Here is a 57,194-nt window from a genome sequence, read left to right as displayed (position 1 = left end):
TGACGACGGCGAATCCCCAGTGCCGCAGCCACATCGGAGCGCCAGGGTCACCGATCGTGAGGCGCAACCCGATGATCAGCCCGCCGGTGACGACGCCGATGCGGATCAGGCCCTTCTCGAGCCGCTCGCGGTCCGCGGGCGTCGCGATCGACGCGGCGTCGGCCGCATCCAGGGTGCGGCGCGCCTCCTCGGCGGTCATCCGTCCCGTGTCGTCGTTCATGACTGCCCTTCCCGTCGTCGATGACTCGACTATAGAAAGTACTTTCCGCTTTGACAAGTACTTGTCATGAGTTCCGAAGGGTGTTCGCCGGCGGGCGATCCTCCAGGTACAGATCGGTGGTGACCTCGGTGAACCTGTCGTCCGGCCCGGGCTCGACGAGGTACTGGGTGATTCCCGCGCCGGAGTCCGGGATCCCGCAGCGGCGCAGCGCCGTGCCCATGATCTGGCGGCTCATCACGCCCAGGTCGCGTAGATCGCGGTTGCGGTGCTTACGCACCGACAGGTTGACCTGCGCGATCCCCTCCAGGCCGTAGCGGGCCTCGGCGTCCAGCAGCAGCCCGATCTCCACGCCGTAGCCGGGGGCGAAGGGCACGGATGTGAGGAATTCGCGGGTGCCCGCGTACTCGCCGCCGAGAGGCTGCAGGATCACCCGCAGCGGCGGGCGCAGCGCCGCCAGCAGCGGACGGGCCACCAGCTCGGTGACGCGGCCACCGCCCGTCGGGTCCTCGCCCTGCTTGAAGACGCGGAGCGGCCTCCGGTAGTAGGCCTTGACCAGGTGCACGTCGCGGTCGAAGAGCATGGGCCCGAGCAGCCTCGGCACGTAGCGCGGGTCGGGCTCGATCAGATCGGAGTCGACGAAGGCGATCAGATCGCCCGACGAGGCGGCCACCCCGCGCCACAGCGCCTCCCCCTTGCCGGGGACCGGGGCGAGCCCGGGGACGGCGTCCTCACGGCTGATCACCGTGGCGCCCGCCGCACGCGCCCGCTCGGCGGTGGCGTCGGTGGACCCGGAATCCAGCACGATCAGCTCGTCGACCAGGGTGCCGAGCAGGGGCACGATCGTCTCGACGACACCGGCGACGGTCTCCTCCTCGTTGAGTGCCGGCAGCACCACCGAGACCGTCCGGCCGTCCTTCGCGGCGACCAGTTCCTCCACGGTCCACCGCGGCTCCGCGAAGAAGCGCTCGCTCGCGTGCGCCTGGGGCGCCTCCCCGCTCATGCCAGTCCCCGGACGACCCGGGACGGTGGCCGCGCGCCGTCGATCGACGCCACCATCTCCACCACGCGCCGGGTGTCGGCGACCTGGTGCACGCGGAACATCCGCGCCCCGGCGTGCGCCGCCAGCGCCGTCGCCGCCAGCGTGCCTGCCACGCGCTCCTCCAGGCCGGCGTCCAGCGTCTCGCCGATGAAGTCCTTGTTGGACAACGCCATCAGGACGGGCCAGCCGGTCCTTACGAGGTCGTCGAGGTGCCGCAGCAGCGCCAGTCCGTGGTGGGTGTTCTTGCCGAAGTCGTGGGTCGGATCGATGACGATGCCGTCCTCGCGCACGCCCGCGGCGAAGGCCGCCTCGGCGGCGGTGAGGAGTCGCTCGCGCACGTCGGCCACCACGTCGGGGTAGCGCACCCGGTACGGACGGGACCGCGGCACGGCGCCGCCCGTGTGCGAGCACACCAGGCCCGCCCCGGTCTCCGCGGCGATCCGGGGCAGGTCCGGGTCGGCGCCCGCCCAGGTGTCGTTGATGAGGTCGGCGCCGGCGTCCACCGCGGCCTCGGCGACCGAGGCGCGCCAGGTGTCCACGCTGATCAGGAGGTCCGGGTGCCGATCGCGCACCTGCGCGATGAAGGGCACCGTCCGCGCGATCTCCTCCGTCGCGTCCACGTCCTGGCCGGGCCCGGCCTTGACGCCGCCCACGTCCACCAGGTCGGCCCCCTCGGCGACGGCCGCGTCGACGCGCTCCAGCGCGGCCTCCACCGCGAAGTAGCTGCCGCGGTCGTAGAAGGAGTCGGGCGTGCGGTTGATGATCGCCATCACCAGCGCCCGGTCCGTGGGGACCGGGCGACCGCAGAAGGTGGGACGCACCGGCGGCGCGGTCATCTAGGAACGCAGGTCCGGGACCTTGGCGGCCGCGACGTCCGCGGCGTACCCGTCGTACGCGGGGACGTAGCCGTCCGCGCCGCCGACGAAGACGTACAGCGGATCGTCGCCGGTCTCCTCGAAGCTCTGCTTGCGCAGCTCGCCCTTGAGACTCTTGAACGTGGAGGTGACCTCCAGGCTGGGCACCACGCGCACGTACAGCGGGATCGCGTAGCCCGGCAGCTCGTTCCGCAGCTTCTCGGCGAGCGCGGCACCGTCGAAGTCGTGGCCCTCGGCGAGCTTCACCGCAGCCATCCCCGCCTTGCCGTCGGCGCCCGGGATCGCGACGCCGTAGACGATCGCGCCCTCCACCTGGTCGGCCTCGTCGAGCGCGCCCTCCACCTCGGTGGTCGCCACGTTCTCGCCCTTCCAGCGGAAGGTGTCGCCGAGCCGGTCGACGAAGGCGATGTGGTCGAAGCCCTGGTTGGTCACCACGTCGCCGGTGTTGAACCAGACGTCGCCCGACTTGAAGCCGTCGCGGATCAGCTTCGCCTCGCCGGCCTTGCCGTCCGTGTAGCCGTCGAACGGGGCGGACTTGGTGATCTTGGTCAGCAGCAGACCGTTCTGGCCCCGCTTGACGCGCTTGAGCTTGCCACGGGCGTCCCGCGTCGGCCCGGCGGTGTCGATGTCGTACTCCACCACCGCGTGCGGCAGCGGGCACAGGCCGACGGTGGCTTCGATGTTGAAGACGTTGAGGAAGGCGATGTTGGTCTCGCTGGCGGCGTAGAACTCCATGATCCGCTCGATCCCGAAGCGCTCCTGGAACTCCCGCCAGATCTCCGGCCGCATGCCGTTGCCGGCCGCGACGCGGATGGTGTTCGACCGGTCGCTGGGCTTGGGCGGCTGGTTGAGCAGGTACCGGCAGATCTCGCCGATGTAGATGAACATCGTGGCCGAATTCTCGTTCGCCTCGTCCCAGAACTTGGAGGCCGAGAACTTGCGGCCGATGGCGAGCGTGGCGCCCGAGACCAGCACCGAGCCGAGCGAGACCAGCGCGGCGTTGTTGTGGTACAGCGGAAGTGGGCAGTACATCACGTCGTCGCCGCGCATCCGCACGCCCGTCGCGCCGAAGCCCGCCATGCCCTTGAGCCAGCGGTAGTGCGTCATGATCGACGCCTTCGGCATGCCGGTGGTGCCCGACGTGAAGACGTAGAAGGCGCGGGTGCTGGCGGGCAGCGTCGCGGTCACGGCCGGGTTCTCGGTGGCGCTCGGGTCCTCGGTACGGATGCGCCGGGCCTGCTCCGCGAGCTCGTCGACGGTGAGCACCACGCCGTCGGCGGGGCGGTCCGCCGCGTCGACGGAGTCGAAGGCCTCGAGGTCCTCCTCGCCGGCGATGATGGTGCCGGTCTCGAGGATGCTGAGGCTGTGCGCCAGCACGGCGCCGCGCTGGTTGTAGTTCACCAGGCCCGCGGTGGCGCCGACCTTGACGATGGCCAGCATGACCAGCACCATCTGCGGGTGGTTGTGCATGACGACGCCGACCACGTCGCCCACCTTGACGCCGCGCCGCAGCAGCACGCGCGCATAGGCGTTGACGGTGGCGTTCGCCTCGCCGTAGCTGATGCCCTCGCCGTGGAAGCGGAGGAAGTCGCGCGACGGGTGCTGCGCCGCGCGCTTGGCGAACACCGTGCCGATGGTCTCCTTGCTGTTCGGAGTCCGCAGCAGGATCGCCGGCCCCTCCTTGATCAGCAGGGGCAGATCGGGGATCAGCTTGCCGACGCCCTTGGCCAGATCGGCGACGCCGACGGTGGTGTTCTTATGCGTAGAGCTCACGCGGCGAGCCTACCGTGGCACCGCCGTACCACGGCACGCGTCGAGGGCGGTCGTGACGTCCGTCGCGCGCAGCAGTCGTCCGAGAGCCGCGTCACCGACGAAGCCCTTCGCCTTGAGCCCGTCGATCCAGTCCAGCAGCGGTGCGTAGAAGCCGTCGTGGTCGAGGATCACGACGGGCTTGTCGTGCATGGACAGGTAGCCGGCCGTCCACGCCTCGAAGAACTCCTCGAGGGTGCCCACACCGCCCGGGAGCACGAGGAAGGCGTCGGCGTTGTCATCCATGAGCTGCTTGCGCTCACGCATCGTCGCGACCACCAGCAGCTCGTCGGCGCCGTGGTCCGCGACCTCCCGGTCGACCAGCGCCGTGGGGATGACGCCCAGGGTGTGCGCCCCGCCGTCACGCGCGGCCTGCGCGACCGCGCCCATCATGGAGACGTGGCCGCCACCCCAGACCAGCGAATCGCCACCGGCGGCGATGCCCCGACCCACCGCGGCGGCGAGGTCGATGTACTCCTGAGGAACCGGGCGCGAAGCGCAGAAGACGGCGATGGCGGTCACGACGGATCCACCTCGCTCGCGGCGGCCTCGCGCTCACGGGCGGCGTCGGCGCGCACGATGATGTCGATGGCCTCGTCCACGGAGTCGGTCACGGTGATCAGGTCCGCATCGCCGGGCGAGACCATCCCCTGCTCGGTGAGGGTGCCGCGGATCCAGTCGACCAGCCCGCCCCAGTAGGCCGAGCCCAGGAGCACGATCGGGAACCGGGTCACCTTGTGCGTCTGCACCAGCGTGAGGGCCTCGAAGAGCTCGTCGAGCGTGCCGAAGCCGCCGGGCAGGCAGACGAAGGCCTGCGCGTACTTGACGAACATCGTCTTGCGCACGAAGAAGTAGCGGAAGTTGATGCCCAGGTCGACCCAGTCGTTGAGGCCCTGCTCGAAGGGGAGCTCGATCCCGAGCCCCACCGACAGGCCGTCGGCGTCCTTGGCGCCGCGGTTCGCGGCCTCCATCGCGCCGGGCCCGCCGCCCGTGATGACGGCGTAGCCGGCGCGCACCAGCCCGGCGCCCAGCTCGCGTCCGGTGGCGTACTCGGCCGAATCCTGCTTGATCCGTGCGGATCCGAAGACGGTGACGGCGCGCGGCAGTTCCGCGAGCGCCCCGAATCCCTCGACGAACTCGGCCTGGATCCGCATGACCCGCCAGGGGTCGCGGTGCAGCCAGTCGGCATCGTCCGCGTTCGCGAGCAGCCGCTGATCGGTGGTCGACGATTCCGCCGCCGCCACACCCTGCACGCGCACGGGGCCGCGGTAGCGCAGGTAGTGATCGGTGGCGGGCTTCTTCTCGGAGGCCATGACGCACAACCTACCCAGCGAGGAAGGCGCGCAAGACGGCGGCCACCTCGGTGATCTGCGCGATCTCGACCTGCTCGTCGCGCTTGTGCGCGTAGTTCGGGTCGCCCGGGCCGAAATTGACCGCCGGGATGCCGAGTGCGGCGAACCGCGAGACGTCCGTCCAACCGTACTTCGCGCGGAAGCGCCCGCCCGCGGCCTCGACGAGCTTCGCGGCCGCGGGTGCGCCGAGCCCCGGCAGCGCGCCCGGCGCGGCGTCCGTCACCTCGAAGGCCAGCGCACCGTCGGCGATCGGCGCGGCCAGCACCTCGCGGACGTGCGCCACGGCCTCGTCGACGGTGCGATCGGGCGCGAACCGGAAGTTGACGTCCACGAAGGCCTCGTCGGGCACCACGTTCCCGGCGACCCCGCCCTCGATCTTCACGGCCGAGAGCCCCTCGCGGTATTCGCAGCCGTCGATATCGACGGTGCGTGCCGTGTAGCCCTGCAGTGCCGTGAGGACGGGGCCCAGCTTGTGGATCGCATTGTCGCCCAGCCAGGACCGGGCGCTGTGCGCTCGCACACCGGCGGCCGTGATACGCACCCGGATCGTGCCCTGGCAGCCCGCTTCGATGAGCCCGCCGGAGGGCTCGCCGAGGATCGCGACGTCGGCTCGCAGCCACTCCGGGAGTTCGCGCTCGATGCGGCCGAGTCCGTTGAACTGCGAGGCGATCTCCTCGCACTCGTAGAAGATCAGCGTCACGTCGTACGCGGGCTCGGCCATCGTCGCGGCGAGATGGAGGAAGACCGCGTCGCCGCTCTTCATGTCGACGGTGCCGCAGCCGTGCAGGATCCCGCCCTCGCGGCGGCTGGGCACGTTGTCGGCGATCGGCACGGTGTCCAGGTGGCCGGCCAGCATCACCCGCTGCGGCAGCCCTCGGTTCGTCCGCGCGAGCACGCTGTTCCCCACGCGGAGCACCTCGAAGCGGTCCAGCGCGCGCAGCGCGGACTCCACCTCGTTCGCGATCCGTTCCTCGTCGTGGCTCACGCTGGGGATGTCCACCAGTGCGGCGGTGAGGTCGATCGGGTCCGAGGCGATGTCGAGGGTCACGGGTCCAGGCTATCGCCCGCGGGCGTCGATCCCCGATTCCCACGGTGCGCAGTTCAGCCCGCCGCGCGGCACACTGGACGCGTGCCCGAACTCCTCGCGAAGCGCTCGTTCCCCTCGGTGACGGTGCTCGTGGTGATCGTCTGCGCGGCGATCGTGGCCGCGCGCCCGCTCGCGGCGGGGATCGACGCGCGACCGGAGCTGCGCACCGCGACGACCGTGTTCGTCGGGATCTTCGTGCAGGCCACGCCGTTCCTGGTGCTCGGCGTTCTGGTCAGCGGTGCCATCGCCGGCTTCGTCTCCGCCGACGCCCTGCAGCGCGTGCTGCCGCGCCGACGGGCGGCCGCGGTCGTGGTGGCCGGCGTCTCCAGCGCCGCCCTCCCGGGCTGCGAGTGCTCCGCGGTCCCCGTCGCCGGGCGCCTGCGCGACCGTGGCGTACCCGACGGGGTGGCCCTGACCTTCCTGCTCGCGGCGCCCGCCGTGAACCCCGTGGTGATCGTCGCCACCGCGGTCGCCTTCCCGCAGGCGCCGGTCATGGCCGCGGCGCGGCTCGCCGGGTCACTGGCGACCGCGCTCGTGGTCGGCTGGATCTGGGTGCTGCTCGGCCGCCGGGAATGGATCCGGCGGCCCGCGGCCGCCGCGCTGGCCGGATCGCTCCCGGAGGACGTGCGCGGCAGGCTCGCCCTCGCGGGCGAGACCGCCCGGCACGACCTCGTCGAATCCGCGGCGTACCTCGCCGCCGGCGCCGCCTTCGCGGCGGCGTTGCACGTGCTCGTCCCGGCATCGTGGATCGACCATCTCGCGGGGAACATGCTGCTCACGATCGGCGTCATGGCCGCACTGGCGGTGGTGATGGCGCTGTGCAGCGAGGCCGACGCCTTCGTCGCCGCATCGCTGAGCACGCTGCCGCTGCTGCCCCGCCTGGTCTTCCTCGTGGTCGGGCCGGCGGTGGATGTCAAGCTCATGGCGATGCAGGCCGGCGCCTTCGGCCGCCGGTTCGTCGCCCGGTTCGCCCCGCTCTGCCTGGTGGTCGCGGTCGTGTGCGGCACCGCGTCGGGCGCGCTGTTCCTCGGGTGGCGGTGACCGATGAACCGTCCGGCCCGCAATCTGCTCCTGCTCCTGTTCGGCTGCGCCATCGCCATCGCCGCCGCGACGGGGACCTACCTCAACTACGTGCGGCCGGTGATGTTCTGGTTCCTGGTCGCGTCCGCTGGGGTCGTCGTCGGGCTCGCCGTCACCGGGATGGCCGCGGACATCGCCGAGGCTCGCTCGGAGGAGGAGGCCGATGACCACGACGCCGGCCACGCACACGGTTCCGGCCGGCTCGGCTGGCTTTTGCTCGTGCCCGTCCTCCTGCTCCTGTTCTGCGCACCTCCGGCGCTGGACCCGACGTCCGCGCAGCGCACCGTCGTCGTGGCGGCCGCGACGGACGAACCCGGACGCGCCTACCCGCCGCTGCCGCCGGGCGAGGCCCCGCACATCGCGCTGAGCGACTTCCAGAACCGCGCGGTCTCCGACACCGCGGGCACGCTGGACCGCGACGTCTCGCTCACGGCCTATGTCACGCACATCGACGGCCGGCCCTTCCTCGCCCGGATCATGATCTGGTGCTGCGTGGCCGACGCGCGCCCCATCCAGATCGAGGTGGCCGGGGCGCCCGCACTGCCCACGGACGGGAGCTGGGTCACCGCCGTCGTCCGGCTGGTGCCCGGGACCGCGACGCGCGAGCGCCACTACCGGCCGATCGTCGATCTCGTGAGCGCCCACCCGGTGGCGCAGCCCAGCCCGCCCTACGACTCCTAGTCGAGCGCCCCGGCCGGTACCCTGATCGGCGTGACGAATCGTGGAGCGAAGGCATACGGACTGGCCACCATCACCGACGACGGGACGGTGCTCGACACCTGGTTCCCCGCGCCGGAGCTGACGGACGGCGGCGGCATCGTCGGAACCGTGGCGGATCCGGCCGGCGCCCCGACCGAGCTGACGGCGCTCGCGGGCCCCGACACGGATCGCAAGGTGCGCACCGTCGTCGTCGAGACCACCATCGCGGACCTCGCCGACGCCCCCGTCGATGCGCACGACGTCTACCTGCGCCTGCACCTGCTGAGCCACCGCCTCGTGCAGCCGCACGGCTTGAGCCTGGAGGGCCAGTTCGGCCTGCTCGCCAATGTCGTGTGGACGAACTTCGGTCCCTGCTCCCCCGCCGGTTTCGAGCTGGTGCGCGCGGCCCTGCGCAAGCGCGGCACCGTCACCGTGTACTCGCTGGACAAGTTCCCGCGCATGGTCGACTACGTGCTGCCCACCGGCGTCCGCATCGGCGATGCGGACCGCGTGCGGCTCGGCGCCCACCTCGCCGAGGGCACCACCGTGATGCACGAGGGCTTCGTGAACTTCAACGCCGGCACGCTCGGCACCGCCATGGTCGAGGGCCGCATCTCCGCGGGCGTCGTCATCGGCGACCACTCCGATGTGGGCGGCGGCGCGTCGACCATGGGCACCCTGTCGGGCGGCGGCAAGGAGATCATCAGCCTCGGCGAGCGCTGCCTGCTCGGCGCGAACTCCGGCCTGGGCATCCCGCTCGGCGACGACTGCGTCCTGGAGGCCGGGCTCTACCTGACCGCCGGTACCAAGGTGACCGGGCCCGACGGCACGCAGATCAAGGCACGGGAGCTGGCCGGGCAGAGCAACCTGCTCTTCCGCCGCAACTCCGTGTCCGGCGCCGTCGAGGTCGTGCCGTGGAAGAGCGAGGGCGTCGAGCTCAACGCCGCGCTGCACAAGAACTGATCCGAAATCCCGAACGGCGGCCGGTGCGTGCACCGGCCGCCGTTCGCGTTCCTACTGCAGCGGATTCCGTTGCGGAGACGGCGACTCCGGGCAGCCCAGCCGGGTGAGGACCCGATCCAGCACCCGATCGCGCGGTCCGTTCTCGCCCACCGTCGCGGTGAGCGTCGCACGCGCAGAGCCGGTCCCGACGCACTCCGGATGAGCTGCCGCGAGGCGCGATTCGATGATCCACAGTCCGACGCCGCACACCACGACCGCTGCGCAGAGCGTCGCGATCAGCACGATTCCGACCTTCGTGAATTTCATCTTCCACCACCTTCACGCAACTCAACCTCAATCATCTTTGCAATAGTGTATCACGAAAATCGCGTTGAAGAAGAGGGGAGTTCAGGAGAGGTGCGTTCGTGCATCGTCCGGCCGATCAGCGACCAGCAGTCAAAGCCCCGCGGGCCCCGCGGCGGCGATCAGCGCGCGAGGCGCTCCGCTGCCGCGGCGATGCGCTCGTCGGTCGCGGTGAGGGCGATCCGCACGTGCTGCGCGCCCTGCGGACCGTAGAACTCGCCGGGCGCAGCGAGGATGCCCCGCGCGGCCAGCCAGTCGACCGTGTCGCGGCAGGGTTCGCCCCGCGTCGACCACAGGTACAGGCCCGCCTCCGAATGATCGACGGTGAAGCCGGCGCCGCGGACGGCCTGCAGCAGCACCGCGCGGCGCGCGGCGTAACGGGCGCGCTGCTCCGCCTCGTGCTCGTCCACGGACAGCGCGTAGGTCATCGCGGCCTGCACGGGGAAGGGCACGATGGCACCGGCGTGCTTGCGCACCGCGGCCAGATCCGCGATCAGCGCCGGATCCCCGGCCAGGAAACCCGCGCGGTACGACGCCAGGTTCGAGGTCTTCGACAGCGAGTGGATGGCGATCAGCCCGGTGGTGTCGCCGTCGCAGACGCGGGGGTCGAGCACCGAGACGGGCTCGGCCTCCCAGGCCAGGCCCAGATAGCATTCGTCGGACGCCACGATCGCGCCGCGCTCGCGCGCCCACTGCACCACCTTGCGCAGGTGATCGATGCCGAGCACCTTGCCCGTGGGGTTCGACGGGGAGTTCACGAAGACCAGCGCGGGCCGCTCCGGGCCGAGCTGGGCGGTACCGTCGGCCCGCACCGGCCGGGCCCCGGCGAGCAGCGCGCCCACCTCGTACGTCGGATACGCGACCTCGGGGATCACGACCACGTCGCCCGCGCCCAGCCCCAGCGTCGACGGCAGCTGCGCGATCGCCTCCTTGGTGCCGATCACGGGCAGGATCGCGCTCTCCGGCAGTGCGACGGTGCCGTACCGCCGGCTCAGGGCCGCCGCGGCGGCCTCCCGCAGCGCGACGGTGCCGATCGTCGCCGGGTAGCCGGGGAACGCGGAGCCCTCGTACAGGGCCCGGCGGATCGGCTCGGCCACCGGGTCGACCGGCGTGCCGACGGACAGGTCGACGATGCCGCCGACGTGGGCCGCCGCCGTCGCCTTCGCATCCGCGAGGGTGTCCCAGGGGAAGTCCGGCAGCCGCGAGGCGAGCGACGGACGCGTCATGCGCTCAGCCCCGTCAGTGCTCGGTGTCGGTGTTCATCGGCGGGAGCGCCTTGATGAAGGGGTGGTCGTAATCGATCTTCCCCTGCTTGGCGGCGCCGCCGGGCGAACCGATCTCGTTGAAGAAATCGATGTTCGCGGTCACGTACTCGGCCCACTCGTCCGGCACGTCGTCCTCGTAGAAGATGGCCTCCACCGGGCAGACGGGCTCGCACGCACCGCAGTCCACGCACTCGTCGGGCTGGATGTACAGCATCCGGTTGCCCTCGTAGATACAGTCGACGGGGCACTCTTCGATACATGCCTTGTCGAGCACATCCACACAGGGCTCTGCGATGGTGTACGTCACCTGTCATCTCCTTCGCACCGACTGCTTCCACCCGACAGTATTCCGCGCCGTTGGAACGTGTCACAAAGAAGTGTCGCCTAACCTGCCGAGCTGTGATTTCATTCACGGGTGCACGTAATCGTCGGTGTCTTCGGGCTGGTCGTCTTCCTCCTCCTCGCGTACCTGCCTACGCGCAACGTCGCCATGCTGAAGAAGAAGGCGCCGTACATCCTCGGGATGCTCGCCATCCAGTTCGTCCTCGGTCTGGTGATGCTGAAGACCCCGGTCGGCAAGACCGTGATCGACTGGCTCTCCAAGGGCTTCAAGAACCTCCTGGGGTACGCCCACGAAGGCACGTCCTTCGTCTTCGGCGGCCTCGTCGACTACAAGACCAACCCCGACGGCGCCGGCCCGTTCTTCATGAACGTGCTGCTGCCGATCATCGTGATCTCCGCGCTCATCGGCATCCTGCAGTTCATCAAGCTGCTGCCGCTGATCATCAAGTACCTCGGCCTCGCGCTGTCGAAGGTCACGGGCATGCCGAAGCTGGAGTCCTTCAACTCGGTGAGCTCCGCCATCATCGGCCAGTCCGAGAACTTCATCGCGATCAAGAAGATCCTGCCGACGCTGCCCCCGAACCGCCTCTACACGCTCTCTGCGTCGGCCATGTCGACGGTGTCCATGTCGATCGTCGGCTCCTACATGGTGATGATCCAGCCCAAGTACGTGGTGGCCGCGATCGTGCTGAACCTGTTCGGCGCCTTCATCGTGGTCTCGCTGCTCAACCCCTACGAGGTCGCACCCGAGGACGACGTCTTCGCCGCGCCCGAGCAGAAGAAGCAGTCCTTCTTCGAGATGCTCGGCGAGTACATCCTCGACGGCGCCAAGGTCGCGCTCACCGTGGCCGCGATGCTGATCGGCTTCGTCGCCCTGCTCGCGCTCGTCAACGGACTCTTCGCGGCGGTCTTCAACGGTACGACCTTCCAGGACGTCCTCGGGCACATCTTCGCGCCCCTGGCCTGGCTCACGGGCGTCCCGTGGAGCGAGTGCGTGCAGGCAGGCCAGATCATGGCCACCAAGCTCGTGAGCAACGAGTTCGTGGCCATGCTCTCGTTCACCCCGCAGAACCCCGGCGGCGCCGTGGTGATGAGCGAGCGGGCCACCGCCATCGTCCAGACCTTCCTGGTCTCGTTCGCCAACTTCAGCTCCATCGGCATCATCGCCGGCGCCGCGAAGTCCCTCGCCCCCGAACAGGGCGATCAGATCGCCAAGTTCGGCCTCAAGCTGCTCTACGGCGCGACCCTGGTCTCGTTCATCTCCGCCACGGTGGTCGGGCTCATCTCGTAGTTCCCCGACGGTGCGCTCGGCGCCCGGGCCGGGCCGGGTGGGAACACTGCCGCTCGCTTAGACCTCGCCCACTCGCCTAGCGGCCTCCGATGCGCTCGACGGCAGTGTTCCCACCCGTCCCTCGTCAGGTCAGTGCGGTCGGGTCGATCGTGAGGTGGAAAGGCGCCGTGACGTCGAATTCACTTGTGCAGATTGGACCTTCGTACGATCCGTCGCGGAGGGTGAGGGCCTCGATACTCGGGCCGGCGTCGAGGTCGACGATCCAGTAGTGCGGGATGCCGGCATCGGCGTACTCACTGCGCTTGGTCACCAGGTCCTGGCGTCGGGTGCCGGGCGAGAGGATCTCGACGACGAGCACCACGTCTGCGGCGACGATGTCCGTCTCGGTGCTCGCCGTCACGATCACGAGATCCGGACGACGCACGGTGGGCGGGAACCCGCTCGCCACGATGACGTCGACATCCGGCACGATCTCGACGCCGTCGGGCACCTGCGGGTGCAGTGCCACACCGAGTCGAAAACCCGCCTTCTGATGCCTCGGCACCGGACTCGGAGACACGATCAGGACCCCCTCCTGAAGCTCCGACCGCCCCGCCGTGTCCTCCCCCAAGGCACGCCAGTCGTCCAGCGACATCAAGTCGACTCTCCGAGCTGCGGTCATGCGCCGAGTCTAGCGCCGCGGACCGACAGGAATCGGGTCTACGACTCCGGCTCGGGGTCCGCCTCGATGCCCGACGGTGCCGTGGTTCCCGCGAACGCCGCCTCCAGGCCGAGGATCTTCGCACCGTCGGACGCACGGGCCTCGACGACGCGCAGCGTCGCGAACTCCCCCACGTAACCGGCGGCAGCGCCGACGACGGGCAGCTTGCCCAGAGTGTCGAACAGGCCGGCGGGACGCGGACGCGATTCGAGCGCCGACCGTGCCGACTTCACGGTGCGGATCACGTCACGCACCGCACCCACGGCCGAGAAGACGCCGCCCCGGAGCTTGTCGCCCGTCTCCCGCACCGGCACGAGGTCCTGGAAGCCGGGCTTCTCGCCCAGGAGCGCGCGGGCGTCGATCTGACGGCGCGCGAGCACCCGCGCGACCAGGTCGATCTGCTCGGGCACCTGATCGACACCGTGCTCCCCCGCCACGCCGACCACGACGAGGGTCTGGTTCGCGAAGCCGAGATAGGTCTGCACGGGCAGCAGACGCGCGACGAACCCGAGCGTGCCCGGCCAGGCCACCGCCACCGTCGACACCGCGCCGACGGGGATGACCCACCACCGCGAGCGGCCGTCGGCGTCGCGTCGCAGGTAGGCGTTGACCACCGGGATCGGGGTGAGGCCGGCCAGCGTCGAGACGAACCGCGCCCCGGCCACCGCCGGGCGGGCCACCGTCACGAAGACGCCGACCGTGCGGGCCAGCTCGAGATCGCTGACGGTGCCGGTCACCGTGCCGCCGCGCGGCTCCAGCGCGTTCACGCGGCACCCCGCTGGGCGTGCGTGGTGGTGCGTTCCCGTGCGGGACGCCCGATTCCGTTCGCGATCGCGTGCAACTCCGCCACCGTCTTCTCCGATCCGTGTGAGGACCCCGCCATCCGCGAGATCGTCTCCTCCATCAGCGTGCCACCCAGGTCGTTGGCGCCGCCCTGCAGCATGGCCTGCGTACCCGCGGTGCCCAGTTTCACCCACGACGTCTGGACGTGGTCGATGCGGCCGTGCAGCATGACCCGCGCCAACGCGTGCACGGCGCGGTTGTCGCGCTTCGTCGGCCCCGGCCGCGCGGCGCCCGCGAGGTACAGCGGGGCGCTCTGGTGCACGAAGGGCAGCGGCACGAACTCGGTGAAGCCGCCCGTGCGGTCCTGGATGTCGCGCAGCACGTTCAGGTGCGTCACCCAGTGCGACGGGTTGTCCACGTGCCCGTACATCATCGTCGAGCTCGAGCGGATGCCCACCTCGTGGGCGGTGGTCACCACGTCGATCCAGGCCGAGGTGGGCAGTTTGCCCTTGGTGAGCACCCACCGCACCTCGTCGTCGAGGATCTCCGCGGCGGTGCCCGGGATGGTGTCGAGTCCGGCCTCGCGGAGCCCGATCAGCCAGTCCCGCACCGACTCGCCCGAGTGGGCGGCGCCGTTGACGATCTCCATCGGGCTGAAGGCGTGCACGTGCATGCCGGGGACGCGCTGCTTCACCGCGCGCACGAGGTCGGCGTAACCGGTGGCCGGCAGGTCGGGGTCGATGCCGCCCTGCATGCACACCTCGGTGGCGCCCACCTGCCAGGCCTCCTCGGCGCGGTCGGCGACCTCCTTCATCGACAACGTGAAGGCGTCGGCGTCGCCCTTGCGCTGCGCGAAGGCGCAGAACCGGCACCCGGTGTAGCAGATGTTGGTGAAGTTGATGTTCCGGTTGACGACGTAGGTCACCACGTCGCCGACGGCGTCCTTGCGGAGCTGATCGGCCAGCGCCACCAGGGCTTCGAGCCCGGCGTCGTCGGCGTACGCGAGCGCCCGGTACTGATCGTCCGACAGGCCGCCCGGGTTCTTCTCCGCCGCCCGCAGGGCCGACAGCACATCGGACTCGACCCGCTCCGGCGCCGACAGCGAGAGCACCTGCTCCCGCACCGATTCCCAGTCGCCGAAGGCGGATCCCAGGTCGGATCGGGTGTCGGTGTTGCGGCCGTCGACGTCGATCGCGGTGTTCAGGTCCACCCGGCCCGACGACGCCCATTCCTCGTCGGGCTCCTGCCAGGGCAGGCCGACGGGCATCGCGTCCGGGTCCGCCAGTCCGGTCTCGGCGTCGGCCAGGGCGGTGACATGCGGCGCGACGCGCGGATCGATCCACGGGTTGCCGGCCCGGACGTACTTGGGCTGCGCCGTGAGCCGCTGGCGCAGTTCGAATCCCGCGTCGGCGGTGATCTGCGCGAGCGCGTCGAGGTCCGGCCAGGGCCGCTCGGGGTTGACGTGGTCCGGGGTCACCGGGGAGACGCCGCCCCAGTCGTCGACGCCGGCCTCCAGCAGCAGCCGGCACTCCTCCGCGGAGACCAGGTTCGGCGGCGCCTGCACCCGCATGGCGGGGCCGAGGACCATCCGGGTCACGGCGATCGCCGCGCGGTAGGTCTGCAGGTCCGCGTCCTCCACCGACCGCATCGCGGTGTCGGGCTTGGCGCGGAAGTTCTGGATGATGACCTCCTGCACGTGGCCGAAGGCCTTGTGCACCTTGCGGATGGCCATGATCGATTCGGCGCGTTCGCGCTCGTCCTCACCGATCCCGATGAGCAGCCCCGTGGTGAACGGCACCGAGAGCCGGCCGGCATCGGTCAGCGTGCGTAGGCGCACCGCCGGGTCCTTGTCGGGTGAGCCGTAGTGCGGCTGCCCCTTCTCGGTGAACAGGCGCTCGGAGGTGGTCTCGAGCATCATGCCCATCGACGGCGCGACGGGCTTGAGCCGCGAGAGCTCCTCCCAGCTCATGACGCCGGGGTTGAGGTGCGGCAGGAGGCCCGTCTCCTCCAGCACGCGGATCGCCATGGCCCGCACGTAGTCGAGAGTGGAGTCGTAGCCGCGCTCGTCGAGCCAGGTGCGCGCCGCCTCCCAGCGGTCCTCCGGCCGGTCACCGAGGGTGAACAGCGCCTCGTGACAGCCCAGCTCGGCGCCCCGCCGCGCGACCTCCAGGATCTCGTCGGGCTCCATGTACGCGCCGTGCCCCTCGGCCGCCAGCTTGCCCGGCACCGTCACGAAGGTGCAGTAGTGGCACTTGTCGCGACACAGCCGCGTGATCGGGATGAAGACCTTCTTGCTGTAGGTGACCTGCGGCGTCCCGTCGACCCCCGTCAGCCCCGCCTCCAACAGGCCCGCGTCGCGCACCCGCGCGGCCGAGCGGCACAGGTCGTCCAGATCGTCGCCGCGGGCCGCGAGCAGCACCTGCGCCTCGTCGACGTTGAGCACCGCGCCGTCCCGCGCCCGGCGCAGCGCGCGGCGCATCGCCGACGCCGTCGGCACGTACGGCTCCGCCGCGCGTTTCGGCACCGTCGGCAGTGGGAGGAGCGCGGGGGTCTGCTCTGAAGCGTCCGTCACTTCTCCGATGATGCCAGGTGTCCCGCCAGGATCGGCATCCCGATTCCACAGAGCAGGAGCACGGGCAGCCGCCAATCGGCGTAGAGGACGATGTCGCCGCCCGGTCCGCCGAGCAGGAAGACCGCGATCACCAGGAGGAACGCGATCACGGGGAGGGCGCCGTGGACGGGCTCGCCGCCCAGCCGGCGGGCCGCGACGGAGATCCAGGCGAGCAGCGCGCCGAACAGAACCGCGGAGAGCGGAAGGGGCACCGCGCCGACGTACAGGTAGAGGTACATGGTGGCGCCGACGGCGCAGACCGCGCCGCCGAGCGCGGCCAGCCCAAGCAGGACCTTGTCCAGGGGCTCCATCACGCCACCCCGGCGAAGAGGTCGCGCTCGAGGCCGTCCGGACCGGGAGCCGCAGCGCCGCGGGCGAGCACGTAGGCCTCCTCGGCGAAGACCGGCTGCGCGATCCGGTTGGTCAACGCGAGGGCGGCGCCGTCCGCGCTCACGCCGAGCTGCGTCGCGTGGGCGCGGAGCGCGGCGCGCTTGCGATCGAGGACCGGTGCGACGTCGATCCGGGAGGTGATCGCCGCATCGTCGTGCGCGGGCAGCTCCTCCGGAGCGGGCACGCGCCAGTCCCCGGGCAGCTCGGCGCCGCGGAGTGCGGCGAGCGTGGATTCCAGGTCGCCGCGGGAGGTCACCGTCCAGTACAGCTTCGCGACCTCCCAGGGCTCCCCCGCGACCTCGGGGTCCGCCGCCGCGTCGACGGCGGCGTGCGTGAGCAGGTGCGCGGCGATGTGGTCGGGGTGACCGTAACCGCCGACCTCGTCGTAGGTGATCACGACCTGGGGCCGGACGTCCCGGATGATGCGGGTGAGCGCCTGCAGGGGCCCACCGTCGGCCTGGGTCCGGGGCGCCGAGGCGAAGGCCCGGGGATGATCGGCCGCGGGGGTGCCCGCCATGCCGGAGTCGCGCCAGCGACCCATGCCGCCCAGGAAACGCGGCCGCAGCACCGGCCCTGCGGGGTCGCTCAGCGCCGCCAGCGCACCCGTGAGCTCGCCGATCCGGTAGCCGCCCAGCTGATCGGCGTTCTCGGCGGTGAGCTGCGCGAAGCGCGGCTCCATCACCTCGCCCTCCTCGCCCAGGGTGCAGGTCACGACGGTGACCTCGGCGCCCTCCGCCAGGTACCGGGCGATGGTGCCGCCGGTGGTGATCGTCTCGTCGTCGGGGTGCGCGTGCACCAGCAGCAGTCGCCGTCCGCTCGGCTGCATCACTTGCGGGCCCATCCCTCGACACCCGTGAAGACGCCGTCGCGGGGCGGACCGTCGAGCGTGACGCCCTGCACGGTCGGGCCGACGGCGGTCAGCGTCACGTCCTGCAGGATCGGCAGCACCGTCGCGCGGGACCACAGCTGCGCATCGATCGCGGCCAGGTCGACGGGGCCACCGCGCAGCCCGTCGAGCGCGAGGCCCTGCAGGCCCGCGTCGCAGAGGCCGGCGAGGTTGCCGCCCACCGTCGTCGCGGCCGGATCGTTCTCGGCGTTCGGCGTCGCGGGCGCCGCGGTCGTCGTGGTGCGCTGGCCGCTCTCCGACGGGGGCGCGGGGCACTCCACCCGCGAGGCGAACCGCTCGACCGGCGTCGGGCCGGTGCTGGACCAGCCGACGACCGCGTCGACGCCACCGTCGAGCAGCGAGGTCCCGGCGACGGCCTGCGGCTCCAACGCGACGACCGACGCGAAGACGCCCATGGCGCGCAGCTGATCGGTCGCGTTGCTGGCCACGGCGAATGCCGGCACGTTGCCCTGCGGCACGCCGATCCGGAGGAACATCGGCACCCCGTCGCGCACGTACTGCTGGACGTTCTCGCCCGGCGACGGCGACGGCGGCACGGGCAGCGCCGACGGGTCGCTGCTGGTGCTCGGCCCGGCCGGATCGGTCGCGGGCGGCGGCGTCGGCGGGACGCTCTGGCTCGGCGGGATGGGCGCGTTCTGCAGCGTGTAGCCGGCGCCCGCGAGCGCCTGCTCGAGCTTGGCCTTCGCCTCCGCGGGGGCGGGGCGGGCCGGCATCGTCGGCACGTAACCGGGGTCCGACGGTGCCAGCACCTGCGCGCGAGCGGGCCGCACCGCGTCGCCGCCGGAGCCGACGGTGGTGAGCAGGTCGACGTTCACCGCGTCGAGGAGGGCACGCCGAACCTCGACGTCCGCGAGGAACTTCGACCGGGTGTTCAGCGTCAGCGACAGCACGCGCGGGTCGACCTGCTCGACGGCGCGGACCTCGTAGATCGAGGTGAGCTGCGCCAGGAGCGACGGCCCGCCGTGGACCGCGACCACCTGGACGTCGCCGGTGCGGACGGAGTTGGCGAGTTGGGTGTCGGTGCCGCCCTTGCGCAGCACGATGCGGTCGACGCGGGCGGGCTTCATCCAGTAGCGGTCGTTGCGCTCGAGGGTCACCTCGTCCCGGGCGACGTCGACCTTCTTGACCAGGTACCCGGCGCCGGAGGCGGGGATCTTCTCCCGCATGGCGCCGTTGAAACCGCCCGGCGAGCCCTTCATGAGGTGGCTCGGGAGCAGGTTCTGGAACAGGCTGCGCCAGCCCGGCAGCGGCGCCTTGAGGGTGACGATCACCCGCTTACCGCCCGCGCCCGACGCGACCGATTCGATCTGCCGGTACGGCGCCGAGCCGACGGTGTCCGGGGCCGTGATCATCGACTGCCACAGGTAGACGAAGTCCTCGGCGGCGATCGGCGCACCGTCGGACCATTGCGCGTCCTGCCGGATCGTGTACGCGATCTGCAGGGGCGCCGGGTGCTCGATCGTCGGGATCAGGTCCGTGTTCTGCACCGGCGCGACCCGCCCGTCCGGGCCCTTCACCTCACGGAAGACGCTCGGCAGCGTCATCGCCGCCAGGGCCCGCGAGGCGGCGGACGAGTTCGACGCGAGGTGCGGATTGAAGCCCGGCCCCAGTCCGTCGATCGCGACCAGCACGGTGGCACCGGTGGTGGCCGGGGCCTGCGGCGGCGCGGAGGTCTCCGATCCCGGGACGGCCGGGGGCGGGTCCGCGACGCACGCGGTGAGAGCGCCCGCGAGCAGCACCGACGCCACCGTCAGTCCCAGGGACCTGTGCCGCACTGCTCGTGCCTCCTATGCTCGCTGCCGATCCTCCGCCCGACGTCTCGCCGCCGGGTCGCGCCACCGCGCCCGAGGGCTCAGCCCGCGGACTGGTCCCGCGACTTGGCGCGCGAACGCTCACGGGCGCGCTCGGTCGCGTTCAGGTGCACCTTACGCACCCGCACGACCTCGGGGGTGACCTCGACGCACTCGTCCGCGGCACAGAACTCCATCGCGGCCTCGAGCTCCAGCTTGATCGGCTTGGCGAGGGTCTCCATGACGTCGGCGGAGGACTGACGCATGTTGGTCAGCTTCTTCTCCTTGGTGACGTTGATGTCGAGGTCCTCGGCGCGCGGGTTGATGCCCACGACCATGCCCTCGTATGTGTCGGCGCCCGGCTCGACGAAGAAGGTGCCGCGATCGGCCAGCTGGATCATCGCGAACGGGGTCACGGTGCCCTGGCGGTCGGAGACCAGCGAGCCGGTGTGGCGGGCGCGGATCTCGCCGGCCCACGGCGCGTACTCGTGGAAGACGGCGTTGGCGATGCCGGTGCCGCGGGTCTCCGTGAGGAAGTCGGTGCGGAAGCCGATGAGGCCGCGCGAGGGCACGACGAACTCCATGCGGACCCAGCCGGTGCCCTGGTTGGCCATGGTCTCCATGCGGCCGCGACGGTTCGCGAGCAGCTGGGTGACCGAGCCGAGGTACTCCTCCGGGACGTCGATCGTCAGGTGCTCGTAGGGCTCGTGCACCTTGCCGTCGATCTTCTGCGTGACCACCTGCGGCTTGCCGACGGTCAGCTCGAAGCCCTCGCGGCGCATCTGCTCGACGAGGATGGCCAGCGCCAGCTCACCGCGGCCCTGCACCTCCCACTGGTCGGGCTTGCCGATGTCGAGCACCTTGAGCGAGACGTTGCCGATGAGTTCGGAGTCGAGGCGCGACTTGACCATGCGGGCGGTCAGCTTGTGGCCCGAGACCTTGCCGACGAGCGGGCTCGTGTTGGTGCCGATGGTGACCGAGATGGCCGGCTGGTCGACGGTGATCCGGGGCAGCGCGACGGGATTCTCGAGATCGGCCAGGGTGTCGCCGATCATGATCTCGGGGAAGCCCGCGACGGCCACGATGTCGCCCGCGACGGCCTCCTCGGCCGGCTTGCGCTCGACGCCCTCGGTGGCCAGCAGCTCGGTGACCTTGGCGTTGGTGACGACCGGCTCGCCGTCGACCTCGCGCATCCAGGCCACGGTCTGGCCCTTGCGCAGGGTGCCGTTGTGGATGCGGACCAGCGCGAGGCGGCCGAGGAAGGCCGACGCGTCGAGGTTGGTCACGTGGGCCTGCAGCGGCGCCGCGGGATCGCCCTTGGGCGCGGGGATGTGGTCGTGCAGGATCTGGAACAGCTCGTCGAGGTTCTCGGCGTCCGGGACCGCGCCGTTCGCGGGCGCGGTGGTCGACGCCTTGCCCTCGCGACCCGAGGCGTAGATGACCGGCAGGCCCAGCGCGAGCTCGGCGGCCTCCGCGGCCTCGTCGGACAGGTCCGAAGCGAGGTCCAGCAGCAGGTCCTGGGCCTCGGTGACGACCTCCTCGATGCGGGCGTCGGGGCGGTCGGTCTTGTTCACCACGAGGATCACGGGCAGCGACGCGGCGAGCGCCTTGCGCAGCACGAAGCGGGTCTGCGGCAGCGGGCCCTCGGACGCGTCGACGAGCAGGACGACACCGTCGACCATGGACAGGCCGCGCTCGACCTCGCCGCCGAAGTCGGCGTGGCCGGGGGTGTCGATCACGTTGATGACGGTGGTGGTGCCGTCGGCGTTCACACGGTGCACGGCCGTGTTCTTCGCCAGGATGGTGATGCCCTTCTCCTTCTCCAGGTCACCGGAGTCCATCACGCGGTCCACCAGCTCGGCGCGCTCGCCGAACGCGCCGGACTGCCGCAGCATGGCGTCGACCAGGGTGGTCTTCCCGTGGTCGACGTGCGCGACGATGGCGACGTTGCGGAAGCTGGGCTGGGTCACGAATGTTCTCCTGTGCTGGGCGTCCGCGCGCGCATGGGCTCGTCGAACGGCTCACGCGGACACGGAGAAGGGGGCGTGATTACACGCCTGGTCGCCTCCAGGCTACGGGGAAAACCGGTTCCGCCCCGAATCGGACGTCCTCGGTGTGACGATTGACAATCCATCATTAGGTTGCGCTAACCTATGGTGGTGAGTAAGACCAAGGCGCACAAGCTCGTGGGCAGCAAGCCCAAGAAGAAGTGCTGCCGCAAGAAGACGCGGTGCATGAAATGCCCCGTCGTGATCCACAAGCTCAACCGTCTGGCCGCGCACGGCGCCACGAAGAAGGAACTCGAGAAGTCCCTGAAGACGGTGCGCGCCAACCCGGAACGCACCCGGGTCGCCTAGCTGATCCTGTCCGACGGTGCCGCCACCAACAGGTCGGTCAGCACGGAGGTGAGCACGCGCACCAGCTCCGCCGGATCGGACCGGTCGTGGGCGCTCTGCCACCAGGCCATGAGGAACTCGTTGACCGACGGGATGAACGCCGCGTACACCCACGGCGAGACGGCCCGCGCGCCCGCCTCCTCGGCGGCGGCGCGCACGAGCGCCGCCCAGCCCGCGCGGTTGTCCATCCGGTACCGCTCCAACTCGGCGCTCACGCCCACCACCTCGACGAAGGCGACACGCAGCCCCCGCGGATCCGCCAGCACCGAGTCGACGTACGCGGTCAGCCCCGTCGCGACGAGGTCCCGCACCGCATCCGGCCCCGCCCCCGTCACGCCGACGGCGAGCGCGCCTGCGACCGCCGCCCGTCCTCGCTCCTGCACCCCGGCGTAGAGGTGGCGCAAGAGCGCCTCACGGTCCGAGAACTGCTCGTAGAAGTGCCGCCGCGAGACCTTCGCGCGCTCGCAGACCGCGGCCACCGTCGTCTGCTGGTAGCCGACGGTGGCGAACAGGTCCAGCCCGGCCTCTTCGAGCCGGGCGAGGCGCTCGGCCTGCCGGGTCCGTGCGTCGGCGCCCGCGTACACCCGCCCGACGGTCCGCTGCCCCGCGTCGGCGCGCGCGCCGGTCACGACGTCGAAGCGGTGGCGCCCCACCAGATGTTCAGGTCCCCGTCGACGGCGAACTCGTCGATCGCGGCCAGTTCGTCCGCGCTGAAGTCGAGGCCGGCGACGGCGCCCAGACTGTCCTCGAGCTGCGCGACGCTGGACGCCCCGATCAGCGCGGAGGTCACCGCGGGGTTGCGCAGTACCCAGGCGATCGCCATCTGCGCGAGCGTCTGTCCGCGGTCGGCGGCGATGCCGGCCAGGCCCCGGACCCGGGCCAGGTTCTCCTCGGACAGCATGCGGCCGGACAGGCTCTTGCCCGCGGCGGCGCGCGAGTCCTCCGGCACGCCGCCCAGGTAGCGGTCGGTGAGGAGCCCTTGCGCCAGCGGGGAGAAGGCGATCACGCCCATGCCCTCGGCTGCGGTCGTCTCCAGCAGGGAGGCCCCGTCCTCGTCGCCCTCGACCCAGCGGTTGAGCATCGAGTAGGAGGGCTGGTGGATGAGCAGCGGCGTGCCCAGGTCGCGCATGATCTCCTGGGCTCGGGCGGTGAGCGCCGCACTGTACGAGGAGATCCCCACGTGCAGCGCCTTGCCCGAGGTCACGGCGTTGTGCAGCGCGCCCATGGTCTCCTCGAGCGGCGTCTCGGGATCGGGCCGGTGGCTGTAGAAGATGTCCACGTGGTCGAGCCCCATGCGGCGCAGCGACTGGTCGAGCGACGACAGCAGGTACTTGCGGGAGCCGCCGAAGCCGTAGGGACCGGGCCACATGTCCCAGCCGGCCTTGGACGAGATGATCAGCTCGTCGCGATACGGACGGAAGTCCTCCGCCAGGAGTGTGCCGAAGTTGCGCTCGGCGCTGCCGGGCGGCGGGCCGTAGTTGTTGGCGAGGTCGAAGTGGGTCACGCCCAGGTCGAAGGCACGACGCAGGATGTCGCGCTGGGTCTGCAGCGGTTTGTCGTCGCCGAAGTTGTGCCACAGGCCGAGCGAGACCACGGGGAGCTTGAGTCCCGACTCCCCCACCCGGCGGTACGGAACCCCGTCGTACCGGCGGTCGCTCGCGACGTACGGATCGAATGCACCCATACCCCCATCATGCCCGGCGCGGGCCGCCGCCGGGCCTACGATCGGCAGCATGGGCGACAAGGCGGCGGACGGTACCCGGGACGAGAGCCTGGTGACGGTGCTCATCGCCTTCGGCGCGAACATCCTGATCGCGGTGGCGAAATCGGTCGCGGCGGCGGTCACGGGGTCGGCGGCGATGGTGGCGGAGGCCGCGCACTCGTGGGCCGACACCGGCAACGAGGTCTTCCTGCTCGTCGGCGCGAAGCGGGCGGGCAAGCCGGCCGATGCGAGCCATCCGTTCGGCTACGGCCGATCCGGCTACGTGTGGTCGATGTTCGCGGCCTTCGGCCTGTTCAGCGTCGGCGCGGCGGTGTCGGTGTGGCATGGCATCTCGGCACTCGGAGCACCCGAGGAGGCGGCCGACTACGGCTGGGGCTACGCGGTTTTGGCGATCTCCTTCGTGCTGGAGGGCACGTCCTTCCTCCAGGCGCTGCGGCAGACCCGGGCCGGCGCGCAGGAGCGCATGCTGCACCCCCTGCGCTACGTGCGGATCACGTCGAACCCGGTGCTGCGTTCGGTCTTCGCCGAGGATCTCAGCGCACTGATCGGCATCGTCATCGCCGCGACCGCGATGGCGCTGCACCAGATCACCGGGAATCCGGCCTGGGACGCCATCGGGTCGATCGCGGTGGGGGTCCTGCTCGGCTTCGTGGCGGTCTTCCTGATCCGCCGGAACATGGACTTCCTCACCGGCGAGGAGGCGACGCCGCTCGCCCGCAACCGGATGCTCGAGGCGCTGCTCGCGCATCCCGACGTCAAGCAGGTGAGCTTCCTGCACATGGAGTGGGTCGGCGCCGACCGTCTCTTCCTCGTCGCCGCCGTCGATCTGGAGGGCGACCTGCCGGAGTCGCAGGTCGCGGCCCGGCTCGCAGCGATCGCCGACGACATGGACCGCATCCCCCGGATCCAGCGCGCCGTCTTCACCCTCACCCGTCCGGGCGACGGGACCCGCCTGACCACCGAACCGCTCCCGGACTGGTACCTCGACGGCGAGCGCCGCTAGGAGATCCGCGCCGCGAGCCGCGAGGCGTTCATGTGCGCGATCGCCTCGATGGAGATCATCGGGTTCACGCCGCTGGGCGTGGGGAAGCACGAGGCGTCGGCCACGACGATGTTCGGGACCTCCCAGGTGGCGCCGTCCGGGTCGGTGGCCGAGGTCTCGCGGCTTCCGCCCATCGCGGCGGAGCCCATGATGTGCAGCGCGATCATCATGCACCGGGCGGGCGCGTAGCCCTCGCGTTGCGCGGCGGCGGCGAAACCGTCGAGGCTTCCGGGCAGGTCGGCGGCGACCCGGTTCTGGTGCGAGCTGCGCACCGAGCGCGCCCCGGCCGCGGCCAGGATCTCGGCCGCCCCCACCACGCCGCGCTGCATGTGCGCCGCGTCGTGGTCGCCCAGGCGGTACCGCACCACGGGCTCGCCGTCGCGCCCGACGGTGACCCGGCCGCAGCCGGTGTCGCGGACGATGACGCCGACCTGCACGGTGTGCCGCAGGGCGCGCATGTCCGCGGCGTGCTGCTCCGCGGAGTGCCAGGGCTGGAACAGCGTGATCGCGCCGGGACTGGCCGGTCCGGTTTCGTAGATGACGCCGTAGCCGTCGCCGTCGAGGTCGGCGTGCTCGGTGGAGTAGCGGGTCTGCAGGCCGCCCTCCCAGGGCCGGACGTCCTCGTCGAAGACGCCGGCGACGGCGGTCACGGGATGCAGCCGCAGGTTCTCGCCGATCCGCTTGTTCCGCAGGCCCGACCGCCGCAGCAGCGGAGGGGTCTGCAACGATCCGGCGGCCACCACGACGGCCTCGGCGGCGACGGTAACGGGCGCACCGTCGGGCCCGACGGCCTCGACGCCGGTCGCGCGGCCCCGCTCCACGACGACCCGTCGCACCTCGACCCCGACGGCGATGCGCGCGCCGTCGGCGGCGGCGTCCTGCAGCCAGGTCTTGGCGGTGGACTGCTTGGCGCCGATCCGGCAGCCGTACCCGCAGCGCCCGCACTCGACGCCCTGATCGCAGCCGAGCACGTTGCGGGGCATCGCCGCGCAGTGCCAGCCGAGCGCGGTGAGACCGCGCTCGAGGATCGCGTCGCGCGAGGAGGCGGCGCCGTGGTCGGTGTTGACGCGGAGCCGGCGCTGCACGGCCTCCAGGGAGCGGGTGAACTCGTCGCCGGCGAACTGGCGGGCGCCGTGCGCGGCCCACTCCGCGCGGACGTGGTCGGGCGTCGCGAACGAGGTGGACCAGTTGACCACGGTGCCGCCGCCCAGCGTGCCGCCGGCCATGAACGACGAGAACTGGCCCTCGGCGGAGATCGCGGGGGCGCCGGCGTAGAGCGTCGTGAGGGACTCCAGCTCGCCCGCGCCGAAGTCGCGGTCGTCGTGGTAGCCGCCGCGCTCGAGGACGAGCACGTCGAGCCCCGCGGCCGCGAGCACCGCGGCGGCCGTGCCGCCTCCGGCGCCGGAGCCGACCACCACGACGTCGGCCGTGAGCCTCGCCCCGCCTGCGGGCAGTGCCAGCGGCCGCAACGGCCGCTCGGGCGCGTCGGGCAGCGGCCCGGGCGCCTCGGGGTAGCCGATCGCGGCGCGGGCGGCGGTCGCGTCGGGTGCGATGTAGTAGGCGCCGATCAGCAGCGAGCGCAGCCCCTGGAAGATCGCGCGCACCGGCGCGAGGGCGTGCGCGCCCCAGCCGAGCAGCGCCTCCTCGCGGCGCTCCTGCGGCAGCGCGGAGAAGCGCCGTGGCCCGATCCGGTTGATCAGCCCGAAGCCGCGGGTGTCCCAGACGTCGAGGAAGAGCTGCAACTCCCTGAGCTCGCGCGGCAGCATCTTGTGCCGCGCGGTCCGCGAGACGGAGGCGAGGAAGTCGATCTCGCCGGCGCCGGGCACCCCGTCCCAGCCGGGGACGAGGGTGTCGGCGATGGAGACGAGCGCACGGGCCTGGCGCGGGGTGAAGACATCGACGGAGCTCACGGGATCATCCGATCACGGCGACGCGGCGCGGGTTGAGCGCGACGCGCACGATCTCGCCGTCGGCCGGCGGCGTGTCCCCGAGGGCGTCCACGAGGAGCTCGCCGTCGTCGGTGTCGACGGCGGCGGTGATCCGCACCCCGTCGGCCGTGGGGACCGAGCCGGTGACGCGGGCCGGCACCCCGTGCGCCTGGATCACGACGGATCCGGGGCGCAGCCCCAGCTGGAAGCGGCCGTCGGGGCAGTCGACGAGAACCTGGCCGAGCGCGGAGGTCGCCTGCAGGCCCTTGACCTGGGCGTCGAGCAGCACGGAGTAGCCGAGGAAGCGCGCGACGTCGGGCGTGCGCGGGCGCCGCCACAGGCGCGCGGGCCGGTCCACCTGGGCCAGCTCTCCGGCGTCCAGCACGGCGACGGTGTCGGCGAGCTCGACCGCCTCGTCGTGGTCGTGGGTCACGATGAGCGCGGGCGTGGCGGTCTCGCGCAGGATGCGCCGCAGGTCGCCGACAAGGCGATCGCGGAGCTGGCGGTCCAGGGCCGAGAGCGGCTCGTCGAGCAGCAGGAGCCGCGGCTTGGGCGCGAGGGCGCGGGCGAGGGCGACGCGCTGCTGCTGGCCGCCGGACAGTTCGCCGACGGGCCGCGCGGCCATCCCCGGCAGCCCCACCAGCTCGAGCAGCTCCTCGACCCGGGCGTTCGCCTCGGCCCGCGGCCAGTGGTGGCGTTGCAGTCCGTACCGGATGTTCCCCGCGACGTCGCGGTGGCCGAAGAGCTGGCCGTCCTGGAAGACCATGCCGAAGCCGCGGCGGTGCGTGGGGACGTGCGCGAGGTCCTCGCCGTCCCACAGGATCCGTCCCCCGGCGAGCGGTTCGAGGCCCGCGACGGCGCGCAGGAGAGTCGACTTGCCGCAGCCCGACGGGCCCAGCATCGCGGTCACGGCGTCGGCGCGGTCCGTCCCGTCCGCCTGACCGACGGTGAGCGAGACGTCCCGCACGGCCGTCCGGTCGCCGTAGCGCACCGAGACCCGGTCGATGGTCAGCACCGCGACTCCCCTCCCCCGACGTGACGTTCTCGCATCAGAACTCGGCCCTCCCGATGTCGTCGCGGCGCAGCGCCTCCACGGCGCCGATCACCAGCACCGTCGCGACGATGAGCAGCACCGAGCACGACGCCGCCAATGCCGCACTGTCCCAGCCCGGGCGCCCCGCGATCCGGCCGATCAGGACCGGCAACGTCATCTGCTCGGGGCGCACCAGAAAACTCGCCGCACCGAACTCTCCCAGCGTAACGACGTACGCGAAGCCCGCGGCCACGGCCACCGACCGGCTGATCACCGGCAGGTCGACAGAGGTGAAGACGCGGATCGGCGACGCCCCGAGGACGGCGGCGGCCTGCCGTTGCCGCGGGTCGACGGCGCCGAGCGCGGGCACCAGCACCCGCACCACGAGCGGCAGCGCGACGAGGGCCTGCACGAAGGGCAGCACGACCGCGGATTCGCGGACGGCGGGCAGGGACTGCAGCGCGAGCAGGTAGCCGAAGCCGAGAGTCACCGCGCTGACCCCGAGGGGCAGCATCACGACGGCATCGGCGAACCGGCTGAGCAGGCCGCGCGAGCGGGCGATCGCGACCGCGGCCAGCCCGCCCACCAGCAGGGCGATGCCACCCGCCTGCGCTGCGGTGACCAGCGACATGACGAGTGCCTTCGCCGGGACCACGCCGCCGAAGTCGGTGGTGAGCCGGCGGTACGCGTCGAGGCTCAGCGCCCCCGACGCGTCGGGATGCAGCGACCGCAGCACCAGCGCGGCCAGCGGGAAGAGCAGCAGCACCACCGTCACGGGCACGCCCGCGAGCACCGCGATCCGGGTCCACCCGGCGGGGGGCGGGGGCTGCGGCCGCGCGGCGGAGGAGGGCCGCGAGACCCGGACGCGCAGCGCCCCGCTCAGCGCGACGGACGCCACGACGATGAGGATCTGCACCAGCGCCAGCAGCGCCGCGGTGCGCAGGTCGAAGGCGCCGACGACCTCCTGGTAGACGGCGGTCTCGAGCGTCCGCAGCCGCGTGCCGCCGACCACGAGCACGATGCCGAAGCTGGTCGCGCAGAACAGGAAGACCACGGACGCCGCGGACGCGATCGCGGGCAGCAGCGCCGGCGCCGTCGTGGTCAGGAAGGCGCGCGCGGGTCCGGCACCGAGCGTGCGGGCCGCCTGCTCGGCGCGCGGGTCCACGGCCGACCACACCCCGCCGACGATCCGCGCGACGACGGAGACGTTGAAGTAGGCGTGGGCCAGGAGCACGGCCCACACCGTCTCCGACAGACCGAGGAAGCCGAGGCTCCCGCCCGGCGCGAAGAGGGTCCGGAAGGCGACGCCGACCACGACGGTGGGGAGTACGAAGGGCACCGTCGCCACCACCCGGACGAGCCACTGCCCGCGGAACCGCACCCGCGCGGTGAGCCACGCGAGCGGGAGGCCGAGGACCACGGTGAGCAGCGTCGACGCCGCCGCCTGCCAGAGCGTGAACCAGACCAGGCCGAGCCCTCCGGCGCCCGTGAAGCCCTCCCACAACCCGACACCGTCGGAGGAGAGCCCCCGCACGACGATCGCGGCGACGGGCCACAGGAAGAAGACCGCGACGAACAGCAGCGGAGCGGCCAGCAGCAGGAGCCGCCCGCGCGAGGATGGCGGCACGGCGCCCCGCAACGACAGAGGGGTCACCGCCCCATCAGCTGGCGCCACGTGCGCACCCAGCCGTCGCGCTCGTCGGCGAGGCGGTCGGCGGGCAGGGTGGCGGCCTTCGGCGGGACGGGCGCGTACCTCGCCCAGGCCTCGGGCAGGGCGACGCCGCGGGTGACCGGGTAGACGTACATCTCGTCGGGGATCGTGGCCTGCACCGCGGGGGTCAGCAGGAAGTCGATGAGCTTGCGGGCGCCGTCGGGGTTCTTGGTGCCGCGCAGCACGCCCGCGTACTCGACCTGGCGGAAGCAGGTGTCGAGCAGCGCCTTGGTCGGGGGCGCGGAGCCGTCCTTGCCCACCTCCGCGGCGGGCGAGCTCGCGTAGGAGACGACGATCGGCTTCGGCCCCTTGCCCGACGAGCCGGAGAAGTCGGTGGAGTACGCCGTCGACCAGTTCGGGGTCACGGCGACGTCGTTGGCGCGCAGCGAGCGCCAGTAGTCCTGCCAGCCCTCGCCAAGGGTCGCGATGGTGCCGGCGAGGAAGGCCATGCCCGGCGAGGCCGTCTCGGGGTTCTGCACCACGGTCAGGCCGCGGTACTCGGGCTTCGCCAGGTCCTGGTAGGTGGCGGGCTCGGGCAGGTTCTTGTCGCGGAAGTAGCGGGTGTCGATGTTCACGCAGACGTCGCCAAAGTCGACCGCGGTGAGCTGCTTCATGCCGGCGATCGCGTAGTCCTGCGCGCCGTTCGCGGCGGCGGGCGAGACGTACTCGTCGAAGACACCGGCCCGGACGGGCCGTGCCGCATAGGTGTTGTCCACGCCGAAGGCGACGTCGCCGGGCGGGTTGCCCGGGGTCAGCGACAGCTTGGTGGCGAGCTCGCCGCCGTCGCCGAGCTCGACGGTCTTGATCGCCAGGCCCGTCTGCTTGGTGAAGTCGGCGAGCACTGCTGCGGGCAGGTGGAAGCTCGAGTGGGTCACCAGGGTCACGGTGCCGGTGGCCGACGGTGCGCCGCTCTCCGTCGACGGTGCCGTGCTCGTCGCGCACGCGCTGGTCGCGAAGGTCGCCGCCGTCAGGATCGCAAGGCCGAACCGGCCGAGGTTGGTCATCCGCTCAGACTAGTGCGTCCAGCCGTCGCCGCTGCGCGAGGATCAGCGCGACCAGAACGGCCGCCGCGAGCACGCCGGGCGCCATGAGCAGAGCCCAGAAGACGCCGTCCTCGATCCCGATCGCGGCGAGTCCCTTGCGCAGGAAGTGCACCCCGATGTAGCCGAAGACGGCGACGACCAGCGCCGCTGCGGTGGACCAGGGCGTGTACGCGGCGCCGGGGCTGCAGTAGTCAGCGCCGCCGCCGCGCCCGAGCGGGCCGTGCACCACCCAGATCAGCAGCGGCACGATCCACACGAAGTGATGGATCCAGGAGATGGGCGAGGCCAGCAGGCCCAGGAACTGCACCAGGACGAGGGCGATGAGGGCGTCGCCGCGGCGCACGACCCACCAGGCCGCGAACAGGAGCACGGCGGCCACCGCGACCGCGATGATCCACGCCGGGCCGGTGCCCACGTCGTGCCCGGCGAACCGCGAGACGGCGCCGCGCAGCGCCTGGTTGTCGGGCTTGGCGGGATCACCGATGGGCCCGGTGTCGCCGAGCAGCACCGTGAAGTAGCGGCGCGTCTCCGACGGCAGGATGAGATAGCTCACGCCGACGGTGGCGGCGAAGGTCACGGCGGAGAAGACGGCGGCCCACACCCGACCGCGGGCGAGCAGGAACAGCCCGCCCACCGCGGGGGTCAGCTTGATCCCGGCGGCGATGCCGATGAGGAACCCGGAGGCACCGTCGACCTTCTCGGGCTTCAGAGCGAGGGACGGTGACGGGGCGGCGCGAGCGACGAGGTAGGCGGCCCAGACACCGAAGGTCATGAGGACCACGTTGATCTGCCCGTAGTCGAGGTTGGTGCGCACGGGGTCGATCCACAACGCGGCGGCCGTCCAGATCAGGGGGAGCTCGCGCGGCACGTCGGCCAGGCGCGACGGTGCGCCGCGCCCCGCGGCCAGGATCGCCAGGCACATGCGGATGACCAGGAAAAACAGGCCTGCGGTGAGCGCCACCCAGCCGACGGCCACCACCGGGAAGGGCAGGAACTTCAGCGGGTAGAAGAACAGCGCCGCGAAGGGCGGGTACGTGAAGGGCAGTGGCTGCTGGGGCGTGTAGTCGCGGAGGGCGAAGTCGTAGAGCCCGCCGTCCGCGGTCACCCGCTGCGCCGCCTCGTAGTAGACCCGCAGGTCGACGAAGTTGAAGTTGTGCTGACCGGCGAGGATCCACACGATCCGGGCGCCGATGGCCACGAGGAAGAGGGGAAGCGCGGCGCGCCGGAGGCCGCTCGCGAGACCGCCGTCGGGCGACGTACTGCGGTCCTGGGTCACGGGTGGACACCTTAGCGATGGTCACACTCATTGCGCGAACCGCCGCGTGTCTGGACCATGGAGCGGGTGACCACAGCCCAGACGACCGCCCCCGATCACTCCGCCCTGCGCTCGGCGGTGTCCGGGGCGCGCGCGATCGTCGACGTGGGCGTGGTGGTCGCGGTCCTCGTGGCGACGAACCTGATCGCGCACTTCACCAGCAGCTGGGCGGCTCTGCTCGCCGTCCCGGTGTCCGCGGTCCTGCTGATCGGCATCGCCCGGCACCGCGGCCTGGACTGGCACGAGCTGGGCCTGGGCCGCGCGCACTGGCGCTCGGGGGCGAAGTACGCGGCCGCCGCGGTGTTCGTGGTGGCGACGGTGATCGTGGTCGGCGCCCTGCTCCCGGTCACCCGCGGCCTGTTCCTCAACGACCGCTACGCCACCTTCTCGACCGCGATCATCGCATCGATGGTGATCATCCCGCTGCAGACGGTGATCCCCGAGGAGCTGGCCTTCCGCGGAGCACTGCACGGCACGCTGTCGCGGGCGATGCACTTCCGCTGGGTCGTGGTCACCGGCTCCCTCCTCTTCGGCTTCTGGCACATCGCCTCGTCGCTGGGGCTGACCAGCGGCAACGCCGGTCTGACGAAGATCCTCGGCGCGGGACCGCTGGCGCAGTTCCTCGGCATCGCCGGCGCGGTGATCGCGACCGCCTTCGCCGGCTGGGTGTTCACCTGGCTCCGCTCCCGTAGCGGCTCCCTCATCGCCCCCATCGCCCTGCACTGGTGCCTCAACGGCGCCGGCGCGCTGGCCGCCGCCTTCGCCTGGCAGCTCCTGCGCTGACCGCGCCGCTCGCTCGCTTCGCTCGTGGCGCTCCCTAGCTGTACTGGCCAGGGAGGGAACACCGGCCCTGATGAAGCCGTCCCGCTAGGGAGAGCCGCCTCGCCGGCCGGGCGGAACCGGGATTCCTCGCGCTAGACCGAGGTCGACGGTCCGCCGGACGCGGGCTCCCGCGCTGCGGGCGCCACGACCACCGTGACGGCGACGGCGACGAGCACGAGGATCAGCGCGTACAGCAGTGTCACGTACTCACCGAGAGCACCGATGATCGGCGGCCCGGCGAGGAAGGAGAGGTAGCCGATCGTGGAGACCACCGACACACGTGCGGCCGCCATGCGCGGCTCGTCGGCGGCCGCGGACATGCCCACCGGGAAGCCGAGGGAGGCGCCGAGACCCCACAGCGCGACGCCCGCGTAGGCGAGCCAGGTCGGGCCGAAGATCACCATCGACAGGCCGACGAATGCCAGCGCGCCGCACGCACGCAGAGTGCGCACCCGCCCGAACCGGTCGAGCACGCGGGTGCCCGCGAACCGGCCGATCGTCATGAAAGTCACGAAGACCGCGAAGGTCAGCGTGCCGACCGTCTTCGACGTGCCGTGATCGTCGACCATCGCCAGCGCCAGCCAGTCGTTCGCGCTCCCCTCGGTCAGCGCCATGCCCAGCACCATCAGGCCGATGAGCAGCGTCCGGGGCTCGCGCCAGACCGCGAGCCGCTCGCGGCGGGAGACGGGCGCGTGGTCGTCGGCGTCGTGCGCCCGGAAGGGCACGTGCCGCAGCGCGAACCAGCCCGCCACCAGCAGCACGCCGTTGACCACGAGCAGGTGCGGCAGCAGGGGTACGTGCGCCGCCTGCGCCGCGGCGGCGGTGAGCGCGCCCGCGACGGTGCCCAGCGAGAAGGCCGCGTGGAAGGCGGGCATCACGGTGCGACCGAGAGCCCGCTCGTTCTCGGCGCCGGAGAGGTTCATGCAGACGTCGGTGATACCGTGCGAGAGGCCGACGAACACCAACGGCAGCAGCGTGAGTGCGTAGTTCCCCGCCTGCGCCCCGGCAGCCGCGGCGATCATCGTGACGCCCAGCGCGGGCAGGGTCACGGCGATCACGCGGCGCGCACCGTACCGCGCGGCGAGCGCCCCTGAGCCGACCAGGCCCACGACGGACCCGACGGCGAGCCCGAACGTGAGCAGGCTGACCTGCAGCGTGCTCGCACCGAGGTCGTCTCGCACCTGCGGAAGCCGGCCCAGGTAGCTCGCGAAGGTGAGACCGCTGAGCGCGAAGATCACCGCGACGGCGTTGCGCCAGGCGAGCACCGAGCCCCCTGCCGCTTCCGTCCTCTGGTCCTGGAAACCCACGCTCACCGATCAACCCTTCGAAACGTTTCGATTAGACCTTGCTAGGCTAGGTCCCCATGACACGCGGGTCAAACCGGATAACGCTGGTGCACGTCGCCGAGGCGGCGGGCGTCTCGCTGTCGACGGCCTCGCACGCCTTCGGCGTCGACAAGCCGATCAGCGACGCCACCCGCGCCCGCGTGCTCGCCGCCGCCGCCGAGCTCGGCTACGAGGGACCGGACCCGCGGGCCCGCTCGCTGCGCAGCGGCCGCACCGACATCATCGGCGTCCAGGTGGACGACGAGGCCGGCCGCGCCTTCCGCGATCCGGTCATCATCGGCATCCTCGACGGGGTTTCGGCCGCGCTCGCGGCGAGCCCGACGTCGGTGCTGCTCATCCCGGACTCGGTACCGGAGGAGCGCCTGCGGACGCTGCCCGTCGACGGCATCGTCGCCGCGGGCTGCTCGCCCACACTCCCCCAACTGCGCGCGGCGATGGCGAAGCGTTCCATCCCCGTCGTCACGGCGGGGAACCAGGTCGACGACATCGGCAGCGTCGGCGTCGAGAACCGCTCCGCGACGGCACTCCTCACCGAGCACCTGAGGTCGCTCGGGCACCGCACCGTCGGCATCGTGCGGTTGCGTCACGGCGATGTCGAGAAGGCCCGCACCGGCGCCGCGCTGGCCGCGTTCGCGGGTTCCCCCATCGCCGTGAGCACCGACAGCACGATCGACGAGGGCTTCCGCGCCACCACCGAACTCCTGGACAGGAGCCGGCCGACCGCCGTCATCGCACAGTCGGACCTGTTGGCGGTGGGCGCGATCCGCGCGGCGCAGTCCCGGGGGCTCCGCGTCCCGGAGGACCTCTCGGTCGTGGGCTTCGACGGTGTCCGCATCGACGGCTTCGACCGCATTCTCACCACCATCCGCCAGCCGATCGTCGACATGGGCAGGCGCGCAGCGCAGGCCCTCCTCGCGGCGCAGGACGGTGCGCCACTGCCGACTGTCGCGATGGATGTCGAGCTCATCGTCGGCGACACCACCGGCCCGGCGCCTCAGGCCGACTGAGCCACCTCGCGGAGCGCCGCGGCGAGCAGCTCCGCATACTCGTCCGGATCCGGTACGGCCGTGCGACTACTGGTCACCGACACCGTCACCGTGTCACCGAGGCCGTGCACGCCGTGCGTGAGCCCCATGGCGGGCGAGAGCGCCGGAAAGCCCGCGGTGAACACCGATCTCCCGCCCAGCAGCTCCAGATCGGACGGTCCCCGGTGCACGCTGGAGAGCACGGTCGCACCCGCCATCGTCTCCGGCACCGTCGTCGGGTCGAAGGAGCGCACGCCGAACGCCGCCAGGACCGACGGTGCCGCATCCTCCGCCGCGCCCACGGTGCGCCACAGCGGACTCGCGGCGCGGGCCCGCGCGCCCGCCAGTGCAGCGGCGATCAATGCGGGCCGATCCGCTATGGGCGCTTCCGGATACAGCGGTACCGAGACGTTCCCGAAGGCGTTGCGCTCCCCGCGCCGCGGCTCGCGCGCGACCATCACCTCCGCGGCGAGACCGCCGGGCACGTCCGCGCCATGGCCGTGCAGGTACCGCTCCACGGCGAGCGACACCGCGGCGAGCGCGTTCACCGTCACGGTGTACTCGGAGCGCAGGGCGGCACTGTCCCGGACCAGCATCCGGACGTCGCGCGAACCGTCGGGCGCGACGTTGAGCGGAGTGAGCGGACTCCCCGGCACCGGCTCGGGCAGCAGGCCGGCCCGGGTGCGCCGGTCGATCTCGGCGCGGGCGGGCGAGCTGACCAGGCCGAGGGCGATCGTGCGGACCAGCGCGACGGGCAGCCCGGCGAGGCCGCGCGCGGCGCGCACCGCGCCCGGAAGCGGGCGGAAGACCGGGACCTCGGCGGCCTGGGCGCCGTCGAACAGCCTCCGCGCGATGTCGGACGCGCGGCGCCCGTCCGCGAGGGCGTGCGCCACCTGCAGCACCACAACGGTAGCCGTCCCGCTGCAGCGCGGAGCACCGGCGACGTGCGGGAAGACGTGCAGACGCCACGGCGACACCGTCGCATCCACCTGGCGCGCGAACAGCCTCGCGAGCGCGCCGGGCACCTCGTCCCAGGTATGCGCGATGCCCTCGCGCACGTCGACGACGGTGTTCGGCGCCCATGCGGGGTGTTCGAGATCGCCGGGCGCCGGCGAGATCCGCAGCCGCAGGTCGGCGATCGACGGGGCGCGCGCCAGCACGACATCCGCTACCTCGGCGGCGGACGGACCGTGCGCCGCACCGTGATCGAAGCAGTAGAGCAGGAACTGGTCGCTCGGCATCCGGCCCGAGGACCAGTAGGTGCGGGCGTCACGGGGAGAGAGCAATCCGCCGATCACGGCCACACACTAGCCCAATCGCGCCGCCGATCGGGTGACGTGGACCGTGATGCCGTCACTGCGATCGGATCGACGTGAGGGAAAGCCTGCCGCCCCTTTCTGCCGTAGCTTCGAACGCGATTCCCGGTCGACGTGAACCCGCCGACCGTGCGAGAGGAGACGCAATGACACGTGCCGACCATCGGGTCGCGGTCGTCGGGGGCGGCGGCGTCGGGGCGGCCGCGGCGTGGGCGCTCGCTCGCACCGGAGTCGACGTCGTGCTCATCGAGCGGTACCGGCGCGCCCACCCGCTGGGCGCCTCCCACGGCGCCACGCGCAACTTCAACCCGGGCTACACCCGCCCCGAGTACCTCGCTCTGTTGCGCGCGGCGCTGCCCCTGTGGCGGGAGATCGAAGCCGAGTCCGGCGCGCACCTCCTCGACCAGGTGGGTGTCGTCAGTCACGGGCCGCGCCCGGACGTGGCGGACCTCCTGGAGGCCCTGCCCACGATCGGCCTGCGCGCCGAGCTCCTCGACGCGCGCGAGGCCTCCCGACGGTGGCCGCAGCTGCGGTTCGCCGGGCCCGCCGTGCACTTCCCCGACGGCGGGCGGCTCTACGCCGAGCAGTCCGTCGACGCCCTCTATCGCGTCGCGGAGGCCCGCGGCGCACGGATCCTGGAGGACACCCGGGTCACCTCGATCGAAGCGAACGACGACGGCGTGGTCATCGACACGGAAGCCGGGCCGATCACCGCGCGCACCGCCGTCGTCGCGGCGGGTGCCTGGTCGAACCGTCTCCTGGCGGGTGTGGTGGACCTGCCCCGGCTCACCGTCACCCAGGAGCAGCCCGCGCACTTCGCGCTCGCGGCGCCGATCGCCGATCTGCCTGCGTTCAATCACCATCCCGAGGCCGACGGCCCGTGGTGGCCCTCGGCCGTCTACGGCGGGTGGACGCCCGGCGTCGGGATCAAGGCCGGGTGGCACGGCGTGGGTCCCGTGACGGACCCCGATGCGCGCAGTCTGCGGTCGGAGCCGGTCCAACTGCGGGCCCTGCGGCGGTACGTCGCGGAATGGATCCCCGGCGCGGACCCGGACCGGTTCGAGGAGATCAGCTGCACGTACACCTCGACCCCGACGACGGACTTCGCGATCGACAACGTCGGTCCGATCACGGTCGCCGCCGGGTTCTCCGGGCACGGCTTCAAGTTCCTGCCCGCGCTGGGCGAGCTGGTGGCCCGGCTCGCGACCACCCCGGGTGCCGGGTCGCCGTTCCACCTCGCCTGACGGTGCCGTCAGGACAGGACGTTCCGGCGGTAGACAAGGGCCGCGGCGCCGATGAGCGGGGCGTCGCTGCCGAGGCCGGCGGGAACGACCCGAGCGCCGGCGACGTAGGGCAGCGGGTGTTCCGCGACAACGCTCTGCACGAGCGCGACGAAGTCGTCGGCGACCCTGGTGAAGCCGCCGCCGAGCACCACCACCGAGACGGGCACCAGCGCGACCGCGCTACCGATCCCCTGTCCGACGGCGGCGGCGCACCGTCGCACCGCGGCGACCGCGACCTCGTCGCCGGCGCGGTACGCCTCCCCCAGTTCCTCGCCGGTGGTGCCCGCGAAGCCCTGGGTCCGGGCCCACTCCACGGTGTGCGGCCCGGAGGCGACGGACTCGAGCATCGTCGTGCGGCCGAGGGATTCGCTGCCGGTGTACCCCGAGACCTCCACTTGACCGATGTGCCCGGCGTTGCCGACCAGCGCGCGCCCGCCCACGATGAAGCCGCCGCCGATGCCGGTGGAGACCACCATGCCTAGGGCGTCGTCGTGGCCGCGCGCGGCGCCCAGCCAGTGCTCGCCGAGCACGATCGCGACGCCGTCGCGGCGGAACTCGACGGACAGGCCACCGGCTGCGTCCGCCACCAGGTCGCGCAGCGGGAAGCCGTGCAGCGCCTCGAGATTGATCGGCGACGTGGTCCCCGCCGCATCGTCGACGGGCCCCGCCGCAGCGAGTCCCACGCCCTGTACGGGCCCGTCCGCCGCCGCCAGGGCGTCGCGGACGACCTCGGTGATCGAGGCCTCGAGCTCGGCCGTCGTCGCCTCCGGGCCGGTCGGGGCACGGTGGCGGGACGCCTCGACGACGGTGCCGTCGGGCTCCACCAGTGCGGCCGCCACCTTCGTGCCGCCGAGGTCCACCGCGAGCACCGTCATCGCGCGTACCGGACCAGTCCGAGCTCGGCCGGGCCGGTGAGCAGGCGGTGCTGCGGGAGCACGCGCACCGCGTAGCCGAACCGACCCACCTGACCGGGCAGCACCGCCCGGTAACGCTCACCGTCGAAGTGGAGACGAACGGCCCTGCCGTCCACGATCTCTCCGGCCTCGTCGACGCCGCCGATCACGGCTTCGACGCGGACGTCGCCGTCCTCCAGAGCGCCGAGGTCGATGTCCGCGGTGAGGTCGACACCCTCGGGCACGACCGCGGCGTTCGACGATCCGATGCGCACCGCGTCCCAGCCCGCACGGACCCGGTCGATGTACTCGACGAGGTCGGCGACGGCCGGCCGCGTCGCACGGGCGGAGCGCGCCGCCGGCCGGTAGTAGTCGCCTGCGTACTCGCGGACCATGCGGTCGGCGGAGACCTCGGGCGCGGTCGCGGAGAGGGTGTGCCGCACCTTGGCCAGCCAGCGCGACGGTGCGTCGTCGGGGTCGCGGCGGTCGTAGAACGCGGGTACCACCTCGTGCTCGAGCAGGTCGTAGAGGGCGTCCGCCTCGATGTCGTCGCGCCGCCCCGGGTCCACGCCCACGGCCGACGGGATGGCCCAGCCGTTGTTCCCGTCGTAGAGCTCGTCCCACCAGCCGTCGAGGACCGACAGGTTGAGGCCGCCGTTCATCGCGCTCTTCATCCCGGACGTGCCGCAGGCCTCCAGGGGCCGCAGCGGATTGTTCAGCCAGACGTCGCAGCCGTGGTACAGGTACCCCGCCATCCCGATGGAGTAGTTGGGCAGGAAGGCGATCCGGTGGCGCAGCGCGCGGTCGTCGGTGAAGTGCAGCAGTTGCTGCAGCAATCGCTTGCCCTCGTCGTCGTGGGGGTGGCTCTTCCCGGCGATCACCACCTGCACGGGCCGGTCCGCGCTGAGCAGGAGGGCGCGCAGCCGCTCCGGATCGCGCAGCATCAGCGTGAGCCGCTTGTACGTCGAGACCCGGCGGGCGAAGCCGATCGTGAGCACCTCGGGGTCGAACATCCGGTCCGTCCAGCCGAGTTCGGCGTCCACGGCGCCCCGCTCGATCCAGGCCGTGCGGGTGCGGGAGCGCACCTCCTCGACGAGGCGGTGCCGCAGCGTGGTCCGCAGGCGCCAGAGGGCCTCGTCGGGCATCGAGAGCGGGTCGGTGGCCCGTTCGGCGACGAGGCGATCGGCCCACGTCCCGTGGTGCACGCCGTTCGTGACGGAGCCGATCGGCACCTCGGCGGGTTCGAAGCCGGGCCACAGGTCCGCGAACATCTCGCGGCTCACGGCGCCGTGGAGCTTCGAGACCCCGTTCGCCCGCTGGGCGAGCCGGAATCCCATGTGGGCCATGTTGAAGACGCCGGGGTCGGCCTCCGCGCCCAGGGCGATCACGTCGTCGAGCGGCACCGTCGGGAGCAGCGAGCACATCTGCCCGCCGTCGCCGAAGTAGCGGCGCACGAGGTCGACGGGGAAACGATCGATACCGGCCGGCACCGGTGTGTGCGTCGTGAAGACGGTGGCGGTGCGGGCCAGCGTCTTCGCCTCCGCGAACGTCAGCTCCTCGGTGGCCATGAGCTCGCGGATCCGCTCGAGCCCGAGGAAGCCCGCGTGGCCCTCGTTGGCGTGGAAGACCTCGATCCCCGGGTGCCCGGTGAGGTCGCAGAAGGCGCGGGCGGCGCGCACCCCGCCGATGCCGAGCAGGATCTCCTGGCGCAGCCGGTGTTCCGCGTCGCCGCCGTAGAGGCGGTCGGTGACCGCCCGGAGGTCCGCGTCATTGTTCTCGATGTCGGTGTCCAGCAGGAGCAGCGGGATCCGGCCCACGTCCGCCCGCCACACGGCCGCGCTGAGCACCCGCCCCTCCAGCGGCACGGACACCACCAGTTGCTGCCCGCTCGAGAGGGTCACCGGGCGCAGCGGGAGTTGCGCCGGATCGAACTCGGGGTACTGCTCGAGCTGCCAGCCGTCCGCGGAGAGCGACTGCTGGAAGTAGCCGTGCCGGTACAGCAGGCCCAATGCCACCAGCGGCAGGCCGAGGTCGGAGGCCGCCTTGAGGTGGTCCCCCGCGAGCACGCCGAGGCCGCCGGAGTAGTTCGGCAACGTCTGGCTCACGCCGAACTCCATCGAGAAGTAGGCGATGCCCTTCGCGCCGTCCTTCAGCTCGTCGGCCCACGACGGCCGGGTGAGGTAATCGTTCAGGTCGGCGTGGAGCGCGCGGACCAGCGCGACGAACTCCTCGTCGGCGCCGAGTGCGGCCACTCGGGCCTGATCCGCGCCGCGGAGGGCTTCGAGCGGGTCCTTCGTGGCCGCCCACACCTCGGGGGCGACGGTGGAGAAGAGGTCCTGGGTGGGGCCGTGCCAGACCCAACGCAGGTTCAGCGCGAGGTCGGCGAGCGGTGCGAGCGACGCGGGGTACGTGGGCTCGACGGTGAAGGTTCCTTCTGCGTGCACGCCTACCGACCCTATTGGTTGCCCGCGCACCCCGCGACGTTACCGGCCGGTCATGTGCGCGGCGCCGATCACCGCGGCGGCCGTCGCGGCCAGCACTGATCGGTCGCGGCCCATGCTCCAGCGCACCTCGCCGTCGCGGCGGAACTCCAGGAGCGTGAGCGCCTCCGCATCGTCGCCGCGTCCGAGCGAGGTCTGATGCAGGGAGAGAACCTCGATCTTGGCGTCGTGCTCGGCGAGCGCGGCGACGAGCGCCTCCACCGGCCCGGCACCGTCGACGACGGTTCGGTGCAGCGTCCCGTCGACCCGGAGCCCGACCGTGACTCCACTGCCGTCCGGGGTCTGCCCCACGACGCATTCGACCAGCTCGAACCGGTCACCCTCGGCGCGGAAGGCCTCCTCGAAGACGGCCCACAGCGCGGCGGTGTCCATCTCCGTGCCCTGGTCGTCGGCGCGGGCCTGCACATGCCGGGCGAACTCGATCTGCAGCCGCCTCGGCAGTTCCAGACCCAGGTCGCGCTCCATCAGGTAAGCCATCCCGCCCTTGCCCGACTGGGAGTTCACGCGGATGACGGCGTCATAGGTCCGGCCGATGTCGGCGGGGTCGACGGGCAGGTAGGGCACCCGCCACTCGATGTCACGCGCGTCGCGCCCCTCGGCCTCGGCGCGGGCGCGGTGCTCGGCGAAGCCCTTCCTGATCGCGTCCTGATGGGTTCCGCTGAAGGCGGTGTGCACGAGGTCGCCGACGTAGGGGTGCCGGTCGTGCACACCGATCCCGTTGCACGTCTCGACGGTGCGCCGCACCTCGTCGATGTCGGAGAAGTCGATCATCGGGTCGATGCCCTGCGCGAACATGTTGAGCGCCAGCGTCGCCAGGTCGACATTGCCCGTGCGCTCGCCGTTGCCGAAGAGGCAACCCTCGACGCGCTGCGCCCCGGCCAGCACCGCCAGCTCCGCGCACGCGATGCCCGTCCCGCGGTCGTTGTGGGGGTGCACCGAGAGGATCACGGCATCGCGGCGGGCGAGGTTGCGGTCCATGTACTCGATCTGGTCGGCGTAGACGTTCGGCGTCGCCACCTCGACCGTCGCGGGCAGGTTGAGGATCACCGGGCGGTCTGCAGTGGCATCCCACAGGCCGGTCATCGCGTCGCAGACCTCGAGTACGTAGTCCGGCTCGGTGAGGTTGAAGACCTCGGGCGAGAACTCGAAGCGCACTCCGTCCAGGTCTCCCGCCGATGCGAGCAGATCGCGGCCGCCGTCCAGGATCAGCTCCGTCAACTCCGCGCGGCTCCGGCCCAGGACGACGTCGCGCCAGGTGGGGGCGGTCGCGGTGTACATGTGGATGACCACCTCGTTGCGGATCCCGCGGACGGACTCGACCGTCCGCTCGATCAGATCGCGGCGCGCGGGCGTGAAGACGACCACGGTCACGTCCTCGGGTGCGATGTCCGACTCCGCGATCAGCCGGACGAAGTCGTAGTCGGTCTGCGACGCGGACGGGTACCCGACCTCGATCTCCTTGTAGCCCATCGCCACCATGAGTTCGAAGAAGCGGCGCTTACGGGCGGGGTCCATCGGCTCGGGCAGTGCCTGGTTGCCGTCACGCAGGTCGACGGGGACCCACAGTGGCGCCGCGGTCAGGCGCCGGGTGGGCCAGGCGCGATCGGACAGAGGAACGTCGACGCGGGCGTGGACGTCGCGGTAGCGATGGTGCGGCATCTGCGAGGCGCGCTGGCGGTTCCAGGCGGGCGCCGCGCCGGGGACGGGGCCGCGAGGTGAGTCGATCGTGGGAAAGGGCATGACGGTTCCTTCATCGGGTCAGGACACGGGCCGGCACGGATTCCCCACGGCGGGAGGCCGGCCCGGAATCAGACCCCGCCGTGGCGCGGAAGGAGAAGCGAGATGTCGCGCTGCGTCATGGGCACGACCCTACCACAACTCCTCAGACACGCTGAGAAGTATTCTCGACGCATGCCCCCGCTCCGTCGCGCATCGCTCGCCGACCAGGCCGCCGACGCCCTGCTCGCCCGGGTCCGGTCGGGCGAATGGGCGATCGGTGACCGACTCCCCGGCGAGACCACCCTGGCGCCGCAACTCGGCGTAGGGCGGTCGACGGTGCGCGAGGCGATCCGACGCCTGGCGGGGATCGGCGTGCTCACCACCCGCCAGGGCTCCGGGGTCTTCGTGACCAGACTGGACGCCCCGTCGGGCCTCGACACGATGCTCGACGGTGCGGCGATCGACGCGGTGCTCGAGGCACGGATCGCGGTCGAGGTGGAGGCCGCCGCGCTCGCCGCGCACCGGCGCACCGAGGAGGACCTCGACGCCGTCCGGGCCGCACTCGCGATCCGCGCCGCGCACCGAGGCGACCTGGTGCGCCACGTCGAGACCGATACCGACTTCCACCGCGCCGTCATCGCCGCGGCGCACAATCCCGTCCTGTTGGAGATGTTCGACGGGATCGCGGCGCACCTGCGGCGCGCGATGGTCGACATGCTGCGGTCCCGGCCCGAGCCCTTCGGCGGGGACGACGACCAGGATTCGCACGCAGAGCTGCTCGCCGCCGTCGAGCGGGGCGACGCCACCGCGGCCGCTCGGCTGAGCCGGGAACACTTGTCCGGCATGCTCTCCCGCGACGGCCACCGCTGACCGTCGCGCCCTGATCACGTCTCGCGGTGCTCCGGCGGCACGATCCGGGTGAGCCGCTCGCGCGTGACCTCGTCCTTCGGCAGGTAGGTGAGCATCCGCAGCGAGGGACGGTCCCGCAGGTTGAACGTACTCACCTGCAGGCGCAGTTCGCCCACCCGAGGGTTGCGGATCGTCTTCTCCCAGTCGGCCGCATCCAGCACCAGCCCCGCGTTCCACAACTGCGCGAACAGCGGGGACGCAGCCTGCAGCCGGCCGAGCATCGGCTCCCAGGCGGGGTCCGCGTGGGAGCTCGCGTACAGCGCCCTGGTCCGCGCGACGACGGCCTCGAGCTCCTGCCGGTCCGCGACGTAGGCGCCGAGCCACAGCTCGTCGGTGAAGTCCAGCCAGAGGCAGTTCCGGTCCTCCGGCGGGAAGTCCTCGACGTCGGTGATCAGGAAGCGGAAGGCCACGTTGTAGAGCACCATGTCGCCCCGGGCGTTGAGCACCGCGGCGGGGTTGGGCAGCAGAGCGTCGAGGACCGGCTGGACGGTGGCGGCGGCACCGGACTCCACGGCGGGCGGCCCGGGCGGATGGCCGGCCAGCCGCAGCACGTGATCGCGCTCCCCCGGATCGAGCAGCAGCGCGTCCGCGACGGCACACAGCACCTCGGGGCTCGGGTTCACATCACGTCCCTGCTCGACCCAGGTGTACCAGGTGGCGCCGACGTGGGCGCGGGCCGCGACCTCCTCGCGGCGCAGGCCCGGGGTCCGGCGCCGGCCGCCGGCGGGTAACCCCACCTGCTCCGGGGTCACCTGCTCACGGCGGGTGCGCAGGAAGCGCGCCAGCTCGGCGTTGTTGCGGGTGCCCATGGACCGAGTATCCCTCGCCCCGCGGCGCGTCGGCGACGTGGAGCCCGGTGGTGTCACTACTAGGATCCGCGCGGTCTGGATACCCGGATGGCGTCGGCGCATCGTCGAGCGCATGTCCACCCCTCCACCGCCCCTCACCCGTCGAGGCCTCGCCGTTCTCGGCCTCGCCTACTTCCTCACGACCTTCCTCTTCGCCTCGGCGAACGTCGCCGTCCCGGACGTGGCACGGAGGCTGTCGGCATCGCCGGCGGAGCAGACGCTCATCCTGGCGGCGTTCTCGGCGACCTTCGCGACGGCGCTCATCCTGTTCGGCAGGCTCGGCGACAACCGCGGACGGCGGCGGGTGTTCGCCGCAGGGCTGATCGCGGTCGGCGTCACGTCCGTCGCCGCGGGGTTCGCGCCCGATGTCACGTCCCTCATCGTGCTGCGCGCGGTGCAGGGCGTCGGCGCGGCGGCGTTCACACCCCAGGTGCTCTCGACGGTGCAGGCCACCACGTCCGGCGAGGCGCGGCGCCGCGCGATCGCCGTGATCGCGGCGACAGCCGGCCTGGGCTTCTGCGGCGGGCAGGTGCTCGGCGGCGCGCTCCTGGCCTGGGATCCGGCCGGGCTCGGATGGCGGACGGTCTGGTGGTCCGCCGCCGTGATCGCCCTCGTCGCCGCGGCCGCCGTCGGTGCGGTGCCCGACACCCGGGCGGAGCGCCGGCTGCCCCTCGACTACCGCGGCACGGCACTCCTGACGGTGGCACTGCTCGCGCTGCTCGTCGGGCTGTCGCTGGGCGGCACCCTCGGCTGGCCGCCGGTCTCCTGGCTGCTGCTCGCCGTCGCCGTCGCGGCCGGGACCGCGTTCTGGTCGGCACAGCGACGGGCCGAGGCCGCCGGCCGTGCTCCGATGCTTCCGCCGTCGGTGTTCGCGCACCGCCCGATCCGGGTCGGCCTGCTCATGGCCCTGCTCTTCTTCTCGGGCTACGGCGCCCTGGTCTTCGAGTACGCGCTGGTGAGCGAACACGCGCTAGGCATGAGCCCCGTCGCATCGGGCGTGGCCCTCGTCCCCTACGGCGCCGCCTTCGTGTCCGTCTCGCTGAGGCAGCCGACGATCCACCGCCGCCTCGGAGCGAGGACGATGCCGGTGGGGGCGGCGCTCAACGCGATCGGCCTGCTGGCCCTCGCGGCGAGCGCTCTCGCGGCCCCACAGATCTGGGCGTGGGCGGTCCAGCCGGCCCTGATCCTCGTGGGCGCGGCACAGGCGATGCAGTTCGGCCCGCTCGTCGGGACGATCATGAGCTCTGTGCCGGATCGCATCGCCGGGCTCACCGGCGGACTGATCTCGACGGCGCAGCAGGCCGCGTTCGCGCTGGGCGTCGCGACGCTCGGCACGGGCTACACGGCGCTGGCAGGCGGAATGTCCGCCCGGCACGCCTTCGCCCTGATCCTGCTCGTGCACACCGGCATCGCCGTCGCCTTCGCCCTGTGCGCGCGATCCCTGCGGCCGCACGAGCGAGCGTCGTCGGACGACGGGGTGCGGACGGCCGCGGAGGTCACGGCGGCCGCGGTCAGAAGTCGCCGTTGAACCGGCGCAGCGAGCGGATGGCGCTCACCAGCGCCGCGGACTCGTCGTCGGGCATACCGATGTCGGCGAAGACCTCGTTGAGCACGACGGTGGCCTTCTCGACCAGTTCCCTGCCCTCCGGGGTGATCGCGACGAGCGTGGTGCGGCCGTCGGTCGGGTGCGGTTTGCGTTCCACCAGCCCGGCCTCGCCGAGCCGGTCGATCGCGTGGGTCACTGACGAGACGTGCACCTGCAGCCGCGTGCTCGCCTTCGAGATCGGCAGTTCGCCGCGCTTGGTGAAGGCGAGCAGCCGCAGCAGCTCGAATCGGGAGAAGGACAGCCGGAAGGGCTTGAGCGCCGCCTCGATCCGCGCGAGCAGGATCTGGTGCGCCCGCATCACGGAGGTCACCGCCTCCATGCCTGCGGCGATGTCACCGCCCCAGCCCGCGTCCTCCCAGTTGCGGCGGGCGCGGGCGATCGGGTCCCGGGGGTCCGGTTGCGCCATCGCGTCCACCTTCCTCGTCGTGCTTCCTACCTCAGCGTCTGGATGATCGCACTGAAGTCCAGGCCGCCGTTGTCCTGCGCGAACGCAGCGTACAGCTCCGCGGCGTGCGTGCCGAGCGGCGCGCGCGCACCGGTGGACGAGACGGCGTCCATGGCCAGGCCGAGATCCTTGTTCATCAGGGCCGTCGCGAAGCCGGGCTTGAAGTCGTTGCCCGACGGTGCGCCCGCCACCGGCCCCGGCACGGGGCAGTTGGTGTGCAGCGACCAGCAGTTGCCGGTGGCGCCCGTGACCACGTCGTACAGCGCCTGATCCGCCAGGCCCAGCTTCTCGGCGAGGACGAAGGCCTCACCGACGACTATCTGCTGGACCGCGAGGATCATGTTGTTGCACACCTTGGCGGCCTGCCCGTTGCCGGAGCCACCGCAGTGGATCACCTTGCCCGCCATCGGATCCAGTACGGGCTGCGCCGCGGCGAAGGCCTCATCGTCGCCGCCGACCATGAAGGCCAGCGTGCCGGCGTCGGCACCCTTGACGCCGCCGGAGACGGGGGCGTCGACCTGCTTCATGCCCGCCGCCTCGGCCAGCGCGTGCACCGCGCGGGCGTCGTCGACGGAGATGGTCGAGCTGTCGATGAACAGGGTGCCGCGCGCGGCGTGCGGGAGGACCGCCTCGTACACCGACTTCACGATGGCACCGTTCGGCAGCATCGTGACGACAGCGTCGGCGCCCTGTACGGCCTCCTCGGCCGTGTCGATCACGGTGACGCCGGCCGCCCGGGCGGCGTCCTGCGCCGCGGGGACGAGGTCGAAACCGCGAACCGTGTGCCCGGCGGCGACGAGGTTCTTGGCCATCGGTCCGCCCATGTGGCCGAGGCCGAGGAATGCGATCGTGCTCATGAGAGTGCCTCTCCTACTTGCCCTGAACGCGGGCGGCCTCGGCGCGGCCGATGACCATCCGCATGATCTCGTTGGTGCCCTCGAGGATCCGGTTGACGCGCAGGTCACGGACGATCTTCTCGATCCCCGTCTCGTGCAGGTAGCCGTAGCCGCCGTGCAGCTGTAGCGCCTGGTCCGCGACCTGGAAGCACGTCTCGGTGACGAACTTCTTCGCCATGGCGCACAGCTCGACCTTGTCCGGATCGTTCTCGTCGAGCGCGGTGGCCGCGCGCCAGAGGATCAGGCGTGAGGCCTCGATCGAGGTGGCCATGTCCGCAAGCGTGAAGCGGATGGTCGGCTCATCGATGAGCTTGCGGCCGAAGGTCTCCCGTTCGGTCATGTACTGCAGGGCCTTGTCGTACGCCGCCTGTGCGCCGCCCAGCGAGCAGGCGGCGATGTTGAGCCGTCCGCCGTTGAGGCCGTTCATGGCGATGCCGAAGCCCTTGCCGGCACCGCCGCCGTCCTGCTGAGCCCCGCCCAGCATGCGGGACGACGGGATCCGCACGTTCTCGAAGATCACCTGGGTGGTGGGTTGGCTGTGCCAGCCCATCTTCACCTCGGGCGGCCCGAAGGACAGGCCCGGGGTCCCCTTGTCCACCAGGAAGGTCGAGATGCCGCGGGCACCCTCGCCCTCGCTGCGCGACATCACCACGTAGAGGTCGGACGCGCCGCCGCCAGAGATGAACTGCTTCGTCCCGTTCAGGACGAAGTCGTCACCGTCGCGCTCGGCCTTGGTCGTCAGCGACGCGGCATCCGATCCGGCGCCCGGCTCGGTGAGGCAGTAACTGGCCATGACGTCCATCGGCGCCAGCTTGGGGATCCACTCCTGCCGCTGCTCCTCGGAGCCGTAGGTGTCGACCATCCACGTGCACATGTTGTGGATCGAGATGAAGGCCGCGGTCACCGGGTCACCCTTGGCGAGCTCCTCGAAGATGCGGACGCCGTCGAGCCGGCGCAGGCCGGACCCGCCCACGTCCTCGCGGGTGTAGATGGCGGCCATGCCGAGGCTGCCAGCCTCCTTCATCTCCTCCACCGGGAAGTGCTTGGTGGCATCCCATTCCAGCGCGTAGGGCGCGAGGCGCTTGCGGGAGAAGTCGCGCGCCATCTCGACGATGGCGAGGTCGTCGCCCGTCAGATTCGGGTAGGGCACGTGTGCTCCTAGTGCATCGTGGGGATGGAGAACTCCGCGCCGTCCTTGATGCCCGAGGGCCAGCGCGAGGTCACCGTCTTGGTCTTGGTGTAGAAGAGGATCGAGTGCGGGCCGTGCTGGTTGAGGTCGCCGAAGCCGGACCGCTTCCAGCCGCCGAAAGTGTGGTACGCCACGGGAACCGGGATCGGGACGTTGACGCCGACCATGCCGACCTCGACGCGGGCCACGAAGTCGCGGGCGGCATCGCCATCGCGGGTGAAGATCGCCACGCCGTTGCCGTACTCGTGCTCGGTGGGCAGCGCGAGGGCCTCCTCGTAGGTGTTCGCGCGAACGATGCACAGGACGGGGCCGAAGATCTCGTCCGTGTAGATCGACATGTCCTTGGTGACGTGGTCGAACAGCGTCGGGCCGAGGTAGTTGCCGCCCGAGAGGTCGGCGTCGCCGAAGGTCAGCTCGTCACTGGTGCGCTCGCGGCCGTCGACCACGAGGTCGGCGCCGGCGTCCACGCCCTGCTGGATGTAGCTGCGGGTGCGCTCCACCGCGGCGGGGGTGATGAGGGGGCCGTAGTCGGCCTTCGGGTCGTGGCTGTGGCCCACGCGCAGCTGCTGGACGCGCTCGACGAGGCGCTCGCGCAGGCGGTTCGCGGTCTCCTCGCCGACGGGCACGGCCACCGAGATCGCCATGCAGCGCTCGCCGGCGGAGCCGTAGCCGGCGCCGATGAGGGCGTCGACGGCCTGGTCCAGGTCGGCGTCCGGGAGGATCACCATGTGGTTCTTGGCGCCGCCGAAGGCCTGGCTGCGCTTGCCGTTCTTGGCGCAGGTCTCGTAGATGTACTGCGCGATGTCCGAGCTGCCGACGAAGCCGACGGCCTTGACGTCCGGGTTGTTCAGCAGCGCGTCGACCGCCTCCTTGTCGCCGTGGACGACCTGGAAGACGCCCTCGGGCAGGCCCGCCTCGATGAACAGCTCCGCCAGGCGCACCGGCACGGAGGGGTCGCGCTCGGAGGGCTTGAGGACGAAGGCGTTGCCGCAGGCCAGGGCGGGGCCGGCCTTCCACAGCGGGATCATCGCCGGGAAGTTGAAGGGCGTGATGCCGGCGACGACGCCGAGCGGCTGCCGCATCGAGTAGACGTCGATGCCCGTGCCGGCGCCCTCGGTGTACTCGCCCTTAAGCAGGTGCGGGATGCCGATGGAGAACTCGATGACCTCGATGCCGCGCTGGATGTCGCCCTTGGCGTCGGCGACGGTCTTGCCGTGCTCGCTGGACAGCAGCGACGCGAGCTCGTCCACGTTCTGGTGGACCAGCTCGATGAACTTCATGAACACGCGGGCGCGGCGCTGCGGGTTGAACGCGGCCCACTGCGCCTGCGCCTTCTTGGCGCGCGCGACGACGTCATCGACCTCCGCGGTGCTGGCGAGCGGCACGGTGGCCTGCACCTGACCCGTGCTCGGGTCGAAGACGTCCGCGGTGCGGCCGGTGCCCTCCACCCGGCGACCGTCGATGAAATGCGGGATCGTGCGCACATCAGCCATGGTGTGTCCTTCTCTCTCGATCGAGGTCCATCGCGAAGCCCTTGCGCGATGTGTTGGCCATCACTATATACTTGGATATCCAAGTAATCAACCGGAGGATCTGAAAGTGGCTAGCACACAGGGGTATCGAGACTTCCTCGCCGCGCGCGACCTGCTGGTCGAGCTCGCCGACGACTACGACGCCGCGCGCGAGCGGTTCAGTTGGCCGCAGCTCGACGAGTGGAACTTCGCCCTCGACTGGTTCGACCGGGTGGCCGAGGGCAACGACTCCCCCGCGCTCTGGATCGTCGAGGAGGACGGCTCCGAGTCGAAGTTCAGCTACGCGGAGATGAGCGCCCGGAGCAATCGCGTCGCCAACTGGCTGCGCGAGCGCGGCGTGAACCCGGGCGACCGGATCCTGCTCATGCTCTCGAACCAGGTCGAACTGTGGGACGTGATGCTCGCCGCGATCAAGCTGGGCGCCGTCGTCATCCCCGCCACGACCCTGCTCGCCGGGGGCGACATCGCCGACCGCATCGCGCGCGGCGGGGCGAAGCACGTGATCGTGCGCAGCGAGCTGGCCGAGCGCGTTCCGTCGGACGCCGCGGTCACGCGCATCGCGATCGGCGATCCGGTGCCGGGCTGGGAGTCCTTCGCGGCGGCCTACACGGCACCGTCGGACTTCACGCCCTCGCATGTCACGCACGCCGACGACACCCTGCTGCTGTACTTCACCTCGGGCACGACGAGCGCGCCGAAGCTGGTCGAGCACACGCACGCGAGCTATCCCGTGGGCCACCTGTCGACGATGTACTGGATCGGCTTACGCCCAGGCGACGTGCACCTGAACGTGAGCTCGCCGGGCTGGGCCAAGCACGCCTGGAGCAACGTCTTCACACCGTGGATCGCGCAGGCCTGCGTCTTCATCTACAACTACAACCGGTTCGACGCCGCGGCCCTGATGAAGCAGATGGACCGGGCCGGCGTGACCAGCTTCTGCGCGCCGCCGACGGTGTGGCGCATGCTGATCCAGGCCGACCTCGGAGCGCTGACGACGCCGCCGCGCGTCGTGGTGGGCGCCGGCGAGCCGCTCAACCCCGAGGTGATCTCGCGCGTACGCAACGCCTGGGGCGTGACGATCCGCGACGGCTTCGGCCAGACGGAGACCACGGTGCAGGTCGCGAACACGCCCGGTCAGCCGCTCAAGGACGGCTCCATGGGCCGCCCGTGCCCGGGCTACGACGTGGTGCTCGTCGATCCAGCGACGGGCGAGCAGGGCGTCGACGAGGGCGAGATCTGCCTGCGTCTGGACCCGCGCCCGCTCGGCCTCATGGTCGGTTATCACGGCGATCCGGAGAAGACCGCCAAGGTCATGGACGGCGGCGTCTACCACACCGGCGACGTGGCCTCGAAGGACGCGGACGGGTACCTCACCTATGTCGGGCGCACCGACGACGTCTTCAAGTCGAGCGACTACAAGATCAGCCCGTTCGAGCTGGAATCCGTTCTGCTGGAGCACAACGCGGTGGCCGAGGCCGCCGTCGTCCCCGCTCCCGACGAGCTGCGCCTGGCGGTGCCCAAGGCCTACATCGTGCTCGCCGAGGGCTTCACCCCCGACGAGGCGACCGCGCAGTCGATCTTCGACTACAGCCGCGAGCACCTCGCGCCGTACAAGCGCGTGCGCCGCATCGCCTTCGCCGACCTGCCGAAGACGATCAGCGGCAAGATCCGCCGCGTCGAGCTGCGCAAGGCCGAGGAGCAGGGCCTCACGTCGCAGGAGTTCCGCGAATCCTGACGCGGCTCCCACGGCGATCCACATCGACATGTTCGAGATCGTGAACTAACGTCGGGGCATGACCACTCCCGCGCCGCCGGCACTGCTCCTCGACGACCTGCACGTCGCTTTCGGGGGCACGCCGGCGGTGGCCGGCGTGTCGCTGTGGGTGCCGCAGGGGTCGATGTTCGGCCTCGTCGGCCCGAACGGCGCAGGAAAGACCACTTCGCTGTCGATGGCGGTGGGCCTGCTCCGGCCCGCGCGCGGCCGGAGCCTGGTCTTCGGCATCGACGTCTGGGGGGACCCGACCGCCGCCAAGCAGCTACTCGGGGTGCTTCCCGACGGACTGTCCCTCCCGGACCAGTTCACGGGCGCTGAGCTCCTGACCTACCTCGGCCGGTTGCGCGGCATGCCGGAGGACACGATCGCCGTCCGCCGCGAGGAGCTACTGCATGTGCTCGGCCTCGCCGGTGCCGACCGCACCGTGATCGCGGACTACTCCGCGGGAATGACCAAGAAGATCGGCCTGGCGGCGGCGCTCCTGCACAGCCCACGCCTCCTGGTCCTCGACGAACCCTTCGAGTCCGTCGATCCCGTCTCGAGCACCACGATCCGGTCGATCCTCGTGGAGTACGTCCGGGGCGGCGGCACCGTGATCCTGTCCAGTCACGTCATGGCGACCGTCGCCGAGCTCTGCAGTCACGTCGCGGTGATCAACGCCGGACGCGTCGCGGCCGCGGGCACCGTCGAGCAGATCCGCGCGGGTGGCACGCTCGACGAGGCCTTCGTCCGCCTGGTCGGCGGGCCCTCGCACACGGGCGGACTGTCGTGGTTGCAGCAGTGAACGCCGTCGATCGTCATCTGAACAGGGTGGTGACGTCGATGCAGTGGACCCTGTACAAACGGCGATCGACGGGCGGCAGGCTCGTCGCCAACATCCTGCTCGGCGTGCTCGGGTTTTTCGCCGCAACGGGCCTCGTCATCGGCGCCGTGGCCGCCGGGCTCGAGAAGAGCTCGTCGGCGGGCGGGTTCATCGGCGTCTCGCTGGTCGGCATCGGCGTCATGTGGGCGTACCTCCCCGCCCTGTCCGGCTTCTCCGACAACACCCTGCAACCCCGGCAGTTCACGCTCCTGCCGCTCCGGGCCGAGCCTCTCGCCCGTGCTCTGTTCCTCGCGTCCCTGATCGGGATCCCGGTCCCGCTCACCGCGCTGGCCGTCCTCTCGATCGTCGGATACGCGGCGGCGCGAGCGCCGGTGACACTGGTCCTCGCCGTCCCCGCGGCAGTCCTCACCCTCGTGCTCATCGTCGCCCTCTCCCGAGTCATCTCCGTCGCGCTGTCGCAGGCCGCCCGCACCCGGCGCGCGCGAGAGGCGGCGCTCCTGCTCTTCGTCGCCGGATTCTGCGCGCTGTACGCAGGCCAATTCCTGCTCAACGGGGCCATCGCCGCCGCCGGGGACGGCCTCGGCATCGTCACAGTGATTCCGTTCGCGTGGGGTATCGCGGCCGTCGAACGCGCGGCCCATGGCGAGTGGATGCTCGGCGTCGCCGCCGTACTCGGGCTCGCGGCACTCGATGCGGCCCTTCTCGCCGGGTGGCAGCGCCTGATCCGTCGGGCGTTCGCGGGCACGATCCCGCTCCCGTCGCCGTCCCGCGGTCGGCGCACGCGACGCGGATACCTCCGCGGCGGATGGCGCGCGAGCCCGCGCGGCGCCGTCGTGGCACGCGAGCTCTCCCTGTGGGGCGGCGATATCCGGCGGCGGTATCAGCTCCTGTCCCCGATCGCCTTCGCCGTCATGAGCGGCGTCCTTCCACTGTTCCTCGAGAACTTCCCGTTCGACGCCCGGTGGGGCGCGTGGATGGTGCTCCTGATGGCGGTCATGGCGGCGCTGAACCTGTACGGGCTCGACGGCAAGTCCTTCTGGCACATCGCGCTCATCCCTCGAGCAGCTTCAGCGGACGTTCGTGGACGGCAGCTCTCCTGGGCCCTCGTGGTGACGCCGGTCGCGGTGCTGCCCGTGGTCGTCGTCCGCGCCTTCGGAGGTGCGGGCTTCGATCGCGCCGCGGTTCCGGTCGCGGTGACCGTCAGCATGATCGGAGTGGGCGCCGGGCTGATCGCCTTCGCCTCGGCCGCCGCGCCGTATCCGGTACCGGAGGCCCGGAAGATGATGTCGTTCTCCACCCGCAACTCGTCCAGCGGCGCCGCGATCGGCTGGGCCTTCGGTGCGATGGGCGTCCTCGTCCTCACCACCGTGCCGTGCGCATTGCTCGCGGCACTCCTCCCCGGCGCACTGGAGTGGCTCGGCGCCCTGGCCGCTGCGGCGATCGGCGCGATCTTCTGGTGGTCGCTGGGGCGGAAGGCGATCGCGCGGCTCCGCGACCGACCGGACCTCATCCAGTACGCGGTCACACGCGCCTGACCGAGCCGGAACCGACGTCAGTCTCCCGCCGGCGGGGCATCGACGGACGCGCTGAGGATCGCGGCCACGGTGGTGCGCCGACGGTCGTCCGAGTCGCCGGCGCACCATGCGCGCAGGGCCACCGCGACCACCGCGTAAGCGAGGTCGTCGGCGCGCACGTCCGGCCGTAGCCGGCCCTCGAGCTGCGCCGCGGCGAGCCGTTCGGCGACCGCCGCCGTCACCCCCTCGAAGCCGGCGGCGTCCTCGCCCAACACCTCCGCGGCGCGGCCGCGGAGATCCGGCCGGGCGGCAAGGAGGCGCGCGAACGCGGTGGTCGCGGGCTGCGGCAACGCGTCGAGCTGCGCGCAGAGCGACTCCGCCACTGTCGATTCCGCCCCCGCACCGGCCGAGATCGCTTCGCCGGCCTCCGCCACGAGCAGGAAGCTCCGATCCACCGCGTAGGCGGCGAGGAATCCGTCGAAGTCGCCGAAGTGCGCGTGCAGCAGCCCGGTGGCAACGCCGGCCTGCGCGGTGACCGCGCGCCCCGTCAATCTCCCGACGCCACCGCGGAGGATCACCTCCTCGGCCGCGGCGAAGAGGCGCTGGCGCGCTCCATCGATCGCGACTCCCCTGGGCATGGGTCGATTCTACGAGCACGCCGGACCTCTGTTGCACCAGGTATGAACATATGCTCATACTAGGTTTGAACAGACGCTCAAACTGGAGGAGCCATGCCGGACCACGTCGACACAGATCCACGCCGTCTCAGGATCGTCATCGCCGGAGCCGGCATCGCGGGCCTCGCCGCGGCGCTGCGCCTGCATCGCGACGGACACGAGGTCCTGATCGCAGAGCGCGCCCCTGCACGGCGCACCGGTGGCTACCTCATCAATCTCCTCGGGACCGGCTTCGATGCGGCGGAGAGCCTGGGGCTGGTGCCCGCGCTCCGCGACCGGGACCAGGGAATCTTCACCTCGGTCCTGGTACGCGCCGACGGCAGCACGAAGCTCACCATGCCCACCGCGCTCGCCGAGCAGTCACTCGGCGATCGAGCACTCACCCTCTTCCGCGGCGACCTCGAGGAAGCGCTCCACGAGGCCGTCGCCGGGACGGTGGAGATCCGATTCGGCACGGTCGTCACCGCGGTCGACCACCTCGAGGACGCCGCCCGCGTGACGCTGAGCGACGGCACCGTCCACGACGCCGATCTGCTCATCGGGGCGGACGGCCTGCACTCCGGGATCCGAGACCTCGTCTTCGGCCCTGCGGAGGCGTTCGTGCGCGATCTGGGGCACGCGGTTGCCGCGTTCCCGCTGGACACTGCACCGGAGGCACTGCCGAAACAGACCGCGGCTACGTTCATCGACGTCGGCCGGACCGCCGCCGTCTTCCGGCCCCGCACCCACGCCCCCTCCGCGTTCTTCACCTACCGCACCGCGACAGCGGCGGACGACGCCGCAGGTTCTCCCGCGGACGCCCTCGCTCGCCACTTCGGCGATCTCCGCGGCCCCGTCCACGAGGCGATGCGCCACGCCGCCCGGACGGACGGCGCGTACTCCGATTCCGTGAGCCAGGTCGTCATGGAGTCGTGGAGCCGCGGGAACGTCGCCCTGGTCGGCGACTCCGCGTGGTGCGTCTCGCTGTTCGCCGGTCACGGCGCGGGCCTCGCCCTGGCGGGTGCCGACCGGCTGGGGCGGAGCCTCTCGGCTCACCCCGGCAGGATCGGCGCGGCGCTCGACGCGTGGGAGGCGGACCTGCGCGATGACGTCGCGACGCGCCAGCGCCAGGCGCGCACGGGAATGGCCCGGTTCGCCCCACCGAGCAGCCTGCATCTCGGGGTGCAGAACCTGATGATCCGCGCCCTCACGGCGCCGGTGATCGGGCCGGCCTTCTTGCGGCTGATGAGCCGAGCGAGATAGCCACCCGCCTCCTCGGGAGTAGGCAGGTGCACACGAATCCCGGGAACCGTGGCTGACACCGCCACGTCACGAACCGGGGGCGGCTGGAGCGGCGACCGGCCTAAACTGGGCGTCTCATGCTCACCTATGTGCTGGACGTCCGCGACCTCTCGGACGTGCGTTTCGTGCTGGCGCCGATGAACGAGACCTCGCTCAGCCTGTTCCACCTGAACACGACGCACGAGAGTTCCGCGCATCTGCAGCGGTGGCGCAGCAACGCGCAGGCCCAGCGCGACCGGTACGACCATCGACTCGTCAGCGCGTTGGTGGCACCGTCGGGTAACGCGATCCCTGATTTCCTCACCCCGATGCCCGAGCTCGGCGTCTCACGCCCCTCGCTCGACGAGGGGCTCGCCGCGATCGCCGCGACGGACCCCGAACTGATCCACACGCAGCTGGACGAGTTGCGAGAGGGCGGCGATCCGTCACCGGCTCTGGCGCGGCTGCTGGAGGATCCGGAGCGCGCCGGGCCGCGCATCGCTGGGGCGCTGGAGCGCTACCACCGAGTGGTGATCGCCCCCATCTGGCCGTCGGTGAATCGGATCCTGGAGTCGGATGTCACGTTCCGCGGAAGGGAGCTCGCGATCGGCGGACCGACGCAGCTCTTCGCCTCGCTCAACCCGAACCTGACGTGGGACCGCGACGGGCGGCTGCGCCTGGACCTCGCGTACGGCCGAGGATCGGGCGAATACGCCTCTGCGGGGCGGGGTCTCACCCTGATTCCCAGCGTCTTCCTCACGCGACTGGTGAGTGCGCACTCACCGGAGACGGCGGCGCCGCACGCCGGCTATCCGGCACGGGGCAGCGCGACACTCATGGAGTCGATGCGCGCGGTACCGCCGGGAGCGCTGCGACGGCTGATCGGCGGAGCGAAGGCGGACGTGCTGCACGCCCTGGACGAGCCGGTGGCCGTCAGCGAGCTGGCGCGACGGCTGGAGGTGACACCGTCGGCGGCGTCGCAGAGCCTGAAGGTCCTGCACGAGAACGGGCTGGTCGATCGTGCCAGGAGCGGGCGCGAAGTGCTCTATCGGCGCACGCCCGACGGCGACCGGCTGGTGC

At 71.7% G+C, this 57,194-nt stretch carries 51 protein-coding genes (2 of these 51 only partly in view); 16 read left to right on the top strand and 35 right to left on the bottom strand.

The window, feature by feature from the left end:
• The 7 genes from FK268_RS15670 to dapE form a co-directional block, all read right to left on the bottom strand.
• Positions 1-220: the start of a hypothetical protein gene (locus tag FK268_RS15670; RefSeq protein ID WP_146435646.1), read on the bottom strand. It extends 254 nt beyond the left edge of the window; only the first 220 of its 474 coding nucleotides appear in the window; its start codon is at positions 218-220; its stop codon lies beyond the left edge, outside the window.
• Between the two features lie 64 nt (positions 221-284).
• Positions 285-1,220: a glucosyl-3-phosphoglycerate synthase gene (locus FK268_RS15665; RefSeq protein WP_146435643.1), complete on the bottom strand. Its 936-nt coding sequence runs from the start codon at positions 1,218-1,220 to the stop codon at positions 285-287.
• The gene (gene folP, locus FK268_RS15660) at positions 1,217-2,095 is read right to left on the bottom strand and encodes a dihydropteroate synthase (RefSeq protein ID WP_146435641.1); all 879 of its coding nucleotides are present in this window, start codon (positions 2,093-2,095) and stop codon (positions 1,217-1,219) included. The genes FK268_RS15665 and folP overlap by 4 nt, the downstream gene beginning before the upstream one ends.
• On the bottom strand, positions 2,096-3,907 hold the full coding sequence (locus FK268_RS15655) for a long-chain-acyl-CoA synthetase (protein WP_146435639.1): 1,812 nt from the start codon (positions 3,905-3,907) through the stop codon (positions 2,096-2,098).
• A 9-nt stretch (positions 3,908-3,916) separates the two neighbouring features.
• Positions 3,917-4,465, bottom strand: coding sequence for an LOG family protein (locus FK268_RS15650; protein WP_146435638.1), 549 nt, complete (start codon positions 4,463-4,465; stop codon positions 3,917-3,919).
• Positions 4,462-5,256, bottom strand: a complete 795-nt coding sequence (locus FK268_RS15645) for an LOG family protein (protein WP_146435636.1) — start codon at positions 5,254-5,256, stop codon at positions 4,462-4,464. Before FK268_RS15645 ends, FK268_RS15650 begins: the two co-directional genes overlap by 4 nt.
• 10 nt (positions 5,257-5,266) lie before the next feature.
• On the bottom strand, positions 5,267-6,343 hold the full coding sequence (dapE, locus tag FK268_RS15640; RefSeq protein WP_146435634.1) for a succinyl-diaminopimelate desuccinylase: 1,077 nt from the start codon (positions 6,341-6,343) through the stop codon (positions 5,267-5,269).
• A gap of 81 nt (positions 6,344-6,424) precedes the next feature.
• Here dapE and FK268_RS15635 point away from each other — a divergent pair, with 81 nt between their 5' ends.
• From FK268_RS15635 to dapD, 3 genes are read left to right on the top strand one after another with little or no spacing between them, the layout of a single operon-like run.
• Entirely contained in the window at positions 6,425-7,423 is a 999-nt protein-coding gene (locus FK268_RS15635; protein ID WP_146435632.1) for a permease, read from the top strand.
• Positions 7,424-7,426: 3 nt separating this feature from the next.
• Positions 7,427-8,143 carry a TIGR03943 family putative permease subunit gene (locus tag FK268_RS15630; RefSeq protein WP_146435630.1) on the top strand — a complete coding sequence of 239 codons (717 nt, stop codon included), beginning with the start codon at positions 7,427-7,429 and terminating at the stop codon, positions 8,141-8,143.
• 30 nt (positions 8,144-8,173) lie between these two features.
• Complete coding sequence (gene dapD / locus FK268_RS15625) at positions 8,174-9,124, top strand: 2,3,4,5-tetrahydropyridine-2,6-dicarboxylate N-succinyltransferase (RefSeq protein ID WP_146435628.1); 951 nt, start codon at positions 8,174-8,176, stop codon at positions 9,122-9,124.
• A 51-nt stretch (positions 9,125-9,175) separates the two neighbouring features.
• Here dapD and FK268_RS15620 read toward each other — a convergent pair whose 3' ends face one another.
• The 3 genes from FK268_RS15620 to fdxA form a co-directional block, all read right to left on the bottom strand.
• The gene (locus tag FK268_RS15620) at positions 9,176-9,430 is read right to left on the bottom strand and encodes a hypothetical protein (protein ID WP_146435626.1); all 255 of its coding nucleotides are present in this window, start codon (positions 9,428-9,430) and stop codon (positions 9,176-9,178) included.
• Between the two features lie 158 nt (positions 9,431-9,588).
• The gene (gene dapC / locus FK268_RS15615) at positions 9,589-10,692 is read right to left on the bottom strand and encodes a succinyldiaminopimelate transaminase (RefSeq protein WP_146435623.1); all 1,104 of its coding nucleotides are present in this window, start codon (positions 10,690-10,692) and stop codon (positions 9,589-9,591) included.
• 13 nt (positions 10,693-10,705) lie between these two features.
• Positions 10,706-11,038 carry a ferredoxin gene (fdxA, locus tag FK268_RS15610; RefSeq protein ID WP_126194642.1) on the bottom strand — a complete coding sequence of 111 codons (333 nt, stop codon included), beginning with the start codon at positions 11,036-11,038 and terminating at the stop codon, positions 10,706-10,708.
• A gap of 108 nt (positions 11,039-11,146) precedes the next feature.
• On the opposite strand from fdxA, the gene FK268_RS15605 reads away from it, so the two are divergent.
• Positions 11,147-12,364 carry a NupC/NupG family nucleoside CNT transporter gene (locus tag FK268_RS15605; RefSeq protein ID WP_146435622.1) on the top strand — a complete coding sequence of 406 codons (1,218 nt, stop codon included), beginning with the start codon at positions 11,147-11,149 and terminating at the stop codon, positions 12,362-12,364.
• A gap of 124 nt (positions 12,365-12,488) precedes the next feature.
• Here FK268_RS15605 and FK268_RS15600 read toward each other — a convergent pair whose 3' ends face one another.
• The 7 genes from FK268_RS15600 to typA form a co-directional block, all read right to left on the bottom strand.
• The gene (locus FK268_RS15600) at positions 12,489-12,998 is read right to left on the bottom strand and encodes a Uma2 family endonuclease (protein WP_231707112.1); all 510 of its coding nucleotides are present in this window, start codon (positions 12,996-12,998) and stop codon (positions 12,489-12,491) included.
• A gap of 65 nt (positions 12,999-13,063) precedes the next feature.
• The gene (locus tag FK268_RS15595; protein WP_146435618.1) at positions 13,064-13,831 is read right to left on the bottom strand and encodes a hypothetical protein; all 768 of its coding nucleotides are present in this window, start codon (positions 13,829-13,831) and stop codon (positions 13,064-13,066) included.
• Complete coding sequence (locus FK268_RS15590) at positions 13,828-16,419, bottom strand: bifunctional FO biosynthesis protein CofGH (protein ID WP_146435616.1); 2,592 nt, start codon at positions 16,417-16,419, stop codon at positions 13,828-13,830. The genes FK268_RS15595 and FK268_RS15590 overlap by 4 nt, the downstream gene beginning before the upstream one ends.
• Positions 16,416-16,769 (bottom strand): hypothetical protein, encoded by a 354-nt coding sequence (locus FK268_RS15585; protein ID WP_146435614.1) that lies wholly within the window; start codon positions 16,767-16,769, stop codon positions 16,416-16,418. Before FK268_RS15585 ends, FK268_RS15590 begins: the two co-directional genes overlap by 4 nt.
• Entirely contained in the window at positions 16,769-17,674 is a 906-nt protein-coding gene (gene mshB, locus FK268_RS15580; protein ID WP_146435903.1) for an N-acetyl-1-D-myo-inositol-2-amino-2-deoxy-alpha-D-glucopyranoside deacetylase, read from the bottom strand. Before mshB ends, FK268_RS15585 begins: the two co-directional genes overlap by 1 nt.
• Positions 17,674-19,530, bottom strand: a complete 1,857-nt coding sequence (locus FK268_RS15575) for an ABC transporter family substrate-binding protein (RefSeq protein WP_146435613.1) — start codon at positions 19,528-19,530, stop codon at positions 17,674-17,676. Before FK268_RS15575 ends, mshB begins: the two co-directional genes overlap by 1 nt.
• A 77-nt stretch (positions 19,531-19,607) precedes the next feature.
• Entirely contained in the window at positions 19,608-21,515 is a 1,908-nt protein-coding gene (typA, locus tag FK268_RS15570) for a translational GTPase TypA (RefSeq protein ID WP_146435611.1), read from the bottom strand.
• Positions 21,516-21,704: 189 nt separating this feature from the next.
• On the opposite strand from typA, the gene FK268_RS15565 reads away from it, so the two are divergent.
• The gene (locus FK268_RS15565) at positions 21,705-21,902 is read left to right on the top strand and encodes a hypothetical protein (protein ID WP_146435609.1); all 198 of its coding nucleotides are present in this window, start codon (positions 21,705-21,707) and stop codon (positions 21,900-21,902) included.
• Here the strand turns inward: FK268_RS15565 and FK268_RS15560 are convergent.
• Together FK268_RS15560 and mgrA are read right to left on the bottom strand one after the other, a co-directional pair.
• Positions 21,899-22,570 (bottom strand): TetR/AcrR family transcriptional regulator, encoded by a 672-nt coding sequence (locus FK268_RS15560; RefSeq protein WP_158636129.1) that lies wholly within the window; start codon positions 22,568-22,570, stop codon positions 21,899-21,901. The genes FK268_RS15565 and FK268_RS15560 overlap by 4 nt on opposite strands.
• Positions 22,567-23,625 carry an L-glyceraldehyde 3-phosphate reductase gene (gene mgrA, locus FK268_RS15555; RefSeq protein ID WP_146435607.1) on the bottom strand — a complete coding sequence of 353 codons (1,059 nt, stop codon included), beginning with the start codon at positions 23,623-23,625 and terminating at the stop codon, positions 22,567-22,569. The genes FK268_RS15560 and mgrA overlap by 4 nt, the downstream gene beginning before the upstream one ends.
• A 49-nt stretch (positions 23,626-23,674) precedes the next feature.
• Here mgrA and FK268_RS15550 point away from each other — a divergent pair, with 49 nt between their 5' ends.
• Positions 23,675-24,667 (top strand): cation diffusion facilitator family transporter, encoded by a 993-nt coding sequence (locus FK268_RS15550; protein WP_146435605.1) that lies wholly within the window; start codon positions 23,675-23,677, stop codon positions 24,665-24,667.
• On the opposite strand, the gene FK268_RS15545 is transcribed toward FK268_RS15550, so the two are convergent.
• From FK268_RS15545 to FK268_RS15525, 5 genes are read right to left on the bottom strand one after another with little or no spacing between them, the layout of a single operon-like run.
• A complete protein-coding gene (locus FK268_RS15545) occupies positions 24,664-26,616 on the bottom strand; it encodes a GMC family oxidoreductase (RefSeq protein WP_146435603.1) in 1,953 nt (650 codons plus the stop codon). The genes FK268_RS15550 and FK268_RS15545 overlap by 4 nt on opposite strands.
• A 4-nt stretch (positions 26,617-26,620) precedes the next feature.
• The gene (locus FK268_RS15540) at positions 26,621-27,649 is read right to left on the bottom strand and encodes an ABC transporter ATP-binding protein (RefSeq protein ID WP_146435601.1); all 1,029 of its coding nucleotides are present in this window, start codon (positions 27,647-27,649) and stop codon (positions 26,621-26,623) included.
• 34 nt (positions 27,650-27,683) lie between these two features.
• Positions 27,684-29,321: an ABC transporter permease gene (locus tag FK268_RS15535; RefSeq protein ID WP_231707100.1), complete on the bottom strand. Its 1,638-nt coding sequence runs from the start codon at positions 29,319-29,321 to the stop codon at positions 27,684-27,686.
• Positions 29,318-30,382: a thiamine ABC transporter substrate-binding protein gene (locus FK268_RS15530; protein WP_146435599.1), complete on the bottom strand. Its 1,065-nt coding sequence runs from the start codon at positions 30,380-30,382 to the stop codon at positions 29,318-29,320. The genes FK268_RS15535 and FK268_RS15530 overlap by 4 nt, the downstream gene beginning before the upstream one ends.
• Positions 30,383-30,386: 4 nt before the next feature.
• Positions 30,387-31,697, bottom strand: coding sequence for a glycosyltransferase 87 family protein (locus FK268_RS15525; RefSeq protein ID WP_146435597.1), 1,311 nt, complete (start codon positions 31,695-31,697; stop codon positions 30,387-30,389).
• A gap of 57 nt (positions 31,698-31,754) precedes the next feature.
• Here FK268_RS15525 and FK268_RS15520 point away from each other — a divergent pair, with 57 nt between their 5' ends.
• On the top strand, positions 31,755-32,519 hold the full coding sequence (locus FK268_RS15520) for a CPBP family intramembrane glutamic endopeptidase (protein WP_146435595.1): 765 nt from the start codon (positions 31,755-31,757) through the stop codon (positions 32,517-32,519).
• Positions 32,520-32,650: 131 nt separating this feature from the next.
• Here FK268_RS15520 and FK268_RS15515 read toward each other — a convergent pair whose 3' ends face one another.
• On the bottom strand, positions 32,651-33,871 hold the full coding sequence (locus FK268_RS15515) for an MFS transporter (RefSeq protein ID WP_146435593.1): 1,221 nt from the start codon (positions 33,869-33,871) through the stop codon (positions 32,651-32,653).
• 50 nt (positions 33,872-33,921) lie between these two features.
• On the opposite strand from FK268_RS15515, the gene FK268_RS15510 reads away from it, so the two are divergent.
• Positions 33,922-34,911, top strand: a complete 990-nt coding sequence (locus FK268_RS15510) for a LacI family DNA-binding transcriptional regulator (protein WP_146435591.1) — start codon at positions 33,922-33,924, stop codon at positions 34,909-34,911.
• Here FK268_RS15510 and FK268_RS15505 read toward each other — a convergent pair.
• Positions 34,899-36,227 (bottom strand): WS/DGAT domain-containing protein, encoded by a 1,329-nt coding sequence (locus FK268_RS15505; protein ID WP_146435589.1) that lies wholly within the window; start codon positions 36,225-36,227, stop codon positions 34,899-34,901. The genes FK268_RS15510 and FK268_RS15505 overlap by 13 nt on opposite strands.
• Before the next feature lie 164 nt (positions 36,228-36,391).
• On the opposite strand from FK268_RS15505, the gene FK268_RS15500 reads away from it, so the two are divergent.
• Positions 36,392-37,489, top strand: coding sequence for an FAD-dependent oxidoreductase (locus FK268_RS15500; RefSeq protein WP_146435587.1), 1,098 nt, complete (start codon positions 36,392-36,394; stop codon positions 37,487-37,489).
• Positions 37,490-37,497: 8 nt separating this feature from the next.
• On the opposite strand, the gene FK268_RS15495 is transcribed toward FK268_RS15500, so the two are convergent.
• Genes FK268_RS15495 through FK268_RS15485 form a run of 3 tightly spaced genes read right to left on the bottom strand, consistent with a single transcriptional unit; the run spans position 37,498 to position 42,662 of the window.
• Positions 37,498-38,403, bottom strand: coding sequence for an ROK family protein (locus FK268_RS15495; protein WP_146435586.1), 906 nt, complete (start codon positions 38,401-38,403; stop codon positions 37,498-37,500).
• Positions 38,400-40,865 carry an alpha-glucan family phosphorylase gene (gene glgP, locus FK268_RS15490; RefSeq protein ID WP_146435584.1) on the bottom strand — a complete coding sequence of 822 codons (2,466 nt, stop codon included), beginning with the start codon at positions 40,863-40,865 and terminating at the stop codon, positions 38,400-38,402. Before glgP ends, FK268_RS15495 begins: the two co-directional genes overlap by 4 nt.
• A 39-nt stretch (positions 40,866-40,904) precedes the next feature.
• Complete coding sequence (locus FK268_RS15485) at positions 40,905-42,662, bottom strand: 2-isopropylmalate synthase (RefSeq protein ID WP_146435582.1); 1,758 nt, start codon at positions 42,660-42,662, stop codon at positions 40,905-40,907.
• Between the two features lie 171 nt (positions 42,663-42,833).
• Between FK268_RS15485 and FK268_RS15480 the strand changes: the two genes are divergently transcribed.
• On the top strand, positions 42,834-43,511 hold the full coding sequence (locus FK268_RS15480; protein ID WP_146435581.1) for a FadR/GntR family transcriptional regulator: 678 nt from the start codon (positions 42,834-42,836) through the stop codon (positions 43,509-43,511).
• A 14-nt stretch (positions 43,512-43,525) separates the two neighbouring features.
• Here FK268_RS15480 and FK268_RS15475 read toward each other — a convergent pair whose 3' ends face one another.
• A complete protein-coding gene (locus FK268_RS15475) occupies positions 43,526-44,359 on the bottom strand; it encodes a helix-turn-helix transcriptional regulator (RefSeq protein ID WP_146435579.1) in 834 nt (277 codons plus the stop codon).
• A gap of 112 nt (positions 44,360-44,471) precedes the next feature.
• Here FK268_RS15475 and FK268_RS15470 point away from each other — a divergent pair, with 112 nt between their 5' ends.
• Positions 44,472-45,926, top strand: a complete 1,455-nt coding sequence (locus tag FK268_RS15470) for an MFS transporter (RefSeq protein ID WP_158636128.1) — start codon at positions 44,472-44,474, stop codon at positions 45,924-45,926.
• On the opposite strand, the gene FK268_RS15465 is transcribed toward FK268_RS15470, so the two are convergent.
• Genes FK268_RS15465 through FK268_RS15450 form a run of 4 tightly spaced genes read right to left on the bottom strand, consistent with a single transcriptional unit; the run spans position 45,910 to position 50,027 of the window.
• Complete coding sequence (locus FK268_RS15465; RefSeq protein WP_146435576.1) at positions 45,910-46,410, bottom strand: MarR family winged helix-turn-helix transcriptional regulator; 501 nt, start codon at positions 46,408-46,410, stop codon at positions 45,910-45,912. The two genes, FK268_RS15470 and FK268_RS15465, sit on opposite strands and share 17 nt — an antisense overlap.
• A 26-nt stretch (positions 46,411-46,436) precedes the next feature.
• Positions 46,437-47,306 (bottom strand): 3-hydroxyisobutyrate dehydrogenase, encoded by an 870-nt coding sequence (mmsB, locus tag FK268_RS15460; protein WP_146435574.1) that lies wholly within the window; start codon positions 47,304-47,306, stop codon positions 46,437-46,439.
• A 13-nt stretch (positions 47,307-47,319) separates the two neighbouring features.
• Positions 47,320-48,495: an acyl-CoA dehydrogenase family protein gene (locus tag FK268_RS15455; protein ID WP_269434233.1), complete on the bottom strand. Its 1,176-nt coding sequence runs from the start codon at positions 48,493-48,495 to the stop codon at positions 47,320-47,322.
• An 8-nt stretch (positions 48,496-48,503) separates the two neighbouring features.
• Complete coding sequence (locus FK268_RS15450) at positions 48,504-50,027, bottom strand: CoA-acylating methylmalonate-semialdehyde dehydrogenase (protein ID WP_146435572.1); 1,524 nt, start codon at positions 50,025-50,027, stop codon at positions 48,504-48,506.
• Between the two features lie 106 nt (positions 50,028-50,133).
• On the opposite strand from FK268_RS15450, the gene FK268_RS15445 reads away from it, so the two are divergent.
• The 3 genes from FK268_RS15445 to FK268_RS15435 are packed head-to-tail and all read left to right on the top strand — an operon-like array spanning position 50,134 to position 54,198.
• A complete protein-coding gene (locus FK268_RS15445; protein ID WP_146435571.1) occupies positions 50,134-51,801 on the top strand; it encodes an AMP-binding protein in 1,668 nt (555 codons plus the stop codon).
• Between the two features lie 58 nt (positions 51,802-51,859).
• Positions 51,860-52,624, top strand: a complete 765-nt coding sequence (locus FK268_RS15440; protein WP_146435569.1) for an ABC transporter ATP-binding protein — start codon at positions 51,860-51,862, stop codon at positions 52,622-52,624.
• Between the two features lie 38 nt (positions 52,625-52,662).
• Positions 52,663-54,198 carry an ABC transporter permease gene (locus FK268_RS15435; RefSeq protein ID WP_146435568.1) on the top strand — a complete coding sequence of 512 codons (1,536 nt, stop codon included), beginning with the start codon at positions 52,663-52,665 and terminating at the stop codon, positions 54,196-54,198.
• Between the two features lie 17 nt (positions 54,199-54,215).
• Here FK268_RS15435 and FK268_RS15430 read toward each other — a convergent pair whose 3' ends face one another.
• Positions 54,216-54,815: a TetR family transcriptional regulator gene (locus FK268_RS15430; RefSeq protein ID WP_146435566.1), complete on the bottom strand. Its 600-nt coding sequence runs from the start codon at positions 54,813-54,815 to the stop codon at positions 54,216-54,218.
• A 93-nt stretch (positions 54,816-54,908) separates the two neighbouring features.
• Here FK268_RS15430 and FK268_RS15425 point away from each other — a divergent pair, with 93 nt between their 5' ends.
• Positions 54,909-56,096, top strand: a complete 1,188-nt coding sequence (locus FK268_RS15425) for an FAD-dependent monooxygenase (protein WP_146435564.1) — start codon at positions 54,909-54,911, stop codon at positions 56,094-56,096.
• 116 nt (positions 56,097-56,212) lie between these two features.
• On the top strand, positions 56,213-57,194 hold the 5' portion of the coding sequence (locus FK268_RS15420) for an ArsR/SmtB family transcription factor (protein WP_146435562.1). It continues 17 nt past the right edge of the window; the window shows 982 of its 999 coding nt (coding positions 1-982); its start codon is at positions 56,213-56,215; its stop codon lies beyond the right edge, outside the window.

The sequence above is a fragment of the Tsukamurella sputi genome, from assembly GCF_007858445.1.
GTDB lineage: Bacteria > Actinomycetota > Actinomycetes > Mycobacteriales > Mycobacteriaceae > Tsukamurella > Tsukamurella sputi.
This window is presented reverse-complemented; position numbering and strand designations above follow the sequence as displayed.

Bases quoted from the DNA above. Each gene is read 5' to 3' on its own strand.
- FK268_RS15620 (WP_146435626.1), bottom strand. From the start codon at position 9,430: ATGAAATTCACGAAGGTCGGAATCGTGCTGATCGCGACGCTCTGCGCA.
- FK268_RS15440 (WP_146435569.1), top strand. From the start codon at position 51,860: ATGACCACTCCCGCGCCGCCGGCACTGCTCCTCGACGACCTGCACGTC.
- FK268_RS15600 (WP_231707112.1), bottom strand. From the start codon at position 12,998: ATGTCGCTGGACGACTGGCGTGCCTTGGGGGAGGACACGGCGGGGCGG.
- mshB (WP_146435903.1), bottom strand. From the start codon at position 17,674: ATGCAGCCGAGCGGACGGCGACTGCTGCTGGTGCACGCGCACCCCGAC.
- FK268_RS15665 (WP_146435643.1), bottom strand. From the start codon at position 1,220: ATGAGCGGGGAGGCGCCCCAGGCGCACGCGAGCGAGCGCTTCTTCGCG.
- folP (WP_146435641.1), bottom strand. From the start codon at position 2,095: ATGACCGCGCCGCCGGTGCGTCCCACCTTCTGCGGTCGCCCGGTCCCC.
- FK268_RS15480 (WP_146435581.1), top strand. From the start codon at position 42,834: ATGCCCCCGCTCCGTCGCGCATCGCTCGCCGACCAGGCCGCCGACGCC.
- FK268_RS15550 (WP_146435605.1), top strand. From the start codon at position 23,675: ATGGGCGACAAGGCGGCGGACGGTACCCGGGACGAGAGCCTGGTGACG.
- FK268_RS15520 (WP_146435595.1), top strand. From the start codon at position 31,755: ATGGAGCGGGTGACCACAGCCCAGACGACCGCCCCCGATCACTCCGCC.
- FK268_RS15645 (WP_146435636.1), bottom strand. From the start codon at position 5,256: ATGGCCTCCGAGAAGAAGCCCGCCACCGATCACTACCTGCGCTACCGC.
- FK268_RS15425 (WP_146435564.1), top strand. From the start codon at position 54,909: ATGCCGGACCACGTCGACACAGATCCACGCCGTCTCAGGATCGTCATC.
- FK268_RS15495 (WP_146435586.1), bottom strand. From the start codon at position 38,403: ATGACGGTGCTCGCGGTGGACCTCGGCGGCACGAAGGTGGCGGCCGCA.
- FK268_RS15450 (WP_146435572.1), bottom strand. From the start codon at position 50,027: ATGGCTGATGTGCGCACGATCCCGCATTTCATCGACGGTCGCCGGGTG.
- FK268_RS15485 (WP_146435582.1), bottom strand. From the start codon at position 42,662: ATGCCCTTTCCCACGATCGACTCACCTCGCGGCCCCGTCCCCGGCGCG.
- FK268_RS15510 (WP_146435591.1), top strand. From the start codon at position 33,922: ATGACACGCGGGTCAAACCGGATAACGCTGGTGCACGTCGCCGAGGCG.
- FK268_RS15470 (WP_158636128.1), top strand. From the start codon at position 44,472: ATGTCCACCCCTCCACCGCCCCTCACCCGTCGAGGCCTCGCCGTTCTC.
- FK268_RS15430 (WP_146435566.1), bottom strand. From the start codon at position 54,815: ATGCCCAGGGGAGTCGCGATCGATGGAGCGCGCCAGCGCCTCTTCGCC.
- FK268_RS15465 (WP_146435576.1), bottom strand. From the start codon at position 46,410: ATGGCGCAACCGGACCCCCGGGACCCGATCGCCCGCGCCCGCCGCAAC.
- FK268_RS15630 (WP_146435630.1), top strand. From the start codon at position 7,427: ATGAACCGTCCGGCCCGCAATCTGCTCCTGCTCCTGTTCGGCTGCGCC.
- FK268_RS15585 (WP_146435614.1), bottom strand. From the start codon at position 16,769: ATGGAGCCCCTGGACAAGGTCCTGCTTGGGCTGGCCGCGCTCGGCGGC.
- FK268_RS15435 (WP_146435568.1), top strand. From the start codon at position 52,663: ATGCAGTGGACCCTGTACAAACGGCGATCGACGGGCGGCAGGCTCGTC.
- dapC (WP_146435623.1), bottom strand. From the start codon at position 10,692: ATGACGCGTCCGTCGCTCGCCTCGCGGCTGCCGGACTTCCCCTGGGAC.
- FK268_RS15530 (WP_146435599.1), bottom strand. From the start codon at position 30,382: ATGACCAACCTCGGCCGGTTCGGCCTTGCGATCCTGACGGCGGCGACC.
- FK268_RS15475 (WP_146435579.1), bottom strand. From the start codon at position 44,359: ATGGGCACCCGCAACAACGCCGAGCTGGCGCGCTTCCTGCGCACCCGC.
- FK268_RS15500 (WP_146435587.1), top strand. From the start codon at position 36,392: ATGACACGTGCCGACCATCGGGTCGCGGTCGTCGGGGGCGGCGGCGTC.
- mgrA (WP_146435607.1), bottom strand. From the start codon at position 23,625: ATGGGTGCATTCGATCCGTACGTCGCGAGCGACCGCCGGTACGACGGG.
- mmsB (WP_146435574.1), bottom strand. From the start codon at position 47,306: ATGAGCACGATCGCATTCCTCGGCCTCGGCCACATGGGCGGACCGATG.